Origin of the sequence: Streptomyces sp. NPDC058157, from assembly GCF_042884105.1 — a bacterium.
GTDB lineage: Bacteria > Actinomycetota > Actinomycetes > Streptomycetales > Streptomycetaceae > Streptomyces.
This window is the reverse complement of sequence record NZ_JBHVUQ010000015.1, coordinates 1-54,404: the sequence shown is the minus strand read 5'-3', so window position 1 is coordinate 54,404 and position 54,404 is coordinate 1. Positions and strand designations below refer to the sequence as shown.

The following is a 54,404-nucleotide window of genomic DNA, read 5'->3' as shown; positions in this document are numbered from 1 at the left end:
CGGTGGGCCAGTTCCGCGAGCCGCGCCTGCCCGTCCCTGCCGGGGTGGAACCAGTCCCAGTGGCTCAGCTGCTCCGCCCCGAACGGGTACTGGAAGACGGCCCCGCCGTCGTAGCGGCACAGCGCGTCCGCCGCGCAGACCTGGCGCAGCACCTCGTTGTACTCGACCACCCGCGCCCGCACCTTCTCCCGCCGGGCCGTCGCCCCCGTGTCCGAGGCCAGGGGCTCGGCCAGCATGGACTGGCAGATGCCCAGCTTCCAGATCTGCCGGACCATCGGGCTGTCCTTGCCCTGCTCCCACAGCCGTTGGAGGTCCGGCACGGAGGACACGTAGACCTGCGATTCCGGCGAGGCCGCCCGCAGCCCCTTGAGCGCCTGCTCGAACTCGGCCCGGAAGTCCGCCACCGAGGTCATCGACGTGGCCGTGGGCCGGCAGGCGTCGTTCGAGCCCACCATCACCGTGACCAGGCCCGGCTTGTGCTCCGCCGCCTCGGCCAGCTGTCCGGGCAGGTCCGCCATGCGCGAGCCCGTCACCGCGTAGTTCCAGCTGCGGGCGGGCACCTGCGCGTCGCCCAGCAGCCGGGCGGCCAGGGAGTTCACCGCCGGGTCGCTGCCGGTGGCCCAGGAGACCTCCGGGCAGTCGGCCAGGACCGAACAGGCGTCGAACCCACGGGTGATGGAGTCCCCGACGGCGGCGACGGACGCCGGAGCCGGGTTCCAGCGCGGCTTCGCCTGCGCCCCCCGTTCGCCCGCCTTCGCCGGCGGACCGCCGTCGTCACAGCCCGTCACCGTCGCGGCCAGTACGGCCGCCGCCACGCCCACGCCGGTGACGGTCCGGCGTACGCGGCGGCGCGCGACGGTGGTGCGCATCGGGTGGTCCCTCCCTCGTCGCCCCGTGTCCTTCCGAGGGCGTCCTGCTGAGTGAATGCTCTGTGTTTACGGGCTTCGGAGCGACCGTACGTCACACCATGACCCCTGGCGCACGGTAGCTTTTTCCCGTGGCGTTTCGGCCGCAGGTGCCGCTACGCAATGTCCATTATTTTCCGTTACATTACATCACGTCACATACTGTCCGTTTTCTGGAGTTTATTCCCGACCTCGTCCCACACTGGAGGTCCCGGTGACGACACGTGGAGTTCTGTACGTGCATTCCGCACCGCGCGCGCTCTGCCCGCATGTGGAATGGGCTGTTGCGGGCGTGCTCGGGGTGCGGGTGAACCTCGACTGGATCCGGCAGCCCGCCTCCCCCGGCACCTGGAGAGCCGAGTTCTCCTGGCAGGCGGAGGCGGGTACCGCCTCGAAACTCGCCTCCGCCCTGCGCGGCTGGCACCTGCTGCGCTTCGAGGTGACCGCCGAACCCTGCCCGACCGCCGAGGGCGAGCGCTACAGCTCCACCCCGGAACTCGGCATCTTCCACGCCGTCACCGGCATGCACGGCGACATCCTGATCCCCGAGGACCGGCTGCGCGCCGCCCTCGCCCGCTCCGCGCGCGGCGAGACCGAGCTGGAGGCGGAGATCGCCAAGCTGCTCGGCAAGCCCTGGGACGACGAACTGGAACCCTTCCGCTACGCCGGCGAGGGCGCCCCGGTCCGCTGGCTGCACCAGGTGGTCTGAGCCCGAGGACGCGTACGGGGAAGGCCCCCTCCCGGCAGTGCCGGGAGGGGGCCTTCCCCGTGGTGCGGGTCTCTGGCCTCAGACGGTGCGGAACGCCAGGGAGACGTTGTGGCCGCCGAAGCCGAAGGAGTTGTTGATCGCGGAGATCGGGCCGTCGACGGGCAGCTTGCGGGGCTCGCCGCGCACGATGTCCGCGTCGATCTCGTCGTCCAGGTCGTCGATGTTGATCGTCGGCGGGGCGATCCGGTTGTACAGCGCCAGCACGGTCGCGACCGTCTCGATGCCGCCGGCGCCGCCCAGCAGGTGACCGGTCATCGACTTGGTCGCGGAGATCGCGATGTGGTCGAGGTCGTCGCCCAGCACCTTGCGCAGGGCCTTCACCTCCGCCGTGTCACCCTGCGGGGTGGACGTGGCGTGCGCGTTGACGTGGACCAGCTCGGACGGGTCCAGCTGCGTGTTGTCGAGCAGGTTCTGCAGGGCGGCCGCGACACCGCGGCCCGTCGGCTCCGGCTGCGCGATGTGGTGGCTGTCCGCGGACAGACCCTGGCCCAGCACCTCGCAGTAGACCCGGGCGCCGCGCTTGGCGGCGTGCTCGGCGGACTCCAGGACCACGACGCCGGCGCCCTCGCCGAGGACGAAGCCGTCGCGGGCCTTGTCGTACGGCCGGGAGGCCGTGGTCGGGCTCTCGTTGTTCTTGGACATCGCCATCATGTTGGCGAACGCCGCGATCGGCAGCGGGTGGATCGCCGCCTCGGTACCGCCGGCGACGACCACGTCGGCACGGCCGGTACGGATCATCTCGACGGCGTAGCCGATGGCCTCGGCGCCGGAAGCGCACGCGCTGACGGGGGTGTGCACACCGGCGCGGGCGTTGACCTCCAGGCCGACGTTGGCCGAGGGGCCGTTCGGCATGAGCATGGGGACGGTGTGCGGGGAGACCCGGCGCACACCCTTTTCCTTCAGTACGTCGTACTGGTCGAGCAGGGTGGTGACACCGCCGATGCCGGAGGCGATCACGGTGCCCAGACGCTCGGGGACGATCGTCTCGTCCTCGCCCGCCGGAGCGGTGTAACCCGCGTCGGCCCAGGCCTCACGGGCCGCGATGAGGGCGAACTGCGCCGAGCGGTCGAGCTTGCGGGCCAGCGGGCGGGGGAGTACCTCGCTCGGGTCCACGGCGGCCTGGGCGGCGATGCGGACCGGCAGTTCGGCGAAGCGCTCGCCCTCCAGGGGCGAGACGCCGGACCGGCCGGCGAGCAGACCTTCCCAGGTCGAAGCGCTGTCGCCACCCAGCGGAGTGGTTGCGCCGATACCGGTGACGACCACGGTGCGATTGGTCGGGCTCACAGGAATTCTTTCTCCACGTCTCAGGGGGTGCTGAATTGTCACGGCGCCACCGCCGGGTGGCGACAAACGCTCGTCAGGCTCAGGCCTGGTGCTTCAGGATGTAGTCGGCGGCGTCGCCGACCGTCTTGAGGTTCTTGACGTCCTCGTCGGGGATCTTGACGTCGAAGCGCTCCTCGGCGGCGACGACGACCTCGACCATGGACAGCGAGTCGACGTCCAGGTCGTCGGTGAAGGACTTGTCGATCTCGACGTCCTCGACCGGGATGCCCGCGATCTCGTTGACGATCTCCGCGAGACCCTCGACGATTTCTTCCTGCGTGGCGGCCATGTGGCGCTCCTTCTGTAGCTAGCTAGCTGGTGGTTCAGGTCCGGGAGTGATCCGGGCCCTAGGGGAGGGTAACGACCGTCGCGGCGTAGACGAGCCCCGCCCCGAAGCCGATGACGAGCGCGGTGTCGCCGCTCTTCGCCGCTCCGGTCGCCAGGAGCCGCTCCATGGCGAGCGGGATCGAGGCGGCCGACGTGTTGCCGGTGGTTTCCACGTCACGGGCGACCGTGACGTGTTCCGGCAGCTTGAGAGTCTTCACCATCGAGTCGATGATCCGCATGTTGGCCTGGTGCGGGATGAAGACGTCCAGGTCGTCCGCGGTGATCCCGGCGGCGTCGAGCGCCTGCTGGGCCACCTTGGCCATCTCGAAGACGGCCCAGCGGAAGACCGCCTGACCCTCCTGGGTGATGGCCGGGAACTTCTGGGCGGTGTCCGTGCTGCGGAACTCGTCCCACGGCACGGTCTGCTTGATGGTCTCGGACTTGTCGCCCTCCGAACCCCACACCGTGGGGCCGATGGCCGGCTCGTCCGAGGGGCCGACGACCACGGCGCCGGCGCCGTCGCCGAACAGGAAGGCCGTCGCGCGGTCCTCCAGGTCCGTCAGGTCCGACAGCCGCTCGACCCCGATGACCAGGACGTACTCGGCGGAACCTTCCACCACCATGCCCTTGGCGAGGGTCAGGCCGTAGCCGAAGCCGGCACAGCCCGCGGAGATGTCGAAGGCGGCGGGCTTGACGGCGCCGATCCGGTGCGCGATCTCGGTCGCGACGGCCGGGGTCTGCTTGAAGTGCGAGACCGTCGAGACGATCACCGCACCGATCTGCTCGGGGGAGACCCCGGCGTCGGCGAGCGCCTTGCCGGAGGCCTCCACCGACATCGCGGCGACGGTCTCCTGGGGCGAGGCCCAGTGCCGGGTCGCGATGCCGGAGCGCGAGCGGATCCACTCGTCCGAGGAGTCGATCTTCTCGAGGATGACCTCGTTGGGCACCACCCGGGTCGGGCGGTAGCCGCCGACGCCGAGGATGCGGGCGTACGGGGAGCCCTTGGCCGGCTTGATCTTGGACATGCTGTGTGGGCTCCTACTCTCAGGCCGTCAGCTCGGCGATGAGCTTCGCGGCCTTGTCGAGGTCGTCCGGCGTCTTCAGCGCCACGTTCGGCACGCCCTTGAGCGCGCGCTTGGCCAGACCCGTCAGGGTGCCGCCGGGGCTCAGCTCGACGATTCCGGTGACGCCCAGCTTGGAGAAGGTCTCCATGCACAGGTCCCAGCGCACCGGGTTCGCGACCTGGCCGACCAGGCGGGCGACGACGTCGGCGCCCGACTCGACCACGAGTCCGTCCTTGTTGGACACGTACTTCAGCGCCGGGTCGGCCGGGGCGAGGGCCTGGGCGGCCTCCGCCAGCGTGGCGACGGCGGGCGCCATGTGGTGCGTGTGGAAGGCACCCGCGACCTTGAGGGCGACGACCTTCATCGAGCCCTCGGGCTTGTCGGCGACCAGGGCCGCGATCTGCTCCGCGGTGCCCGCGGCCACGATCTGGCCCGCGCCGTTGATGTTGGCCGGGGTCAGGCCCATGTTCTCCAGGTGCGCGACGACCACGTCCTGGTCACCGCCCAGGACCGCGGCCATGCCCGTCTCGGAGACGGCGGCGGCCTCGGCCATCGCCAGCCCGCGCTTGCGGACGAACGACAGCGCGTCGCCCTCGCCCAGCACACCGGCGTAGGCGGCGGCGGTGATCTCACCGACGCTGTGGCCGGCGACGGCACCGAAGGCCGAGGTGTTCAGCGCGGAAGCGGACAGCAGGCCGGCCGCGACCAGCAGGGGCTGGGCCACCGCCGTGTCGCGGATCTCGTCCTCGTCGGCCTTGGTGCCGTAGTGGACGAGGTCCAGCCCGATGGCGTCCGACCAGCCCGCGACGCGTTCGGCGGCGCCGGGGAGTTCGAGCCAGGGAGTCAGGAAGCCGGGCGTCTGAGCGCCTTGGCCGGGAGCGACGAGTACGAGCACCCTCACACTCTCTCTTGTGGGTGGTCTCCGCCGCCCGTGGGGACAGGGACGAAGAACCGTCGGGGTAATTGTTGATGTCCGACAAAAGTCTAGGGCTGCTGATCTCCGTCGGCCAGACGCCCGAGGATCAGGGCGATCCGCAGCGTGAACGCCGAGCGGACATCGGAGGGTGACCAACCGGTGACGTCGGTCACACGTCGGAGCCGGTAGCGCACCGTGTTGGGGTGCACGAACAGCATCCGCGCGGCCCCCTCCAGGCTGCTCGCCTGCTCCAGGTAGACGCTCAGCGTCTCCAGCAGAGCCGAGCCCGCCTCCTCCAGCGGTCTGTAGATCTCCTCCACCAGCTGCTCCCTGGCCGAGGGATCCGAGGCGATCGCGCGCTCGGGCAGGAGATCGTCCGCCAGCACCGGTCGGGGGGCGTCCTGCCAGGCCGTGCAGGCCTTCAGGCCCGCGGCCGCCGCCTGCGCCGACTTCGTCGCGTTCAGCAGGTCCGGGACCACCGGCCCCGCCACCACCGGACCCGCCGCGAACGGCCCGATCAGCGACTTCGCCACCTGCAGCGGGTTGTCGCTGCCGCCGGCGATCACCACAAGGCGGTCGCCCAGCACCCCGGTGAGCACCTGGAGCTTGTGGTGGCGGGCCGCTCGGCGGATCGCCTCGACCGTCAGCTCGCTGTCCCCCTCCGGGGCGGTCCCCAGCACCACGCACACGTGCTCGGGGGAGTTCCAGCCCAGCGCCGCCGCGCGCGACAGCGCGCCCTCGTCCGCCTCGCCCGAGAGCACCGCGTTGACGACGAGGGACTCCAGCCGGGCGTCCCACGCCCCGCGGGCCTCGGCGGCCTGCGCGTACACCTGGGCGGTCGCGAAGGCGATCTCCCGGGCGTACACGAGCAGCGCCTCGCGCAGGGTCGACTCGTCGCCGGGGGCCGCCACCTCGTCGATCGCGGCCTCCATGACCTCGATCGTGGTGCGGACCATCTCCACGGTCTGCCGCAGGGTGATCGCCCGCGTCAGCTCCCGGGGAGCCGTGCCGAAGACGTCGGTGGAGATCGCCTGCGGGGTCTCCGGGTGCCGGAACCACTCCGTGAACGCGGCGATGCCGGCCTGGGCCACCAGGCCGATCCAGGACCGGTTCTCCGGAGGCATCGCCCGGTACCACGGCAGGGACTCGTCCATGCGCGCGATGGCGTTGGCGGCGAGCCGGCCGGAGGACTTCTCCAGCCGGCGCAGCGTCGCGGCGTGCGGATGGGCCGGATGCGCGGGCCGGGTCTCGGGGGAATGCTCACGTTCGGGTTGGGGCACGGGACAAGACTGCCTTATCGGCGGCCCGGCGCGGACTCGGGTCCCGGCCCCGGGGCCCGGCGGGGCGGCTACGGTGGCTCCCATGATCGATGTACGCCGCGCCGCCGACCGGTACGCGGGAGGGGATCCGGAGACCGGGATCACCACCCGGCACGCCTTCTCCTTCGGGTCCTTCTACGACCCGGACAACATCCGCTTCGGCCCGGTGCTCGCCTGCAACGAGGAGCTGCTGGCCCCCGGCTCCGGCTTCGACGAGCACCCGCACAGCCACACCGAGATCGTGACCTGGGTGGTCGAGGGCGAGCTCACCCACCGCGACAGCACCACCGGCCACACCGCCGCCGTGCGCCCCGGGGACGTCCAGCGCCTCGGTTCCGGCAGCGGCGCCCGGCACGTGGAGCGCAACGACGGCGACCGCCCCCTGCGGTTCGTGCAGACCTGGCTCGCGCCGCTGGCCGCCGGCGGGGAGCCCTCGTACGAGCTCGTGCGGGACCTCGCGGACGGCACCCCGTACGAGGTCCCGGCGGCCGGCGCGGTGCTGCACGTCCGCCGGCCGGGCGCGGGCGAGCGCTTCCCCGTACCGGCCGCGGAGCGCCTCTACCTGCACGTGGTCCACGGGGACCTGCGGCTCGACGGGGCGGAGCTCGGGCCCGGGGACTCGGCCCGGATCACCGGCGAGAAGGACCTGGAGGTCACGGCCGGCTCCCCGGGCGAACTGCTGATCTGGGAACTGCCCGCCTAGGCGCGGAGCTCCGCGAGGACCGCGTCGGTGAAGGGGGTCCACGCCTCCACGGCCCAGGGGCCGAAGGCGCGGTCCGTCAGCGCCACGCAGGCGGCGCGGACGTCGGGGTCCACCCACAGGAAGGTGCCGGACTGGCCGAAGTGCCCGAAGGTGCGCGGGGAGGAGGTGAGCCCCGTCCAGTGCGGGGACTTGCCGTCGCGGATCTCCAGGCCGAGCCCCCAGTCGTTGGGCGACTGGTGCCCGTAGCCCGGCAGGACGCCCTTGAGCCCGGGGTGGACCACCGCGGTGGCCTCGGCGACCGTGCGCACGTCCAGCAGCCGGGGCGCCTGGAGTTCGGCGGCGAAGCGCACCAGGTCGGAGACGGTGGAGACGCCGTCCTTGGCGGGGGAGCCCTCCAGGGACGAGGAGTTCATGCCCAGCGGCTCGAAGACGGCCTCGCGCAGGTAGTCGGCGAAGGGGATCCCGGTGGCCTTCGCCAGGTGGTCGCCGAGCACCTCGAAGCCGGCGTTGGAGTACAGCCGGCGCTGTCCGGGCGGGGCCGTCGCGCGGTGCTCGTCGAAGGCCAGTCCGCTGGTGTGGGCGAGGAGGTGACGGACCGTCGAGCCTTCGGGGCCGGCGGGCTCGTCCAGTTCGACCGCCCCCTCCTCGTACGCGACGAGGACCGCGTACGCGGCGAGCGGCTTGGTGACCGAGGCCAGCGGGAAACGGTGGTCCACCGGACCGTGCGCCCCGGCCAGGCTCCCGTCGGCGCGCACCACGGCCGCCGCGGCGGTCGGCACCGGCCAGTTCTCCACGGCCCGCAGGCTCTCCAGGCGGTTGACGCCCTCCATGCTCTCCATGCGCCCGAGCCTACTGGGCACACTTGCCTGGAGCGCACTCAAGGGTTTTAGCGTAGAGGTCATGAACCTGACGGAGACGCGGTACACGATCAGCGAGGTCGAGGCCCGGACCGGTCTGACCCAGCACACGCTGCGCTGGTACGAGCGGATCGGCCTGATGCCGCACGTGGACCGTTCCCATTCGGGGCAGCGGCGGTTCAGCGACAAGGACCTCCACTGGCTGGCCTTCGTGGGCAAGCTGCGGGCCACCGGGATGTCGGTGGCGGACATGGTCCGGTACGCCGAACTCGTCCGCGAGGGGGACCACACGGTCGACGAGCGCCGGGCGCTGCTGGAGCGCACGCGCCGGGAGGTGCTGGCGCGGGTCGCGGAGCTGACGGACGCGCTGGACGTCCTGGACTTCAAGATCGCGATGTACGCGGGTACGGGGAAGGCACAGTCATGACGGAGCAGACCACCATCGCACGCGCCGAGCTGGGCAAGGGGGGCCCGGTCGTCGGGATCCAGGGCCTCGGCTGCATGGGCATGAGCGAGTTCTACGGGGACACCGACGAGACGGCGGCCCGCGCGACCCTGGATGCGGCGCTGGCCGCCGGGGTCACCCTCTTCGACACGGCGGACGTCTACGGGCGCGGTGCGAACGAGGAGTTCCTGGCGCCCTTCGTGGCCGCCCACCGGGACGAGATCACCCTGGCGACGAAGTTCGCCATCGAGCGCAGCGACGACCCGGCCCACCGCGGGGTCCGCAACGACCGGGCCTACGTCCGGCAGGCCGTCGAGGGGAGCCTGCGGCGGCTCGGCGTGGACGTCATCGACCTCTACTACATGCACCGGCGCGACCCGGCCGTGCCGTTCGCCGAGTCGGTGGGCGCGATGGCCGAGCTGGTGCAGGAGGGCAAGGTGCGTCACCTGGGGCTCAGCGAGGTCACGGGAGCCGAGCTGCGCGAGGCGCACGCGGTGCACCCGATCGCGGCCCTGCAGTCGGAGTGGTCCCTGTTCAGCCGGGACGTGGAGCGCAGCGCGGTCGGGGCGGCGGCGGAGCTGGGGGTGGCCTTCGTGCCGTACTCGCCGCTCGGGCGCGGGTTCCTGACGGGGGCCTTCGCGGACGCGGGGGCCGAGCTGCCGGCCGGTGACTTCCGGCGCAGCCAGCCCCGCTTCACGGGGGAGAACGCGCGGGCCAACGCGGCCCTGCTGGCCCCGGTCCGGGAGATCGCCGCCGCGCACGGGGTCACGCCGGCGCAGGTGGCGCTGGCGTGGGTGCAGCAGCGGGCGTCGGTGCACGGGCTGACGGTCGTACCGATCCCGGGCACCCGCAAGCCGGGGCGGCTCGCGGAGAACACGGCGGCGACGCGGGTCACCCTCACGGCGGCCGAGCTGGCCCTGCTGGAACCGATCGCGTCCCGGGTCGCGGGCGCCCGCTACCCGGACATGACCTTCACGTCGGCCGCCCGGGAGGCGTAGCCGGACCCCCGCGGGGGTCAGGCCCCGGCCGTGAAGCGGGCGCGGAGGGTTTCGTACTCCGCGTCCGTCAGCAGCCCCGTGCTGTGCAGCTCGCTCAGGTGCCGCAGCCGCTCCCCCGACACCCGGGCCCGCGGTACGGCCCCGACCGGCGCCCGCTCCCGCAGTGCGGCGAGCACGGCGGCCGCGAACGGCAGCGACTCGTGCACCGCCCCGTACCCCACGCCGAACACCGCCGCCGCGAGGTCGTGGTCGGGGGCCGCAGCGGCCTCGGCGGCCTCCCGCGGCACCAGCCGCAGGTAGCCGCCCCCCGGGCGGTCGGGGGAGACCCACTCCACCCCGGCGAGCGCGGCCAGCGCGTACCGCTGGTCCCCGGCCCGCCACTTCGCGCTGCTCGCGCCCGTCCGCGACCACTGCAACGTCACCGCCGAGCCGTCGAACCCGACCCGCGCGTCGTACGCCTTCAGCTGGAGCGGCGGCTGCGGGACCGCGACGAGGAACCGTTCCGCCGGAGCGGCCTGCGCACCCTCCGGGCCCAGCCGCTCGCGCAGCGCCTCCGCGAAGGCCGCGGCCTGGTCCGCCCGGTCGCCCGGCAGCACGAGCCGGTACGGATCGCAGGACTCCTTGAGCTGCCCGGCGGCAGCCTCCATCAGCGGATCGGCCCCGGGCCGCGGTACGGCGCGCAGCACCACGGTCTCGCGGCGCCCGACTCCGGGCGCGACGGTGCCCACCGTCACCCCGGTCAGCGCTTCGAGGGGGATCCGGCGCTCGCCCAGCGCGTGCCAGAGTCTTGGAGTCCGCATCCCCCGTGCGAAGCGGATGAGCACCGAGTCCGAGTCGGCGTCGAACTCCCAGACGGCATGATTTCCGGCCAGTACGTCACCCATGCGGCACATGGTAAAGGGACGCGACCCCGCGCGTCCCCCTCGTCATCCGGGCCGTTTTTTTCGACTTGCTACGGGTCTGCGGTGGATCAACCGCCGTCAGTTACCGTCCGTGCCGGAAATTCCACCCCGGCAGTCGGTGGTGCCGTTCGCGCACGCGACGGAACCGAAACCGCCGGTTCCGATCTTGGCGAAGTTCTCCAACGAGGCGGTGCCTGGCTCGAAATAGCCGGTGTGGCTGTGGGCCCCCTCGGCCGAGAGCAGCCGGGCGCCGAACGCGGGCGACACCGGGTCCGCGCCGTGGCCCACGCCGCCCACCTCCAGGTGCGGCACGTCGGCGATCCAGTCGCCCTCCGCCCGCGTGGCCCACACCCGGGCGGAGGTGTGCAGCTCCGCGGCGTTCCCGACGCGCATGCCGGGGCTGCCCGCCACCACCACGTCGGTCACCCGCCGCGGCAGGGAGCGGGCGGCGACCCCGCACACCACCGAGCCGTAGCTGTGGCAGAACAGGGCCACGCTCGCGTCCCCGGGCAGGGCCGCGGCGAGGGAGTCCAGCCGTACGGCGCCCTGCACGGCGAGCCGGCCGGTCGCGGCGTCCACCCCGACCCCGGCGGGGGCGACGTAGCCGGCCCAGGCGATGACGGCCGTACGGGCCGCGGGCGCGGCCGCGCGCTCGGCCTCGTACAGGGACTGCCCCATGCCGGCGGGGGCGGTCAGCCGGCGCTGGCTGCGTTCGAAGGTGAGGGCGTCGGTGTCCACCCCGGGGACGATCACCGAGACCCGGCGGGCCGTGTCGAGGTCGCCGTAGACCTCGGCGACCAGGCCGTCGCCGGTGGGGTCGAAGAGGAGGATCTGCCGGCCGTCCTCGGCGAGGGACTCGAAGCGGTGCGCCCGGCGTATGGCGTTGGCGCGGTCGGCCGGGGTGAGGGCGACGTCCGCGCCCCGGGCCTCCTCCAGCCGCGCGGCCTGGGTGAGCGCGTTGTGGTTGGCCCGGTAGCGGGTGGCTGCGGGCACCCCGTCGAGGCTGCCGACCACGAGCGGGTAGCCGTCGGCGAGGTGGGTCCGCTGGGCGGCGTCGAGGCCGGCGAAGAACCGGGCGACCGTCCGTACGGGGGCGTCGGCGGCGGGCACCGGCCGGCCGTCGATCCGCGCGGCGGCCCAGGCGGTGAGTGCGGCGGCCCGCGCCGGAACGGTGGTGTCCGGGCGGTGCACGGCGGTCCAGCCGGTGGTCGCCAGCATGAGGAAGACGACGCCCAGCGCGAGGAGCATGCGCAGGACGGCCGGGCGCACGGGGGCGTCGGCGACGGGGTGGGCGGGGCGGCCGGGCAGGTTCACTGGAGCCAGACTAGGAGACCTCTGGAGCCAGTGGTGCCAGGGGTGACGGGTCTCACGGCCGACCGGGGGACCCCTCGCCCCACACGGTCACGCTCCGTCGCGAGAGGGGCTGTTGGGGTCGTCGGCGGGGTGGCCGGAACTCGCCGACGGATGCTCCGGACCCCCGCTCCCCGCCCCGGAGGTTCCGCCGCGCCAGTCCTCGGCCAGGGCGGGGCCGATCTGGTCGAGGTAGGCCTCCGTCATCCGCCGGATCGCGGTCACGCTGACGTCCTGGCCCTGCCCCCAGAGCCGCCCGGTGACCCGCATCACCCCGCAGAACGCGGCGACGGCGATCCGCGGCCGGGGGTCGGCGTCGAGGTCGAGCCCCTCGCGTTCGGCGACCAGCCGCGCGATCCGCTCCTCCAGCTCCGTGGAGCGGCGCAGGTGGACGGCGAGCAGGGCCGGCGTGGACTCGATCAGCCGGTAGGCCTGCATGTACAGGTCGACGGGGACCACCTCGGAGAGGGCCTCGTCGAGGGTGTCCCAGGCGGCGAGCACGGCGGCCCGCATGGCCCGCAGCGGGGGCTCGCCGGCCGGGCGGGCGGCCAGGGCGGCGACGAAGTGCGACTCGACGAGGTCCTGGACGGCGAAGGCGACCTCCTCCTTGTTCGCGAAGTAGCGGAAGAAGGTGCGCTGGGAGACCTCGACGGTCTCGGTGATCTCGTCGACGGTCGTGTGCTCGTAGCCCTGCGAGATGAACAGGAGCAGCGCCGCGCGCAGCAGCGCGTCCCGGGTGCGCCGCTTCTTGCGCTCGCGCAGTCCGGCCGCCCGGGCCGGCCGCTCGTCGGTCATCACCGCGGGGTCCTCTCTGCTGCTGCATCTGACGCTGAGTGAGCGGTCAGGGTACCTGTGACGGAGCTGACAGCTACTGCCGCGTTAAGCCGTTTGTGAACTGTCAGTCGCTGTCACTAACCTTCTCGGTATGACTGGTCAGATCACCCTCGCCAAGGAATCGAGTCCGTCACCGGTCCGCGCCGGGCTGCGCGGGCACCCGTGGCTCACGCTGTTCGCCGTGGCGATCGGCGTCATGATGGTCACCCTCGACGGCACGATCGTCGCCGTCGCCAACCCCGCGATCCAGAAGGACCTCGGCGCCAGCCTGGCCGAGGTGCAGTGGATCACCAACGGCTACCTGCTGGCCCTCGCGGTCTCCCTGATCACCGCCGGCAAGCTCGGCGACCGCTTCGGGCACCGCCAGACCTTCCTCATAGGCATCGCCGGCTTCGGGCTCTCCTCGGCGGTGATCGGCCTGTCCACCGGGGTCGGGCTCGTGATCGGCTTCCGCGTCGCGCAGGGCCTCTTCGGCGCCCTGCTGATGCCGGCCGCCCTCGGCCTGCTGCGCGCCACCTTCCCCGCCGAGAAGCTCAACATGGCCATCGGCATCTGGGGCATGGTCATCGGCGCCTCGACCGCCGCCGGGCCCATCGTCGGCGGTCTGCTCGTGGAGCACGTCAGCTGGCAGTCCGTCTTCTTCATCAACGTGCCCGTCGGCATCATCGCGCTGGTCTTCGGGCTGGTCATCCTGCTCGACCACCGTGCGGAGAACGCCCCGCGCTCCTTCGACCTGCCGGGCATCGTGCTGCTGTCGGCCGCGATGTTCTCCCTGATCTGGGCACTGATCAAGGCCGCCGAGTGGGGCTGGGGCGACCTGAAGACGGTCCTCTTCCTCCTCGGCTCCCTGGTCTGCTTCGTCCTCTTCGCCATCTGGGAGACCCGGGTCGCCGAGCCGCTGATCCCGCTCGGCATCTTCCGCTCGCCCGCGCTGTCCGCGGGCACCGTGCTGATGGTGCTGATGGCCTTCGCCTTCATGGGCGGGCTGTTCTTCGTCACCTTCTACCTGCAGAACGTGCACGGGCTGAGGCCGGTCGACAGCGGCCTGCGCCTGCTGCCGCTCACCGGCATGATGATCGTCGGCTCGCCGCTGGCCGGCGCCGCCATCACCAAGGTCGGCCCGCGCGTCCCGCTCGTCGCCGGCATGGTGGCCACGGCCGTCGCCTGCTTCGGGATGTCCCGCCTGACCCCGGACACCGGCACCCTCACCATGTCCCTCTGGTTCGCCCTCCTGGGCCTGGGCCTCGCCCCCGTCATGGTGGGCGCCACCGAGGTCATCGTCGGCAACGCCCCGCTGGAGCTCTCCGGCGTCGCCGGCGGCCTCCAGCAGGCGGCCATGCAGGTGGGCGGCAGCCTCGGCACGGCCGTCCTCGGAGCGGTCATGGCGGCCGAGGTCAATGACACGTTCGGGGACAACTGGCAGCGGGCGAGCCTGCCCCCGCTCACCCCCGAGCAGCTGGAACTCGCCGAGAAGGGCGTCCAGGTCGGCATCGCCCCCGTCCCGCCCGGGGTGCCCGAGCCGGTCGCCCAGACCATCACCTCCGTGGCCCACGAGACCTTCGTGTCCGGCATGAGCACGGCCTTCACCTGCGCCGGAGTGGTCGCGGTCCTCGCCGCCGTCGTCGCCTGCTTCACCAAGCGCGGCGCGAACGCCGGGGCCGGAGCGGGCGCGGCCCACATCTGAGCCGCACCGCCCGCCGTTACGGCCGCGTCAACACCGCGCCCGCCACAGCCCCGCCGCAGCCGTGCGGCGGGGCTGTCGCCTATCAGGGTGGACCCGCCCGCAGCCCCTTCCGCTCGCACGTCTTCGCAGGTCAGCGTGGTGCCACGGAGCCTTCGGAAAACGTCCGGGGCCTGTACGTCCACAAGGAGTTGACCCCGTCATGCGTACGTGGAGCACCGCACGCGTCACCACCCTCGCCGCCGCCCTCCTGGCCGCCTGCGCCCTCGTCCCGTCCACCGCCACCGGAGCGCACGCCGCCTCCCCGCCCTGTGCCACGGGGGAGCTGTGCCTGTGGGCGAAACCCGACTTCAAGGGCACCCGGCAGACCTACGACCTGAGCACCCTCGACATCAACAGCTGCACCACCCTGCCCGCCCTGCCCGCCAAGGCCGGCTTCCAGGCCCTGGCCAACCGCACCGGGCGCCCGGTGACCACCTACCAGTCGGCCGAGTGCCAGGAGACCGGGGAGTTCCAGACCTACCCCGGCGACGGGGTCTGGCTGCCCCAGTCCCCCTACCAGGTCAGGGCGTTCAAGGTGTGGGAGCGGTAGGCCCCGCCTGGCCGGCGGCCGGCTCGGGGCCCTGGGCGGCCTGGGCGGGCATCGCGCACCGGGATCCGTGGCCCAGCCGCGCGACCTCGGCCCGCAGCGCCCGCACCTCCTCCTGGAGCTCCCGGACGGCCGCCAGCTGGAGCCGCTCCACCTGGTCGTCGCGCTCGAACCGGGCGATGAACCAGGCGGCGATGTTGGCGGTCACCACACCGAGCAGGGCGATCCCCGACAGCATCAGCCCCACCGCCAGGACCCGGCCCAGCCCGGTGGTGGGGGAGTGGTCCCCGTACCCGACGGTGGTCATGGTGGTGAAGGACCACCACACCGCGTCGCCCAGGTTCTTGATGTTCCCGTTGGGCGCGTCCCGTTCCACGCTCAGCACGGCGAGTGAACCGAACATCAGCAGCCCGACCACCGCTCCCGCCACGTACGTGGTCAGCCGGATCTGCGGAGCCATCCGCGCCCGCCGCCCCACCAGCATCAGGGTGGCCACCAGCCGCAGCAGCCGCAGCGGTTGCACCAGGGGCAGCACCACCGCGGCCAGGTCCAGCCAGTGCGTCCGCACGAAGACCTTCCGGTTCCCCGACAGCCCCAGCCGCACCACGTAGTCCACCGCGAAGGCCGCCCACACCACCCACTCCGCGTGGGTGCAGGCCCGGTGCACCCCCTCGCCCGCGTCCGGAGCGACGATCGGCACGGCGTAGGCGACGGCGAAGGCCACGGCGAGCACCAGCAGGGGGACCTGAGTACGGCGCTCCCACCGCGCCTGGCGGGAGGGTTTCTTCATACCGGTCATCGTAGGGAGAAAGGACGGGGGCGCTGGGACAGGTGTCCCAACGCCCCCTCGGAAGAGTGACCCCTCCGGCGGTTCCCGCAGCGGCTACGCGTCCCCGCCCGCCGCACCCGGGTCGGCGGCCGCGACGTCCAGCAGCTGGTAGCGGTCGATGGCCTGCTTCAGGGCCGAACGGTCGATCTTCCCCTCACGGGCCAGCTCGGTCAGCGTCGCCAGCACCACCGACTGCGCGTCGATGTGGAAGAAGCGCCGCGCCGCGCCGCGGGTGTCGGCGAAGCCGAACCCGTCCGCGCCCAGCGAGGTGTACGTACCCGGGACCCAGCGCGAGATCTGGTCCGGCACCGCGCGCATCCAGTCCGACACCGCCACGAACGGCCCCTCCGCACCCGACAGCTTCCGGGTCACGTACGGGACGCGCTGCTCCTCCTCCGGGTGGAGCAGGTTGTGCTCCTCCACCGCGACGGCCTCGCGGCGCAGCTCGTTCCAGGAGGTCGCCGACCAGACGTCCGCCCGGACGTTCCACTCCTCGGCGAGGATCCGCTGCGCCTCCAGTGCCCACGGCACCGCCACGCCCGAGGCCATGATCTGGGCCCCGACGGCGCCCGAGGTGCCCCGCGAGATCCGGTGGATGCCCTTGAGGATGCCGTCCACGTCGACGTCCGCCGGCTCGGCCGGGTGCTGGATCGGCTCGTTGTAGACCGTCAGGTAGTAGAAGACGTCCTCGCCGGGCTCGTTCGTCTCGGTCGGGCCGTACATGCGCCGCAGGCCGTCCTTGACGATGTGCGCGATCTCGTAGCCGTAGGCCGGGTCGTACGCCACGCAGCCCGGGTTGGTCGACGCCAGCAGCTGGGAGTGACCGTCGGCGTGCTGCAGGCCCTCACCCGTCAGGGTGGTCCGGCCGGCGGTCGCGCCCAGGACGAAACCGCGCGCCAGCTGGTCGGCCATCTGCCAGAACTGGTCACCCGTGCGCTGGAAACCGAACATCGAGTAGAAGACGTAGACCGGGATCAGCGGCTCGCCGTGCGTCGCGTACGCCGAACCGGCGGCGATCAGCGAGGCCGTGCAGCCGGCCTCCGAGATGCCGTCGTGCAGCATCTGGCCGGTCGGGGACTCCTTGTACGCCAGGAGCAGGTCGCGGTCGACCGCCTCGTACTGCTGCCCCATCGGGTTGTAGATCTTGGCGCTCGGGAAGAAGGCGTCCATACCGAAGGTGCGGTACTCGTCGGGCGCGATCAGCACGAAGCGCTTGCCGATCTCCTTGTCCCTCATCAGGTCCTTCAGGACGCGGACGAAGGCCATCGTGGTGGCGATCGACTGGTGGCCCGAGCCCTTCTTGGCCGCCGCGTACGCCTTGTCGTCCGGCAGCACCAGGGGCTTGGCGCGCACCACGCGGGTGGGCACATAACCGCCGTGCGTGCTGCGCTGGTCGTGCATGTACTGGATCTCGGGCGAGTTGCGGCCCGGGTGGTAGTACGGCGGGGCGCCGTTCTCCAGCTGCGCGTCGGTGATCGGGATGTGCAGGCGGTCGCGGAAGCGCTTGAGGTCGTCGACCGTCAGCTTCTTCATCTGGTGCGTGGCGTTGCGGCCCTCGAAGTTCGGGCCGAGGGTCCAGCCCTTGACCGTCTGCGCCAGGATGACCGTCGGCTGGCCCTTGTGGGCCTTGGCCGCCGCGTAGGCCGCGTAGACCTTCTTGTGGTCGTGGCCGCCGCGGCCCAGGTGCTGGATCTGCCGGTCGGTCATGTTCTCGACCATCGCGCGCAGCCGCTGGTCCCCGCCGAAGAAGTGCTCGCGGATGTACGCGCCCGACTCGGTGGCGTACGTCTGGAACTGCCCGTCCGGGGTGGAGTTCATCTTGTTGACCAGGATGCCGTCGCGGTCCTGGGCCAGCAGCGGGTCCCAGGAGCGGTCCCAGATCAGCTTGATGACGTTCCAGCCGGCGCCGCGGAAGATCGACTCCAGCTCCTGGATGATCTTGCCGTTGCCGCGCACCGGGCCGTCGAGGCGCTGGAGGTTGCAGTTGACGACGAAGGTCAGGTTGTCCAGGCCCTCGCGGGCGGCGAGCGACAGCTGGCCGAGCGACTCCGGCTCGTCCATCTCGCCGTCGCCGAGGTACGCCCACACGTGTGACTTGGAGGTGTCGGCGATCCCGCGCGCCTCCATGTACCGGTTCATCCGGGCCTGGTAGATCGCGCCGAGCGGGCCGAGGCCCATCGAGACGGTCGGGAACTCCCAGAAGTCCGGCATCAGCCGCGGGTGCGGGTAGCTCGACAGGCCGTACGGGGCCTTCGACTTCTCCTGGCGGAACGCGTCGAGCTGCTGCTCGGTGAGCCGGTCCAGGAGGTAGGCGCGGGCGTAGATGCCGGGGGAGGCGTGGCCCTGGAAGAAGATCTGGTCGCCGCCGTCGCCCTCGTCCTTGCCCCGGAAGAAGTGGTTGAAGCCCACGTCGTAGAGCGAGGCGGAGGAGGCGAAGGTCGCGATGTGGCCGCCGACGCCGATACCGGGGCGCTGGGCGCGCGAGACCATGACGGCCGCGTTCCAGCGGGTGGCGTTGAGGACCTTGCGCTCGATCTCCTCGTTGCCGGGGAAGAAGGGCTCGTCCTTCGTGGCGATGGTGTTGACGTAGTCCGTGGAGCGCATCTCGGGGACGGCCACGCGCCTCTCGCGGGCCCGCTCGATCAGTCGCAGCATCAGGTAGCGGGCGCGCTCGCGGCCCCGCTCGTCGACGGCCGCGTCCAGGGAGTCGAGCCACTCCCTGGTCTCCTCCGGGTCGAAGTCCGGGACCTGGCTCGGCAGGCCGCCAATGATGATCGGATTGCGATCGGATGCGGAAGCCACGCTGTTCCTTCGCTGTCAGGGGAGTCGTGCCTTGGGTCGCCGCCTCCCATGGTCTTACGCCCAGCCGGAATCTTCACCTCTACCACTGGGTAACACCTGGAGCGGGGAAGGAGCGCCGGGCGGGCCCGCCGTTCCGGGGCGCGGCGGGGCCAAATCGCAACCTTACGCCCACGGCGATCAACGGGTTCGTGAGGCCGTTCGTCCCTCGAACAGGTAGGAAAGTCCTCATGCGATGCCGAATGGGCCGGAATGGTGTGGGATGAATCACCGGTGGTCCTGCCGGGAACCCTGAAACGTACGGCAAAGTTGCGGCGAGACGGCCGTAATCGTCACCGTTTCGACGGTCTCGGCGGCCGGGTACTTGCGCGATCCGCCGCGCCCGTGTGGACTACGCCCAATGCTGCGCGTACGCGCGCCGCCGAAAGACATTCACCGAACATGAGCAGGAGGCACCCCGTGAGCGCGACCGCGGACCACGCGGAGAGCCTGGCCGCCCGGCTGGGTTTCCAGTCCGAACAGGTGGTCCAGGAGATCGGCTACGACGAGGACGTCGATCAGGAATTCCGTGACACCGTCGAGGCACTCGTCAGTGAGCTCGCCGACGAGGACTACGACGACGTCGCCGACGCCGTGCTGCTGTGGTTCCGCGACGAGGACGGCGACCTGACGGACGCCCTGGTCGATGCGACCGAGATGGTCGAGGACGGCGCACTGATCCTGCTGCTGACCCCCAAGACGGGCCGTGACGGCTACGTGGAGGCCAGCGACATCAGCGAGGCCGCCGAGACCGCGGGCCTCTCGCTGGCGAAGGGCCTGCCCGTCGGCAAGGAGTGGACCTCCACCAAGCTGGTGACGCCGAAGGCCGCCAAGTCCAAGAAGTAAGCCGCGCCCCGCAGCCGAGCGGACGCACACCCCGCCGACCCGGATCACCCCGGGGACGGCGGGGTGTGCGCGTTTCCGGGCTCCGCCGGGGCTCCGTCCGGGCTCCTGCCGTGCACCTCGCGGGCCCTTCCGGTCCGCCGCGCGCGCCACGGCCCCGCCGGCGGCCCGATCCGGGGCGGCCACCCTTAGGGTGGGTCTCACCCGAACGGCCCCGTGCGGGACGGCAGGAACGAAGGGATGCGAGAGATGGCGATCGAGGTCGGACAGAAGGCCCCGGACTTCGAGCTCAAGGACAACCACGGCGCCACCGTGCGGCTCTCCGACTTCCGGGGGGAGAAGGCCGTCGTGCTGCTCTTCTACCCGTTCGCCTTCACCGGCGTGTGCACCGGTGAGCTCTGCGAGCTGCGCGACCAGCTGCCCCGCTTCCAGAACGACGACGTCCAGCTCCTGGCCGTCTCCAACGACTCCGTGCCGACCCTGCGCGTCTTCGCCGAGCAGGAGGGCCTGGAGTACCCGCTGCTGTCCGACTTCTGGCCGCACGGGGAGACCTCCCGCGCCTACGGCGTCTTCGACGAGGAGAAGGGCTGCGCGGTCCGCGGCACCTTCGTCATCGACAAGGACGGCGTCGTGCGCTGGACCGTCGTCAACGGCCTGCCCGACGCGCGTGACCTGAACGAGTACATCAAGGCCCTCGACAGCCTCTGAGGGCCCGCCGACGGGTATCGAACGAAAACCGCCTGCGGGCGGGAACCCGTCACTAGGATCCAACCGTTGATCCGGTAGCAACGCACGCGGGGCACCGCCCCTCACACATACATGGAGGACTCGTGGGAGTCAGCCTCAGCAAGGGCGGCAACGTCTCGCTGACCAAGGCCGCGCCCAACCTGACGGCGGTCATCGTCGGTCTGGGCTGGGACGCCCGCACCACCACCGGTGTCGACTTCGACCTCGACGCCAGCGCGATCCTGACCAACGACCAGGGCAAGGTCGCCACCGACTCGAACTTCGTGTTCTTCAACAACCTGAAGAGTCCGGACGGCTCGGTCGAGCACACCGGTGACAACCTGACCGGCGAGGGCGAGGGCGACGACGAGGCGATCAAGGTCAACCTCGCCGGCGTCCCGGCCGACGTGGCCAAGATCGTCTTCCCGGTCTCCATCTACGAGGCCGAGAGCCGCCAGCAGAGCTTCGGCCAGGTCCGCAACGCGTACATCCGCGTGGTGAACCAGGCCGACAACAGCGAGCTCGCCCGCTACGACCTCTCCGAGGACGCCTCCACCGAGACCGCCATGGTCTTCGGCGAGCTGTACCGCAACGGCGCGGAGTGGAAGTTCCGTGCCATCGGCCAGGGCTACGCCTCGGGCCTGCGCGGCATCGCGCAGGACTTCGGCGTCAACGTCTGAGCCTGAGCAGAACCGAGTTCGTCCGTCCGGCGCCGTGCACCTCTGTGTACGGCGCCGGACCGGCTTTGCCACCATGGAGGCGGGTGGCCGGGCCACCATCACCACGCACCACGTCGTTCGGGGAGGACCACATCATGGGCGTCACACTCGCCAAGGGGGGCAACGTCTCCCTCTCGAAGCAGGCACCGAACCTCACCCGGGTTCTGATCGGGCTCGGATGGGACGCGCGCTCGACCACGGGGGCCGACTTCGACCTCGACGCCAGCGCGCTGCTGTGCCGCGACGGCCGGGTGCTCGGCGACCAGTACTTCGTCTTCTACAACAACCTCAAGAGCCCCGAGGGCTCCGTCGAACACACCGGCGACAACCTCACCGGCGAGGGTGAGGGCGACGACGAGTCGATCATCGTGGACCTCACCAAGGTCCCGGCCCAGGTCGACAAGATCGTCTTCCCGGTCTCCATCCACGAGGCGGACAGCCGCCGGCAGAGCTTCGGCCAGGTCAGCAACGCCTTCATCCGTGTGGTGAACATGGCGGACGACCAGGAACTGGCCCGCTACGACCTCACCGAGGACGCCTCCAGCGAAACCGCGATGATCTTCGGCGAGGTCTACCGCTACGGGGGCGAATGGAAGTTCCGGGCGGTGGGACAGGGGTACGCGTCGGGCCTGCGGGGCATCGCTCTAGACTTCGGGGTCAACGTTTCGTAAAGCCGTACAAGACGATGGGGTGCCAGTGGTTCTCAAAACCTTCGGCTGGTCGTTCGCAGTCACTGCGCTCGGTCTGGTCGCAGCGGTGTTCTACGGGGGGTGGACCGCTTTTGGGATCGTGGCGATCCTGTCGATCCTCGAAATCTCGCTGTCCTTCGACAACGCGGTGGTCAACGCCGGAATCCTGAAGAAGATGAATGCCTTCTGGCAGAAGATCTTCCTCACGGTCGGCGTGCTCATCGCGGTGTTCGGCATGCGCCTGGTCTTCCCCGTCGTGATCGTCGCGATCAGCGCCAAGATCGGTCCGATCGACGCGGTCGATCTCGCGATGACCCAGAAGGAGACGTACAAGCAGCTGGTCACGGACGCCCACCCGTCCATCGCCGCCTTCGGCGGCATGTTCCTGCTGATGATCTTCCTCGACTTCATCTTCGAGGACCGCGACATCAAGTGGCTCGCCTGGCTGGAGCGCCCGCTCGCCAAGCTCGGCAAGATCGACATGCTGTCCGCGTGCATCGCGCTGATCGTCCTGGTGATCACCTCGATGACCTTCGCCACCCAGGCCCACCAGCACGGCGGCGCCACCGCGGACAAGGCGCAGACCGTCCTCGTCTCCGGCATCCTCGGCCTGATCACCTACATGATCGTCGGCGGCCTCTCCGGCTACTTCGAGAACAGGCTGGAGGAAGAGGAGGAGGCCGAGCACGAGGCGGAGGAAGCCGCCAAGAAGAGCGGCAAGTCCGTCTCGGCCGTCGCGATGGCCGGCAAGGCCGCGTTCTTCATGTTCCTCTACCTCGAGGTCCTCGACGCGTCCTTCTCCTTCGACGGCGTCATCGGCGCCTTCGCCATCACCAACGACATCGTGCTCATGGCGCTGGGCCTCGGCATCGGCGCCATGTACGTCCGCTCGCTCACGGTCTACCTGGTCCGCCAGGGCACCCTGGACGACTACGTCTACCTGGAGCACGGCGCGCACTACGCCATCGGCGCCCTCGCCGTGATCCTGCTCGTCACCATCCAGTACGAGATCAACGAGGTCGTCACCGGCCTCGTCGGCGTCGTGCTGATCGCCTGGTCCTTCTGGTCCTCCGTCCGCCGCAACAAGCGGCTGGCGGCCGAGGGCGGCGACGGGGAGCCCGCGGAGGTCGGCGCCGGGGTGTGACCCGGCCCTGATTGCGGAACGCTCCTTGAGGAGCCGTCTCTTCTTCGGCGGGGCGGCCGCGCGGATCCCACGGGACCGCGTGGCCGCCCCGCGGCATATCCGCGGCTCGTCCGCGCACGGACCGACCAGGGGGGTTGGGGCACATGGGGTTCTTCGACGGGTTCTTCGACGGGATCAGGGGCGCCCGCGCGATGCGGTTCGACTCGGGCCACGCCTCGTCGAACGCCATCGAGCTGACCAAACGGCAGCCGACGGTCTCGCTCACCAAACAGCAGGCCGTCCACGGCAACCTCCGGGTCAACCTGTCCTGGCGGATGCGCACGTCGGACATAGGGGGCCGCTCAGGCCAGAGCGGGCAGCTCCTGCGCCACCCGTTCAAGCTGTTCAAGCCCGACATGGTGCAGGCCCACACCCAGGGCATGGTCAACGTCGACCTCGACATGGGCTGCCTGTACGAGCTGACGGACGGCACCCGCGGCGCCGTCCAGCCGCTGGGCAACCTGCTCGGCGACCTCAACGACCCGCCGTACGTGAAGCTCAGCGGGGACGACCGGTTCGGCTCCCCCTCCGGGGAGACCCTCTACGTCAACCTCGACCACGCCGACGAGATCAAGCGGCTGCTGGTCTTCGTCTACATCTACGACCAGACCCCGGCCTTCGACCGCACCCATGCCCTGGTGACCCTCTACCCGACCGCCGGACCGAGGATCGAGATCCCGCTGGAGGAGCGCCACCCGCAGGCCCGCTCCTGCGCGGTGGTCTCCCTGCAGAACGTCAAGGGCGAGCTGGTCGTGCGCCGCGAGGTGAAGTTCGTGTACGGGTTCCAGGCCGAGCTGGACCGGCTGTACGGCTGGGGGCTCCAGTGGGGGCGGGGCTACAAGACCAAGGCCTGAGCCCCGCCCGGGATACCCGCCGGCGGCCTCGGCGGCCTCAGCGGCGGATGAACTGGGGGCCCTGCACGGGCAGCCGGAACGAGGGGTCCCCGCCCGGAGCCGGCACGGGTACCGGGGACACCTGCTGGGGGTAGCCGTACGCGGGCTGGACGGGAGGCGGGGCCTGGGTGACCGGGGCGGCCACCGGCGGGCGCATGGCGGCGGTCCGGTCGTCGCCGGCCCCGGCGGCGGGCGCGGGCGCGCCCTCACCGGCCTCGGCGGCGTTCTCGTCGACGGAGATCCCGTGGTCCGTCGCGAGCCCCACCAGGCCGTCGGAGTAGCCCTCGCCCAGCGCGCGGAACTTCCACCCCTCGCCCCGGCGGTACAGCTCGCCGCAGATCAGCGCCGTCTCGGCCCCGGTCTCCGGCCGCACGTCGAAGTGGGCCAGCGGCTCCGGCGCGGCGCCGGGGGAGGCGTCGTACAGCTGGATCCGCAGGTCGTGGACCCGCTCGAAGGGCACGTCCTCGGCGGAGGCCACGACCAGGACCCGGTCCACGACCGGCGGCACGGCCCGCAGGTCCGCCTGCACCGCGTCGGTGACCCCGTCCCCGATCTGCTTCTTGCCCAGGCGCCAGACGGACCCCGAGGGGTGGCGGGGCTGGTTGTAGAACACGAAGTCCTCGTCCGAGCGCACGCGCCCGTCCGCCCCCACGAGCAGCGCGGAGGCGTCCACGTCCGGCACCTCGGGCCCGGTGGTCCAGCGCAGCACCGCCCGGACCGCCGTGGCGGCCACCGGGATGTTCGAGCCCTTCTGCATCGCGTGCGTCATGCCCGTCATCCTGCCCTCCCGGACGGGTGGGGAACAATGCGGCCCCCCGTAGGGCCTTGTCCCCGACCGGGTAGCTGGGCATTGTGCGAGAGGGTTACCGGAACTTCATGTGCTTGAGGAACTCTTGACTCGCGTTCGTACGTACTATTACCGGCCACGCCAGTTGGGCCGCCGAGGCAGTACGGGGGAAGCGCATGCGTCACTTTGGGCACATATCGCCCGCCAGCCGTAAGGGCCTCTTCCACCAGGAGCCCGCCGAGTTCACCCTGGCCTCCCCCGCCCGCACCCTCGCCGCCGCGCTCGGGGCCACCCTCTACAGCCCGGCCACCCGCCCGCGGCTGGCCGCCGACATCCGCAAGCAGGCCGGCCGGGGCGTCGTCTCGATGGTCCTCTGCCTGGAGGATTCCATCAGCGACGCCGACGTGGTCGACGGCGAGGAGAACCTCGTCCGGCAGTTCGCCGCGCTCGAGGCCGAAGGCCCCGCCGCCGGGGAACTCCCCCTCCTGTTCATCCGCGTCCGCACCCCCGAGCAGATACCCGACCTCGTGCGCCGCCTCGGCCGGTCCGCGCGGAACCTGGCCGGATTCGTGCTTCCCAAATTCACCGAGAGCCGTGGAACGGCCTTCCTCGACGCCGTGGCCCACGCCGAAGCCGTCGGCGGCCTCGCCCGGCTCTACGCCATGCCCGTCCTGGAGACCCCCGACCTCCTCCACCTGGAGACCCGGGTCCAGGCCCTCGCCGGCATCTCCCGCACCGTGAACCGCCACCGCGAGCGGGTCCTGGCCCTGCGCCTGGGCGTCACCGACTTCTGCTCCGTCTACGGACTGCGCCGCACCCCCGACATGACCGCGTACGACGTCCAGATCGTGGCCGGGGTCATCGCCGACGTGGTCAACGTCCTCAGCCGCGCCGACGGCACCGGCTTCACCGTCACCGGCCCCGTCTGGGAGTACTTCCGCAGCCAGCAGCGCCTCTTCAAGCCGCAGCTGCGCCGCAGCCCCTTCCTGGAGGAGGGGGTCGAGGAACTGCGCACCGCGCTGATCGAGCACGACCTGGACGGACTGCTGCGCGAGGTCGAGCTCGACCGGGCCAACGGGCTGCTCGGCAAGACCTGCATCCACCCCGCGCACGTCACCCCGGTGCACGCGCTGTCGGTCGTCTCCCACGAGGAGTTCTGCGACGCCCAGGACATCCTGCGGCCCGAGCGGGACGGCGGCGGAGTGATGCGTTCCACCTACACGAACAAGATGAACGAGGTGAAGCCCCACCGGGCCTGGGCCGAGCGCACCATGCTGCGCGCCGAGGTCTTCGGTGTGGCGAAGGAGGAGGTCGGCTTCGTCGACCTCCTGACCGCCGGGCTCCAGCTGTGAGCGGCCCACCGCCGATGACGAGGATGACGATGAAGGGCAAGACGATCGACCCCGTGTGGTCGGGAACCTGGGTCGCGCGGCGGCTCGGCGTGCGCCTGGAGGGCGCCGACGGAGACGGGGGCGGCCTGGCGGAGCTCCTCGGGCTGGCCCTGCGGCGCAACCCCAAGCGCGCCCACCTGCTGGTCTCGCAGGTGCTCGGCAAGCACGTCCCGCAGTCGCCCGCGACCGTGTACGCCGCCGGGTACGGGCTCGGGGAGCGGGTCCGGGCCCTGCTCGGCGACCGCGCCGCCTCCGCCGTGGTCCTCGGCTACGCCGAGACCGCGACGGGGCTCGGCCACTGCGTCGCCGACGGGCTGGGCGCGGCCCCCTACCTGCACTCCACGCGCCGCCCGGTGCCGGGGGTGCGGGCCGCCGGCGGGTTCGAGGAGGCGCACTCGCACGCCACCTCGCACCTGCTGCTGCCGGAGGACCCGGAGCTGCTGGCGGGGGACGGCCCGCTGGTCCTCGTCGACGACGAGTTCTCCACCGGCAACACCGTCCTGAACACCATCCGCGACCTGCACGCCCGCCACCCGCGCGGCCACTACGTGGTCGTCGCCCTGGTCGACATGCGCTCCGCCGCCGACCGCGACCGGCTCACCGCCTTCGCCGCCGAACTGGGCGCCCGCGTGGACCTCCTCGCCCTGGCCTCGGGCACGGTCTCCCTCCCGGAGGGGGTCCTGGCCAAGGGGCGGGCCCTGGTGGAGGAGTACGAGACCGGGGGCGCGGGCGGGGCAGCCGGGGCCGGGCCCGCCGGAGCGGAGGCCTCCGTTCCCGAGGCCGCCGAGGCCGCCGGGGCCGCCGGGGTCGTGGGAGCCGCCCGTGCCGGGGCCGGGTGCTCCGTTCCCGGGATCGCCGCGGGTCCGGCCGGGCCCGGCCGCGCCGGCGTCCCGTACGCGCGGGTCGACCTGGAATGGCCCGCCGGGGTGCCCGACGGGGGCCGGCACGGGTTCACCCCCGGCCACCGGGCGGCGCTGGAGACGGCCCTGCCCGCCCTCGCCGGACAGGTGGCGGCCGCACTGGGCGAGGGGCCCGGGCGGGTCCTCGTACTCGGCAACGAGGAGCTGATGTACGTCCCGCTGCGCCTCGCGGCGGCCCTGGAGGAGCGCGGGGCGGCGGCCGAGGTGCGGTTCTCCTCGACCACCCGCTCGCCCGTCCTCGCCGTGGACGACCCCGGCTACGCCATCCGCACCCGCCTGGTCTTCCCCGCCCACGACGCTCCCGCCGACGGCCCCGGCGACCGCTACGCCTACAACGTCGCGGGCGCCGGCTTCGACGCGGTCGTCGCGGTCGTGGACTCCGCCGGGGACACCCCCGAGCTGCACACCGGGCTGCTGGCCGCCCTGGCCCCGCACACCGGCCGCGTCGTGCTGGCCGTCGTCCCCTCGTACACCCCGGGCGGCCCCGCCGCGACCGCTCCGAGCCACCCCACCGCCCAGCCGGGAGAAGCCACGACCGCCACGACGACCCCCGCCGCGACCGCCCTCGCCGCGACGGGGCCCGCCGCGACCGTGCCCGGCCCCGCCGCCGCCGCGGCGTCCCGCATACCCGACACCCCCCACCGGCAGGAGCCGTCGACCGTGTCCGAGCCGCGCCTGCCGGAGCCCCTGCGCGGGCCGGCCTTCTCCTCCTACGCCCCCGAGGACGTCGGCTGGCTGCTCCAGGACCTCTCCGCCGTCGAGCTGGAGGCCCCGACCGAGGAGCGCGAGGAGGCCATCCAGGCAGGCGGCGCGCACTACGCCGAGTCCCTGCCCGTCGAGTACCAGCCGTCCGCGCGCTACCAGGAGCTGTACGAGGGCGCCCTGGCCGCCTCCGCGGCCCGCGTCGCCCGCGCCGTGGGCACCGTGACCGAGACCGTCCTCGCCGAGCGCACCCCCTCCCCGGTGCTCGTCTCCCTGGCCCGCGCCGGAACCCCCGTCGGCGTGCTGATGCGCCGCTGGGCCGCCGCCCGGCACGGCCTGGACCTGCCGCACTACGCCGTCTCCATCGTGCGCGGACGCGGCATCGACGCCAACGCCCTGCGCTGGCTCGCCGCCCACCATGACCCGGCCGACGTGGTGTTCGTCGACGGCTGGACCGGCAAGGGCGCCATCACCCGCGAGCTGCGCGAGGCCCTGGCCGGCTTCCCCGGCTTCAACCCGGAGATCGTCGTCCTCGCCGACCCCGGTGCCTGCGTCGAGACGTACGGCACCCGCGAGGACTTCCTGATCCCCTCCGCCTGCCTGAACTCCACCGTCTCCGGCCTGGTCTCGCGCACCGTCCTGCGCTCCGACCTGGTCGGCCCGGACGACTTCCACGGCGCCAAGTTCTACCGCGAGCTGGCCGGGGCCGACGTCTCCACCGCCTTCGTGGACGCCGTCGCCGCCCGCTTCGGCGAGGTCGCCGAGGCCGTCGACGCCGAGGTCAAGGAGCTCCTCGCCACCGACCGCACCCCCACCTGGGTGGGCTGGGCGGCCGTCGAGCGGATCAGCGAGGAGTACGGCATCCACGACGTGAACCTGGTCAAGCCGGGCGTCGGCGAGACCACCCGCGTGCTGCTGCGCCGCGTACCGTGGAAGATCCTGGCCCAGCGCGGCGCCGGCTCCGACCTGGACCACGTACGCCTCCTCGCCACGCAGCGCGGCGTCCCGGTCGAGGAGGTCGACGGCCTCCCGTACACCTGTGTAGGACTCATCCACCCCCGCTTCACGCGCGGCGCCACCGGCGCCGACGGAAAGGCAGTGGCCGCCCAGTGACCAGCCAAGTGACCCGCCAGGGACCCGTCCTCGTAGCCAGCGACCTCGACCGCACGCTCATCTACTCGTCGGCCGCCCTCGGCCTGACCATGCCCGACCCGCAGGCCCCCCGGCTGCTGTGCGTCGAGGTGCACGAGGGCAAGCCGCTGTCCTTCATGACGGAGACGGCGGCGGCGCTGCTGGCCGAGCTCGCCGCGGACCCGGCGACGGTCTTCGTCCCGACCACCACCCGCACGCGCAAGCAGTACCAGCGCATCCGCTTCCCCGGCCCCCCGGCCCCGTACGCGATCTGCGCCAACGGCGGACAGCTGCTGGTGGACGGCGAGCCCGACCGGGACTGGCGGCGCGCGGTGGCCCGGCGGCTCGCCGAGGAGTGCGCCCCGCTGGAGGAGGTCCACCGGCACCTGCTGGCCGTGGCCGACCCGCAGTGGCTGCGCAAGGCGCGCATCGCCGAGGACCTCTTCGCCTACCTCGTCGTCGAGCGGGCCCTGGTCCCCGACGAGTGGCTCAAGGCCCTCACCCGGTGGGCCGAGGAGCGCGGCTGGACCGTCTCCCTCCAGGGCCGCAAGATCTACGCCGTCCCGCGCCCGCTGACCAAGAGCGCCGCGATGCGCGAGGTCGCCCGGCGTACGGGCGCCACCGCCACCCTCGCCGCCGGTGACTCCCTCCTCGACGCCGACCTGCTGCTGGCGGCCGACCGCGCCTGGCGGCCGGGCCACGGCGAACTGGCCGACGCGGACTGGACCGCGCCGACGGTGACCGCCCTGCACGAGGCCGGTGTACTCGCCGGTGAGGAGATCGTCCGCTGCTTCGGGCGGGCGGTTGCGACACTGGCCGCATGACCAAGGGCAACAGCACCAAGATCACGGATGAGCTCTACCGCTACGTCCTCGCGCACAACCCCCCGCTGGACGAGTTCCAGCGGGGGCTGGTCGCCACCACCTGGGAGAAGTTCCCCGAATCCGCCGGCATGCAGTCGGCGGAGGAGCAGGGCCCGCTGCTCGCCTTCCTCGTCCGGCTGACGGGCGCGAAGCACATCGTGGAGGTCGGCACCTTCACCGGCTTCTCCGCCCTGTCCATGGCCCAGGCCCTGCCGGCCGACGGCCGGCTGATCGCCTGCGACGTGTCGGAGGAGTGGACCGCGTACGGCCGCGAGGCCTGGGCGGCGGCCGGCGTCGCGGACCGCATCGACCTGCGCATCGCCCCCGCCCTCGACACCCTGCGCGCCATGCCGGCCGAACCGCACATCGACCTGGCCTACGTGGACGCGGACAAGGAGAACCAGATCCTCTACTGGGAGGAGCTGGTGCCCCGGCTGCGTCCGGGCGGGCTGATCGTCACGGACAACACCCTCTTCCACGGGACGGTCCTGGACGGGTCCCCCGGCAGCCGGGGCGCGGCCGTCCGCGCGTTCAACGACCACGCCAAGGCGGACACCCGCATGGATTCCGTCCTCCTGGCCGTCTCGGACGGCCTCACCCTCTCGCGCAAGCGCTAGGGGTTCCGCCCGGAGGTCAGCAGCAGCCGCCCCCGCCGCAGCAGCCCCCGCCGCCGGAGGGCGCGGGGGCACTGCTGGTCCCCCCGACGGCGACGGCGGACAGCAGCTTCACGGTGTCGCCGTGCCCGGCGGGGCAGTCGGCGGGCGCGGACGACTCGGCCATCGGACGGCTGACCTCGAAGGTGTCGTCGCAGGTCCGGCAGCGGTATTCGTAACGGGGCATGCGCACAGGCTAACGGGCCGCCGCCCCGCCCCGGGCCCGTTCCTCACGGGCGGCCTGGTCGGGGTGGCGGGCGCGCCAGTACGGGTTGTCGTGGGGGAGGGCGCTGCCGACCCGCCCGTACATCCCGAACCACATCAGCATCACGCCGACGACGAAGCTGAACAGCACGTTCTGGATCTTGAAGGCCAGGAAGTTCAGACCGGTGTCCAGCAGCGCCAGGTTCACGAACCCGCTGGCGATGAACAGCAGCCCCAGCACGATGTTGAGGGTGGAGGCGAAGGTCCCGCCGATCACCATGCCGGCGACCAGCAGGAGCCCGATGCAGATCGACAGCACGCTCAGCGCGCCGTTGGTGTTCAGGGCCAGCACGGTGTCGCCGCCGGTGTCGAAGAACCCGATCCGGTGGACCAGGCCCAGGATCCCGAAGGCGATCAGCAGCAGGCCGGTCAGCCCGGCGCCGACCCGGTAGACCTGGCTCAGCTTGTGGTCGCTGGGCAGGTGCTCGTCGAGCCGTGCGTTGACCGGGTGGAGCATGCGCTCCACCAGCCGGGGGCCCTGCCGCTCGGGGGGCGGGCCGTAGGGCTCGTGGGGGACGTAGGGCGCGTAGTGCTCGTGCGGCTCGGTGCAGCCGTAGGCCGCGTGCGGCACGTACGTCTCCGGGCGCGCGGGGGGTGCCTGGCGCTCGCGGGGCCTGTGGAAAGTGTGGGCAGCCATGACGCCCTCCTCGGTTCCGATCCCGGCACCCTCCAGCATCCGCCCAAGCCGGGACGCGGACAACTCCTCACCCGGCTCCTCACCCGGCGGCGCGGCGCCCCCGCATGTCCGCCACCACCCGGCCCACCGCCGCCCGGACCTCCTCCGTCTCCTGCAGGAAGTGCCAGTAGTCGGGGTGGCGCCCCTCCAGCCCCGCGAGCGCCCGCTCCATCCGGGCCACCGCCTCGTCCAGCGGCCGCGCGTGCCGCGGATCGGGCACGCTGCGCCCCTCCATCGCCAGCCGCTGCGCGTCCCGGATCGCGAACCGGGTCCGCTGCACCTCCGCCTGCGGGTCCCGCGCCACCGCCTCCAGCCGCGACAGCCGCTCCTGCGCCGCCGACACCGCCTCGTCGACGGCGTCCAGCCCCGCCCGCACCGCCTCGACCAGCGCCGTCACGTCCGCCCAGCGCTGCTCGTCCCGTGCCCGTCCGGCCTCCGACAGCCGCTCCTCGGCCTGCGCCACGTCCCGTACGGCCTGGTCGGGTACGTGCTGGAGGTCCTGCCAGCAGGCCGCGCTGAACCGGCGGCGCAGCTCGCTGAGCACCGGATCCACCCGGTCCGCCCGGTTGCGCAGCGCCTGCGCCCGCGTCCGCAGGCTCACCAGCCGCCGGTCGATCTCCGCCGCCCGCTCCGGCAGCCGTTCCGCCTCGGCCCGTACCGCCCCCGCGTCCCGCAGGATCCGCTCCGCCCGCTGCACCGTCTCCGGCACCCCGTGCTGCGCCGCGCCCTGGTTCAGCTTCGTCAGCTCGGGCCCCAGCGCCGCGAGCCGCGCCGCCAGGTCGTCGGCCCGCATCCCCTTGGCCCGTACGGCGTCCAGCGCGTCGCTCGCCGCCAGCAGCGCAGCCTTCGCCCGCTCCCGGGCCGGCGCGACCCGGGCCAGCTGCGTCTCGGCCTTGTCCAGCAGCGGCTGCAGCCCCTGCGCGAACCGCTCCAGCTCCCCCTTGACCCGGACGAGCTCCTCCCGGGCCCGCGTCAGCTGCTGCCGGGCCTGCGCCGCGACGGAGCCCTCCAGGTCGACCCGGTCCAGGTCGTGCGCGTCGACGGCCTCGATGTAGGTGCGGCTGACCTCGTCGATCCGCCGCCCGAGCGCCGCGAACCCGTCGGCGGCCTGCCGCGCGGCGGGAGACCCGTCGGCGGCGGCGATGGTCTCCATCGAGATCCGCAGGTCCCGCTGGGCGGTGTCCAGTTCGTAGAACGCGGCCGCGGCGGCGTCCTTGGCCGCCTGCGCATCCGCCCGCCGCCCCTCGTCCCGCCCACCGAACCACCGCCGGGATGCCGTCGCCACAGTCCCTCTCCCGTACCCCATCCGCCAAGCCCGGGTCCATTCTCCCCCACGGGAACGGGTTTGCGTGGGGGGTGCGCCTGCCATGTAGGCTGTCCACTCGTCCACGGGTGCGTAGCTCAGGGGTAGAGCGCTGCTCTTACAAAGCAGATGTCGGCGGTTCGAAACCGTCCGCGCCCACCAGCACGAAGGCCCCCAACCGATCATGGTTGGGGGCCTTTTGCATGCACGACCGGCGTCGACTGGCCGTCGGATCACCAGGAGAGGTCGCGTACGCGGGGTGGGTGGTCCGGGGTGAAGCGGATCAGTTTGGTCGCCGGGTCGTCCAGGGGTTCCGAGAAGCGGGCCGGCCAGGTGTGGGGGTCGGGGCCCAGGTAGCGGGTCAGTTTGCGGAGGGCTCGGGGGCGGTCCAGGGGGACGGTGGCGGCCGTGCCCCGGCAGGTGACCGACAGGACCTGGCCGTCGGCGAGCTCGCAGGTGTCGACGACCAGTGCGACGCGGGGGTCGGCCGCGAGGATTCGTTCCATGCGGGAGTAGGAGCCGGTCAGCCACCAGAAGGCCCCGTCCTCCCAGAGGAACCACACGGGCCGGACCTCGGGGCCTTGCGTGGCGACGCGTGCCACGAGGGGGCGGGCGAGGAATTCGTCGACATCCACCTGGTGTGCCTTCCGATCGGATTCGTTCGAAGATCGTTCGGATAGAGCTTGCCAGGCGAACGGTCGTCATCATGGTTTCCATGAATTTCGAATCCGGCAGGGCTCCTGTCGAGAGCACGCACGTCAGGGCGGTGACCGACGGGGTCGCGCACACCTTCACGTGGGAGGCGGACGCGCGGGTCCAGGTGCGGGACCTGGGGGGAGAGGTCGTGGTCGAGGCGAACGCAGAAGGTCTCAGGACGCTCGCCCGTCATCTGCTGGTCCTCGCGGGGGACGGCGTCCCCGACGGGAGCCATCTGCACCTCGAACCTGGCAACGGGCTGGAGGACGGGTCCCTCGGTCTGGTCCTGGAGCGCTACGACGAGGAGTGAAGGGGGCGCACACGGGGCGGGGCGGTGTCAAGACACGGGGTTCCGGGGCGTGACCTCGGGGGGCCGGGCGGCGCTTACTTGAGGTCCGGTCGCTGTGGAGCGACGGGAGATCGAGAGGAGTTTCGGTGATGCTTCAGCAGGTTCACAGCCCCCGCCCCGCCCCCGCCAAGCGGCGGATGTTCCGCTACATGATGGTCCTGACCACGGCCGCCTTCGTCGCCGGGGGCATCGCTTCGCTGCCCACCTCGGCCTCGGCGGCGTCCCGGGCGGCGCCCGCCGTGGAGGCCGGGGTGAAGGCCGGGGTGAAGGCCGATGCGCTGCCGTGTCCTTCGGGGTATGTGTGGCGGGACAGCTACGACGGTGACGCGCTGTGCGTGACGCCCGCCGAGCGGGACCGGGTGCATGCGCTGAATCCGAACCGGCAGCCCGGTGGGGGTGCCTACGGGCCCTGGACCTGCAAGCCGGGGTACGTGTGGCGGGAGAAGTGGGTCGGGGACACCCTGTGCGTGACGCCCGCCGAGCGGGACCGGGCCAAGGGGCAGGGGCGGCTCATCGACAACGGGCCGGAGCTCCACGGCATACCTGGGAGGTGATCCCCGTCTACGAGCCCCCGGCCGGTCGCGGCCGGGGGCTACGGGGTGTGCGGGGGCCGCGGTCAGGCGTTGGGGCGCTTTCCGTGGTTGGCCTTCTTCTTCTTGCGGGCGCGCTTCTTGTTTCCTCGCTTGGCCATCGGGAGTCTCCCTTGATTCGCCTCGACGCGGATGTTCCGGGCGTTCGTCAGTCTAGGATCCGGGCCGGTTTCCCGCGCGGCGGCGCGGGGACCATCCCGCAGGGGGGTGATGGGTGTGGGCGGCGAGTGGGTCTGGGCCGTCGGGGCGTTCGGGCTCGGGGCCGCGTGGCTGGGGCTGGCCGCCTGGTGGCCGGGGCGGGGGCGGTTCGAGCGGGCGCGGGAGGCCGAGCGGGAGCGGCTGCTCGCGCGGTGGGGGGAGGAGCGGCCGGCGGAGGCGGGGGATCCGCGGCTGGTGGACGCCTCCGCCGGGGGGAGGGAGCGGGGTGGGGGGCCGCGCGACGACTTCACGCCGATGCTCGTCGAGTACTACGCGTACGGGCTGGCGCAGGCGCGGGCCAGCTTCGTCACCAGCCAGTGGTTCGCCGGGGTCGGCGCGGCCGTGCTGCTCTCCGGGATCGGGCTCGGGGTGTGGAAGGCCGAGAGCGGCGGGGAGGTCTACGTCGGGGTGGTGACCAGTTCCGTCGGGGTGGTCGTCACCCTGGTCGGGCAGCTGTTCCACCGCCGGGCCGACGCCGCCCTGCGGCACATGGCCGCCCAGAGCGCCTCCCTGCGCGAGGACCGGCGGGCCGCGGAGGGGGTCCGGCAGGCGATCGCCCTGCTGGAGGAGATCGCCGATCCGGAGCTGCGGGGACGGCTGCAGGCCGGGCTCGTCATGCGGCTTTCCGGGGCGGAGCTGCCGCCCGCGGGGTCATAGTGGAGGCATGTGCCGTTCCATCAAGACCCTGCGCCCGCCCGCCATCCCCGAGAAGGCCACCGAGGCGGAGATCCGCGCGGCCGCGCTCCAGTACGTCCGGAAGGTCTCCGGGTTCCGGGCACCCGCCGCGCACAACCAGGAGGTGTTCGACGCCGCCGTGGACGCCGTCGCCGAGGCGACGCGGCTGCTGCTGGACGGGGTGCAGGTGCGCGGGCGGGCCGCCGCCGCGGTGTGAGGGCCGGCGGGCTCAGGCCGTGCGGCGGCGCAGCAGCCAGATCCCGGCGCCGAGCGCGCCGGCCGCCAGGGTGCCGCCGACCACGATCTGGGCCCGGCTCATGGAGTCCATGCTGCCGCCGAGGCCGCCGCGCGCGGCGCCGGGGGCGACCTGGAGGGTGACGTCGACCCGGCGGCCTCCGCACTCGAAGGTGACGGGGTACGAGCCGGGGGTCGCGTCGCTGAAGACGGTGGCCGCGCCGGAGAGGTTGCTCGCGGTGGCGCTGCCCGGGGCCAGTGCGACGGTGTTGAAGACACGGGAGGACGCCCGGCCGGTGCGCGTGCTGCAGCCGTCGACGTTGAGGCCGACGCGGCCGCCCGGGGAGACGGTGCCGGGGGAGACGGTGGCGGAGGGGGTCGTGCCGCCGGCGGGGGCGGCGTGGGCGGGTACGGCGGCGGCTGCGATGACCAGTGTCGCGGCGGCGACTCCGGTCAGACGATGCCGGATGCGCATGGGGGGCATGGCGGGACTCCTCGGCTCCTCGGGACGACTCGGTGGCGTGCCGTGCTCTGGACGCTAGAAGCCGGGGCGGCGGGCCGCGATTGCTGCCGGGTGAACGGGTGACCCACTGGCCCACCCGGGCCATCCTTCCGGGGGACGCCGGGCGGCGTCAGGCCGTCGCCGGGGGTGTGGGGGAGGGGCGGCGCAGGAGGAAGGCGGAGAGGGAACCGGCCGTGAACAGGGCCAGCAGGGAGACCGCCGTGCCCAGCCAGGCCGTGCCCAGCCACTGGGTGCCGAAGTAGCCCAGGGCCACGCTGTAGGCCGCCCAGCTGATGCCCGCCAGGACCGACCAGGGCAGGAACTCCGCCAGCGTGCGCCGCGTCTTGCCCGCGCCCAGCGAGACCACCGAGCGCCCGGCCGGGGCGAAGCGGGCCAGGACCACCAGCAGGCCGCCGCCGCGGGCCAGGGCCGTGCCCAGCCGTTCGTGGGCCCGGGTCAGGCGGCGGGAGCGGGCGATGACCCGGTCCAGGCGGGGCCCGCCGCGGCGGGCCAGCCGGTAGGCCGTGAGGTCGCCCAGCACCGAGGCGGAGGCGGCCACCGTGAGCAGGACCGCGACGTCCGGGACCCGCGAGGGCGGCCCGCCGGCCGCCGCGGCCGCAGCGGCGGTGATCACCAGGATGCCGCTCGGCAGCACCGGCAGGAACACGTCCAGCAGGACCGACACCGCCACCAGGGCGTAGATCCACGGGCTCGCGGTCAGCGACCCCAGCGTCTCGATCACAACGGGACTCCCCAGTCCGGAGCGCCGCGTGGTCGCGGGGGAGCGGCAGGGGCGGCTTGACAGCCATACAGCGTACGCCCGGCGGCCCCGCCCCGGAGCCCCGGCCTACTCCGCTCCGGTGAGCCGGCGGTCCAGCACCGTCACCAGCCGGGCACCGGTCCGCGACCGGCGGGCCTGGTCCAGCCGGAGCCGGGCCTCCCGCCCGGCCAGGGTCAGCGTCATCAGCTGGTTGCCGAACCAGGGGCCGCCCGTACGCCGCCAGCTCAGCGGCGGTCGTCCCGTCCGGCCGTGCCGGGAGAAGCCGCGGCCGAGCCAGCGGCCCAGCCGGGACCAGCCCAGCCGGAAGCCCCATTTCACCGCGGTGTGGATGGAGTTGTGCACCGGCGAACAGGTCAGCTGGAACACCCGCGCCGTGCTGGGTATGAGGGGCTCGGCCACATACGCGTGGTGCACGTCCCCGGACAGGACGGCGACCGTCGCCGGGGCCTTCGGGCCCGTCCCGACCTCCTCGATCAGATCGCTGAGCGCGGCGAACGACGCCGGGAACGCCGCCCAGTGCTCCAGGTCGCTGCGCCGCCGCAGGTCCTCCCCGATCCGCGCCCACCGCTCCCCGCGCTCCCCGCGGCAGAGCGCGGCGTTCCACGTCTCCGCGTCATGGATCAGCGGCGGCATCAGCCACGGCAGCGAGGAGCCGATCAGCAGGTGGTCGAAGCCGCCGTGCCCGGACAGGGCGTTCTCCCGGAGCCAGCGCTGCTCCGCCGGGTCGAGCATGGCCCGCCCGTCCTCGGCGAGCACCCGCGCGGCGCGGGTGTCGACCATCAGCAGCCGGGTCCGGCCGAAGTCGCGGCGGTAGCTCCAGCGCACCGTCGCGGGGTCGGCGTCCGCCGCGGCCGCGAAGGCGCGCAGCGCGTCCGTGCCGTCCGGGGTGGCCCGTACGGCGGCGTACAGGGGGTCGGCGGCGAGCTCGGCGGGGGAGAGGTTCCCCAGGTGCTGGTACACCCAGTACGACATCAGCCCGCTGAGGACGCGCTCGGGCCACCAGGGGGTCGCGCGCATCTCGGCCTGCCAGGAGGCGCTGGTGTTCCAGTCGTCTATGACGTCGTGGTCGTCGAAGATGTGCAGGCTCGGGACGGTGGAGAGCAGCCAGCGGATCTCCGGGTCGCCCCAGGACTCGTCGTAGAGGCGGGTGTACTCCTGGTAGTCCGCGACCTGGGCGCCGGGGGCCTCGCGAAGGTCCCGGCGGGCCGCCAGCCAGCGACGGGTGTCCTTCGAGAGCTGGTCGGCGTAGACCTGGTCGCCGAGGAGCAGCAGCAGGTCCGGGCGGGTCCGCGACGGGTCGGCGGCCAGGCGGGCCGCGAGGGTGTCGAGGGCGTCCGCCCCGTGCGGTCCCCGCCGGCCGGCGGGCGGGGCGGCCTGCCGGCACGAGCCGAACGTGATCCGCAGGCCGGGCGCGGGGTGGCCGGCGCCGCCTCCCACCGCCGGGGTGGCGATCGTGCTGGGCGGGAAGCGGCCGCCGGGCCGGGGCCAGACGGTGGTGCCGTCGAGCAGTACCTCGTACGCCGTCGCCGTACCGGCCGTCAGGCCGGTGACCGGTATCAGGGCGTAGTGGTGGCCGGTGATCTGGAAGGTGCGGGCGCTGCCGCCGGACCCGTCGGCGCACCGCACCTCCGCCGTGCACGGGCGGTCCGCCTCGATCCATATCGTGGCGGATCCGCCCGTGTCCCAGTCGACGTAGCGCAGCAGCGGTCCCAGTCGCAGTCCGGCCATCAGACTCCCCCTCCTCGACAGCCCTTTGGATCACGGTACGGGGCGGGGCGGGGGCCCGGCCTCCCCCTGGCGGGGGATAGCGGGGGTGAAAATTCCCGGGGAGCGGCGGGGTGTCAGCAGCCGTTCAGGACGTTCACCAGGGCGGTCTTCTCCCCGGCGTCCATGCTCAGCCCCCAGTACTGCTTCACCTCGACCCAGGCGCGGGCGTAGGTGCAGCGGTAGGCGGTGCGCGGCGGCAGCCACTTGCCGGGGTCGAGGTCGCCCTTGGCCTGGTTGACGTTGTCCGTGACGGCGATGAGCTGGGGGCGGGTGAGGTCGTTGGCGAACTGCTGGCGCTTGGCGGTGGTCCAGGTGTTGGCACCCGAACGCCAGGCCTCGGCGAGCGGGACCATGTGGTCGATGTCCACGTCCGAGGCGGCGGTCCAGGTGGCGCCGTCGTACTCGGAGTACCAGCTTCCGCTGACGGCGGCGCAGGAGGAGTCGGTGACGACGTTGACGCCGTCGCGCTTGAGGACCGTCTCGCGGGTGTTGCAGGTGCCGGAGATGGTGATCCAGTGCGGGAACTGGCTGCGGCTGTAGCCGGTGAGGGAGCCCTCGGCGGCCGGGGTGACGGTGGCCAGGTAGGCGCGGGCCTCGGCGGCGCTGATCGGAGTGGGCGGGGAGGCCAGGGCGGCCGGCGCGTTCACGAGGGAGGTGAGGGCGGCGAGGGCGACGGCGGAGGCGAGGACGCCGGCGCGTCCGGCGCGGCGGAGGCGACGCGCGTAGACCGAGGGCGTGCGGAAGGGCGTGAGGGGCATGAGGGGCTCCCTGGAGCGGGGGGTGGACGGCCGTGCGGCCCCGGCGGGGCGCGGCCATGGTGGCGGCGCCGGATGTCGCGGGGATGGGCACCAGGTGACAGATTGCCGACATGGGCACGTCACATCAAGGAGATCAACGCCCCGTATTCAAGGGGAAGTTGAGATTCCGGCCGCCAGGACGGGGCGGGGTGGGGCCAAGCTCACATTTCGGACGCCCTGGCGTCGCGGCCGTCGTCGCGTACCCTGGGCGGAGCAGAAGGGGAGTAGCTCTTCGCCGGACCGTCGACATACTGCTGGGTCACACCAGCCGGCGCCCGGAGGCGGATCGCGTCAGCGGCCCGCCAGCGAGACCTTCGGCCGCAGTGTCCTGTCCTTGTGGCGCGACGCGCGCGGCGCGGCATGCGTACCCCGCATCCGCGCGGTGTGCGGCGTGTCGACATACCCCAGGGCGCCGCCGAGCCGAAGCGACCCCTGAAACACCCCAGGTCTCTCGGTCCCGATGGCGTCCTGCCCGACCGATCGAGGTTTCACCCCGTGTTCAGCTTCACCGTGCTGGCGATCGCCTTCGGCGTCGTCTTCCTCGCCGAGCTCCCCGACAAGACGGCCCTGGCCGGTCTGATGCTCGGCACCCGCTACCGCGCCTCCTACGTCTTCGCGGGCGTGGCCGCCGCCTTCGCCGTACACGTCGCGCTCGCCATCGCCGCGGGCAGCGTGCTCACGCTCCTGCCGCACCGGCTGGTGCAGGCCGTCGTGGGGCTGCTGTTCCTCGCGGGCGCGGCCATGCTGCTGTTCAAGAAGGGCGACGACGAGGAAGAGGTCAAGCCGCCCGCCGACCAGTCCTTCTGGAAGGTCTCCGGGGCCGGTTTCATGCTGATCCTGGTCGCCGAGTTCGGCGATCTGACCCAGATCATGACCGCCAACCTCGCGGCGCGTTACGACAACCCGCTCTCCGTCGGCCTCGGCGCCGTGCTGGCGCTCTGGGCGGTGGCGGGCATCGGCATCCTGGGCGGGCGCACCCTCATGAAGTACGTCCCGCTGCGGCTCATCACCAAGGTCGCGGCCTGCGTGATGCTGGCGCTGGCCGGATTCTCCCTCTACGAGGCGATCGCGGGCTGACGGCCGTCACGTCCCCTCGCCCCGGGCGGCTACCGCGCCGGGGTGAGGGTGAGGCGGATCGAGCCGTCCCCGGCGGATTCCACGCGCACCGCGGTGAGGTCGTCGACGTGGGCCGTGGGGCCGTGGGCGGCGGCGCGCGGGCCTATGCCGATCACGCGCATGCCGGCCGCCAGGCCGGCGGCGATGCCGGCGCCGGAGTCCTCGAAGACCACGCAGTCGGCCGGGTCCACGCCCAGTTCGGCGGCGCCCTTGAGGAAGCCCTCCGGGTCGGGCTTGCTGGCCCCGACGGACTCGGCGGTGACCCGCACGTCCGGCATCGGCAGGGCGGCTGCCGTCATCCGGACCCCCGCCAGGGCGGCGTCGGCCGAGGTGACCAGGGCGTGCGGCAGGCGGGCGACGGCGGCCATGAACTCCGGGGCGCCCGCGACCGGCACCACGCCTTCGGTGTCGGCCGTCTCACGGGCCAGCATCTCGGCGTTCTCGGCGTGGTTGAGCTCCATCGGGCGCTCGGGGAGCAGGATGGCCATCGTGGCGTAGCCCTGGCGGCCGTGGACCACCTTGAGGGCTTCCTGCGGGTCCAGCCCGTGCGACAGCGCCCACGCGCGCCAGCAGCGCTCGACCACCGCGTCGGAGTTGACGAGGGTGCCGTCCATGTCCAGGAGCAGGGCCCTGGCGGTGAGGACGACGGGGGCGGAGGCGGTGCTGGCCGACATCGGCGGGGCTCCAGACGGGGCGGGAGAAGAGAACAAGTGGTTCCGTCCACCGGTCAGGGGGTGTGGACGGAACCACTTTGTTCCTACACGATACAAAACCGGGGGCGGTGTGCGCCACCGCCGCCCGCGTGACCTATCCCTCCAGGGCGCGCCGGGTCGCCGGACCGTAGACGCCCCAGGGGTCGTCGTAGACCCCGGACTCCATCTGGAAGTCCGTCACGGCACGCTCCACCGAGCGGCCGTACCGGCCGTCGAAGCGGCCGTTGTACATCCCCTGGTCCGCGAGCAGCTGCTGGAGTTTGAGCACCTCGGGGCCCGAGTCGCCGTTGCGCAGGGTCGCGGCCTTGGAGGGCGGCGGGGGCGGTGGGGCCGGCTTGGTGGCGCGGGGCGCGCTCGCGGACGGGCTCGGGGACGGCGCCGCCGAGGTGCGGGAGGGGCTCGGGGAGGGCGACGCCGACCGGGACGCACTCGCCGACGCGGACGGCGAGGCCGATGCGGAGGCGCTCTCCTCGGGGCCGGACGGCGTCTGCGACGGGCCGGCCGGGGCCTCGCCGGACGCCGGTACGGACTGCTTGGGGTCCGCCAGCGTCGTGCCGTCCTTCCCGGAGCCGGTGAACAGCCACAGGGCCAGTGCGACCGCTCCGGCGGCCACCACCGCCCCGGCCGCCGCCAGCGGGACCGCCCGCCGCCGCTTCGCCGGCCGTGCGGCGCCCGTCCGCGCCCCCTGCGGGGCCACGGCCCGCAGCCGCATCGTCGGGTCGGCCCCCGGCGCCCCGGCGCCGCGCGGGTCCGCCGGGAACATCGCGGCCGCGGCCTCGGCCCCCGTGCCGGACGGGGCCGCGGGGACGGCCGGGAACATCGCGGTCGCGGCCTCGGCCCCCGCGCCGGACGGGGCCGCCGGGACGGGCGGGAACATGGCGGTCGCGGCCTCGGCCCCCGTGTCGGACGGGGCCGCCGGGACCGGCGGGAACATGGCCGTGGGGGCCTCGTCCGGAGTACCCGCGGCGGGCGGAGGAACCGGAGTGCCCGGAGCCGCCGGGACGGCGGGGATCATGGCCGTCGCCGCCTCGGGGCCCGCCCCGGACCAGTCCGCCGGCGCTCCGGGAGCCGTCGCCGGCCAGGCAGCCGCGTCGGAAGGTATCGGCGGGATCATGGCCGTCGGGGCATCCGGAGCCGCCGGGACGGGCGGGAACATCGCCGTCGCCGCCTCGGGAGCCGACCCCGGCCGGGCCGTCGGGTCGGAAGGTATCGGCGGGAACATGGCGGTGGGGGCCTCGGCTGGAGCCCCCGGGACGGGCGGCATCATCGCAGTCGGCGCATCGGGGCCCGCCCCGGACGGGACCTCCAGGGCTGCCGGGGCGGACGGGACCGGCGGGAGCACGGTCGTCGGGAGCTCGGGGGACGGTGGGGGCCCCGGCGGGAACGTCGGGAACGGGGTGCCGGTGGAGGGGCCGGGCGGGGCCATGGCGCCCAGGACCGGCTGGGGCGGCGTCGGGGGAGGGATCGTTCCCTCGGCCCCGGGCGCGGCCATGTACGGGCGGATGCGCAACGGGTTGAACCCCACCCCCCGCGCACACGCGCAGTCGGCGCCCGCGGCGCCGCATTCCGGACAGCGCTCAGCGCTCACTGATAACCCCTCCCTGGACACTGCCAGCGATTATGCAGACCCCTTTGGCCCCACCCAACCCTTCCGAGAGGCCATAACCGGACAGACCGCTCAGGATGGAGGTGTTGATCCGGCGTGAGGAGGAGCCGATGGCTCAGGATGTGACCGCGTCGCCAAAGAACCCCGCCCCGGGAACCGAACACGCTTCCCGGGACGTGCTCGTCTCGATCGGGGCCCTCCTGCTGGGCCTGCTGATCGCCGCACTCGACCAGACGATCGTCTCGACCGCGCTCCCCACCATCGTGAGCGAGCTCGGCGGCATGGAGCACCTGTCCTGGGTGGTCACCGCCTACATGCTGGCGTCCACCGCGGCCACCCCCCTGTGGGGCAAGCTCGGTGACCAGTACGGCCGCAAGAAGCTGTTCCAGTACGCCATCGTCATCTTCCTCATCGGCTCCGCGCTCTGCGGGCTGGCCCAGGACATGCCGCAGCTGATCGGCTTCCGCGCCCTGCAGGGCCTGGGCGGCGGCGGGCTGATGGTGCTGTCGATGGCGATCGTCGGCGACATCGTCCCGCCCCGTGAACGCGGCAAGTACCAGGGCCTCTTCGGTGCCGTCTTCGGTGCGACCAGCGTGCTCGGCCCCCTGTTGGGCGGCCTGTTCGTGGACCACCTCTCCTGGCGCTGGGTCTTCTACATCAACCTCCCCATCGGTCTCGTCGCCCTCGTCGTCATCGCGGCCGCCCTGCGGATCCCCGCCCGGCCCTCGCGGCACACCATCGACTACCTCGGCACCGCCCTGATCGCCGGCGTCGCCACCTGCCTCGTCCTCGTCGCCTCCCTCGGCGGTGGCTGGGGCTGGGGCTCGGCCCGGATCGTGGGCCTCGCCGTCCTCGGCGCCGTCCTCCTCGTCGCCTTCGTGTTCGTCGAGCACCGGGCCGCCGAACCGGTCCTGCCGCTGAAGCTGTTCCGGATCCGCACCTTCACCCTCTGCTCGGTGATCAGCTTCATCGTCGGCTTCGCCATGTTCGGCGCGATGGTCTACCTGCCGACCTTCCTCCAGGTCGTCCGGGGCGTCTCACCGACCATGTCCGGCGTCCACATGCTGCCGATGGTGCTCGGCCTGCTGATCGCCTCCACCGCCTCCGGACAGATCGTCAGCCGCACCGGACGCTGGAAGGTCTTCCCCCTCACCGGCACCGCCGTCACCGCCGTCGGCCTACTGCTCCTGCACCAGCTGGAACGCACCAGCTCCGACCTGGAGATGAGCGCCTACTTCTTCGTCTTCGGCGCCGGCCTGGGCCTGGTCATGCAGGTGCTCGTCCTGGTGGTGCAGAACGCCGTCAGCTACGCCGACCTCGGAGTCGCCACCTCAGGTGCCACCTTCTTCCGTTCCATCGGCGCCTCCTTCGGCGTCGCCATCTTCGGCACGATCTTCACCAGCCGGCTCGGCGAGAAGCTCACCGCCACCCTCGCCGGAGTCCCCCTCCCGCCCGCCGCGAGCCCGGAACGCATCGAGGCCGACCCCCGGGCCATCGGCGCCCTGCCTCCCGCGCTGCGGCCCCGGGTGCTGGACGCCTACTCCAGCGCCATCACCGACGTCTTCCTCTACGCCGTCCCCGTGGTCCTGCTGGCGTTCCTGATCGCCTGGTTCCTCAAGGAGGACAAGCTGCGCGGGTCCGTCACCGCCCCCGACGTGACGGAGACCCTCGCCTCCAACCCCGTCCAGCGCTCATCCCACGACGAGGTCGCCCGGGCCCTGTCGGTGCTCGGCACCCGCGAGGGCCGCGCCCACGTCTACGAGAAGATCACCGCGAGGGCGGGCTACGACCTGCTGCCCGCCGCCAGCTGGATACTGCTGCGGATGAAGAAGTACGGCTCGGTGGACCCGGCGGTGCTCGCCGAACGCACGTCCGTTCCGCTCAGGGCCGTCACCGACGCCGCCCGCCAGGTCGAGGAACGCGGGCTCGCCGCCAGGGAGGGGCTCTCCCTCGTCCTGACCGACCGGGGCCGCGAGTCCGCGGACCGGCTGGCCGACGCCCGGCAGGAGTCCCTCGCCGAACTCCTCGGCGACTGGTGGGGCCCCGACCGCCCCACCGACCTCGTCAAACTCGTCGAGGAACTCAACCGGGAGCTGTGCGGCTCCGACGCCGAGGAGCCCTACGACACCCTCCCGCGCCGGGACCACGCTGCGCACTGACCGGCGGTGGCGATCACACCAGCGACTTCTCGAACCAGTGCTGGGCGTACGGCCCGGAGTTGTACGCCGGTATCTCCCGGTACCCCTGACGCGCGTACAGGGCGCGGGCCTCCACCAGGTCCGTCCTGGTGTCCAGCCGCATCCGCCGGGCGCCCAGCGCGCGGGCCTCCTCCTCCAGGGCCGCGAGCAGTGCCGCCCCACCCCCCGTGCCGCGCGCGCTCCGGTCGACGTAGACCCGCGTGAGCTCCGCCGTGCCCGGGTCCAGGAGCCGTATGCCGCCGCAGGCCAGGGGCCGCCCGTCGAGCCGGCCGACGACGAACCGCCCCGTCGGCGGTGCCAGCTCGTCGGCCGGGAAGTCCAGCATCCCCTGGTCGATCTCCGCCTCCGTGACGGACCGCTCCCAGTACCGCCCGGCGACCTCCGCGTAGTACGCGCGCCGCAGGGCGGTGGCGTCCGCCGTGGTGAACGGCTCCGGGACGACCGCCCAGCCGGAGGCGCCGCCCCGGTCCGCCGTCGTGCCCGTCCCGCTTGCCTTCGTGATCGCATTCCTGTCCATGCCGCCATTGTGGAGACCCGCCCCCGTTCCCCGCGTGGAATATCCACAGGCACGGACCGATGATGAGACAAGGCGTAAATCCCACGAACGAAGGGTGGACGGTCATGTCGGAGCATCCGGACTGTGCCCTGATCCGCCGCGGCTACGAGGCCTTCGGCAAGGGCGACATGGAGACCCTGGGCAGCCTGATGACGGCTGACGTCATCCACCACGTGCCCGGCACCAGCCCCGTGTCCGGGCACCACAAGGGTCGGGAAGCGGTACTCGACCTCTACCGCCGTCTGGGAGAGGAGACCGGCGGCACCTTCCGCGTCACCCTGGAGCGCGTCCTGGTCGACGGCAGGGGCCACGCGATGTCCTTCCACACCACCATGGCGGACCGCGGCGACCGGGGCATCGAGATCCACGAGGGACTCTTCTTCACCATCGTCGGCGGCAAGATCACCGACATCGACCAGTGCACGCAGGACATCGACGAGAGCGACGCCTTCTGGAGCTGAGGGCCGAGTGCCGAGTGCCGAGAGCCGAGTGCCGAGAGCCGCGCGGCGCATGGACGGAAGGGCCCGGGAGCGTACGCCCCCGGGCCCTTCCGTCCGTCCTCACGCCTTCTTCGGCGACGCCTGCTGCACGACCTCGAACGACCACACCTGCGACCCCGACGCCGCCGGCTTCGGCCGGTCCCCGCCGCCGCCACCCTGGTGCGCCGCCTTCATCGGACCCTCCATCCACGCCTGGAAGTCCTCCTCGGAACGCCAGCGCGTGTAGACGAGGTACTGGTCCGTGCCCTCGACGGGCCGCAGCAGCTCGAACCACTCGAACCCGTCCGAGGACTCCACGGCCCCCGCCCGCGAGGCGAACCGCTGCTCCAGCACCTCCCGCTGTTCGTCGGGAACGGTCAGGGCGTTGATCTTCACGATGCTCATGCCGCCATCCTAGGGATCCCGCGGGGGATATCGTCGTCCCGGCAGTGATCCCCAGTGAGGACGGCAAGGCGTGGCTGACGCGGCGGAACACGGCGGTGCCGACGGACATGCCGCGGTCGTGGGCGGCAGACTCGGGGCGGCCCGCCTCCTGCTGTGGGCGCTCGCCGCCGTCCTCACCGTCCGACAGGCGGCCGCCGTCCTGCGCGTGCCCCCGGCCGAGTGGTTCGGCGACCTCCACCTCTCGGCGGGCACCGCCGCCCCCGGCACCCTCTACGACGTCGGCCGGTTCACCGGTACCCCCTTCGCCGGGCTCGTCCTCAAACCCCTGGCCGGCCTGGCCGCGCCCCCCTCCCTGGAGGTCGCCTGGACCTGCGCGACCCTGTTGCTCGTCGCCGCCGTCGGGGTGGTCGCCGCGCGCGGGCTGCCCGATCCGGTGCCCCGCCGCACCGCGCTGCTCGCCGCGCCCGTGCTGGTCGCGCTGATGATGGTCTCCCTCCCGGTCCGCGCGGCCGCCTTCCCGGGCCAGACCGCCGTCCTGCCCGTGCTGCTGGTGCTGCTCGCCGTCTTCCGGGTGCCCGGCGAGAAGCCCGCCGGGCTCCTCGTCGGCCTCGCCGCCGCCCTCCAGCCCGCGCTCCTCCTCTTCGCCCCGCTGCTGTGGCTCACCGGCCGCCGCCCCACCGCCCGCGCCGCCGCCGCGACCTTCGCCGGAGCCACCGTGCTGTCCTGGGCCGCCCTGCCGCGCGACTCGTGGACGTACTGGATCCACCACCTCGCCGGCACCGGCCTCGGCGGCTCCCCCGACGGCCTCGCCAACCAGTCCGTCCACGGCGCCCTGCTCCGCTTCGGCCTCAGCGGCCCCGGCGAGATCCTCCTCTACACGGCCCTCGCTGCCGCGATCACCTGGGCCGCGCTGCGCCGCGCCACCCGCTACGCCCGCGACGGCCAGCTGCTGCTCGCGGTCGCCGTCACCGGCTGCGCGGCCGTCGCCGTCTCCCCGACCGGCTGGCGCCACCAGCTGCTGTGGGTGCTGCTCGCGGTGGCGGGCAAGGTGGGGAAGCGGGCCGCCGACCGGCGGGTGTGGCCGGTCGCCGTCGTGCTGGCCATCACCCTGCCGAGCGCGGTTCTGCTGCCCAACCTGGCCGCGCTGGCCCCCGTACGGGACAACGTGCCGCTCCTCGCGGCCGTGGCGGCGGCCTGCGCCGTGCCGTTCCTGCCGCGCTCCTCCCCGTACTGGCGCGAGCCCGTCCCCACCCTCCACGGACACCCGGCCCCCGCCCGCTGGGCCCGGGTGCCGCTGCTGCCGTTCTGGCGGCGCGCGCTGTCGCGCCCCAGCCTGCCGCTGGAACTCCTGTTGATACGGGTCGGCTACTCGGTCTACTCGCACATCCGCGCCGCCGCCCCCGCCAGCCGCTCCCTCGCCGAACGCAACGGGAGCCGGATCCACGGCATCGAGCGGATCCTCGGCATCGACGTCGAGCGGGCCGTGAACCGGGCGGTGGTCGACGCGCCGTGGCTGGAGGCGTTCTTCAACTTCTACTACTCCTCCTTCCACTTCGTGGTGCCCCTCGGGATCCTGGCCGTCCTCTACCGGCGCCGCCCCGGCGACTACCGCTGGGCGCGGGCCTCGCTGGGCCTGGCGACCGCCCTCGCGCTGGCCGGGTTCTGGCTGTTCCCGCTCGCTCCGCCGCGGCTGATGCCCGGACTCGGCTTCGTCGACACCGTGCACGGGGCGCAGGACCTGGCGAACCCCTCGTACGGGGCGATGACCGCGATCTCCAACCAGTACGCGGCGATGCCCTCGCTGCACTTCGGCTGGTCGCTGTGGTGCGGGATCGTGGTCGTCGTCCTGGCGCCGAAGGGCTGGCAGAAGCTGCTTGGCGCGCTGCACCCGCTGATCACGGTGTGCGCGATCGTGGCCACCGCCAACCACTGGGTGCTGGACGCGGTGGGCGGCGCGGCCGTCGTCGGGGCGGGCTTCGGGCTGGTCCACGTGCTGTCCGGGCCGCGCGGGGTACGGGTCGTGCTGCCCGTGCAGCGCAGGGCGGCCGGGGAGCCGGACCTGCTCGCCTCCGCCCAGCGGTAGGACACGGCGGTAGGACACGGCGGTAGGACACAGGGGTAGGACACAGCGGTAGCGCGCAGCGGTAGGACGCGGGGTCAGGAGGCGGCGGCCGGAGGGATGTTCTGGTTGAGGCGGAAGAGGTTGCCGGGGTCGTAGTGGCGCTTCAGTTCCCGCAGCCGCCGGTACTTGGCCTCCCCGTAGGCCTGCGCGACCCGGTCCTCGCCCTCCTCCATCAGGAAGTTGGAGTAGACGCCGGTCTGGTAGGGGGCGAGCGCCGACCACAGGCCGCGCGCCCACTCCCGTTCCGCCTCGAAGCCCTCGGGGCCCTCCGTCGTCCCGTTGATGTTGAAGGTGTGCCCGGAGGAGCGCCCGCCGAAGGCCGTCTCGTCGTCCCCGACCCGCCGGATCGCCCCGCCGAGCTGGAAGATCGGGAAGGCGGTGAGCGGTGACACGATCCGGGCCGCGTGTTCGGCGGTGCGGTCGATGACCCCGTCGTCCAGCCGGTCCACGTCGCAGGACTTGAAGTAGTACCAGCGCCCGCGCGGGAAGGACGGGTCGAACATCGCCTGATGGGCGGTGAACGGCTTCGGCACGCACAGGTCCAGCAGCGGCGGCGGCCCCGCCTCGCGCAGCGGCCGCAGCACCCGCTCGCCGTCCTCGACCGGCCCGGCGTAGCAGCACACCACCATCACCACCGGCCGCCCGTGCAGCTCCTGCGGCATGAACGGCACCGGCGGCACCCGGCGGTGGACGACCGCGGTGGTCAGCTCGTCCGGCACGTCGGTGATCCAGTCCCGGTACAGGCGCAGCAGCCGCGGTGACTCCTCCATCGGCCACAGGACCGGGCCCGCGAGGACCACCGGACCCACCGGGTTGAGGCGGAACTCGAACTCCGTCACGATCCCGAAGTTCCCGCCTCCGCCGCGGATCCCCCAGAAGAGTTCGGCGTTCTCCTTCTCGCTCGCCGTCAGGAACGACCCGTCGGCCGTGACCATGTCCACCGACAGCAGCTGGTCGACCGTCAGCCCGTACTTGCGCATCAGCCAGCCGATCCCACCGCCGAGGGTGAGCCCCGCCAGCCCGGTGGTGGTGACGATCCCGGCCGGGACGGCCAGCCCGAAGGCCTGGGTCTCCCGGTCCAGCTCGCCGAGCCGCACCCCCGCCTGGGCGCGGACGGTCCGGGCCTCGGGGTCCACGCGGATGCCGCGCATCGCGGAGAGGTCGAGGACGAGGCCGTCGTCACACACCGAGTGGCCGGGGAAGCTGTGGCCGCCGGAGCGGACCGCCAGCGGCAGCCCCTCGTCGGCGGCGAACCGTACGGTGTCCATCACGTCGGCGACGCCCGCGCAGCAGGCGACGAGGGCGGGGCGCCGGTCGACCGAGCCGTTCCAGACCCGCCGGTCCTCGTCGTACGTGGGGTCCCCGGGCCGCACCAGCCGTCCCCGGAAGCCGGGGCCCGGCGCAGCCGTGACCGTGGTCATGGCCCCAGTCTGGCACCGGGCCGCGGGGCCCGCACGCCCGAACGGGTGACCCCGCTCAGCCCCCGGCCCCCGCCCGTCGGCGCAGCAGCGCGCGCAGCGGGCCGGGGCTCTCGTACCCCACCCGGCGGGCGACCGCGGCGAGCGGCAGGCCGGAGGTGCGCAGCAGGTGCTCGGCCTGCTCGACGCGCAGGTCCTGGACCAGGCGGATGGGGGAGCGGCCGAGGGTGCGGGCCGTCGTGCGCTGGAGGGTGCGTTCGCTGACGCCGAGGTCGCGGGCGGCGTCGGCGATGGACAGGGGCTCGGCGATCCGGGCCCTCGCCCACTCCTCGAAGGCGGCGACCAGCGGTTCGTGGCGGGCCATGGCGCTGGGGATCACGTACGCGGCCTGCGAGGCCCGGTCGTCCACCACGAGGTAGCGCCGGACCAGGCCGGCCAGGGCGGGGCTGCGCGCGGCGACGACGGACAGGGCCAGGTCGAGGTGGCTGAACGCGGCTCCGGCGGTGGTGACCCCGTCCGAGGTGGTGACCATCCGGGTCTCCTCCACCGTCACCCGGCGGTAGCGCTCCCGGAACACCGGTGCCAGCCACCAACTGGTCGTCGCCCGCAGCCCGTCGAGCACGCCCGACTCGGCCAGCAGGAACGTCCCGGTGCAGGAGGAGGCGAGCGGGGTGCGCCGCTCGCGGGCCTGCGCCAGCAGCCGGCGGGCGGTGCGGTGGGCGGGGGAGGCCACCGTCTCCAGCAGGGCGTCGGGCCGGCGCTCCATCAGGGCGGGCAGGACGAGGAGGTCCGCGTCCTCGGCGCGGGCGGCGGGCTCGGTGTCGATGCGGTGGCCGAGTCCGGTGCGCACGCGCCGGCGCACGCCGACGGTGTGGATCGCGAAGGCCGGGGGAGCGGCCCCGGAGAGCTGTCCGCGCAGGGCGTTGGCGGTGTGGAGCACGTCCAGGACGGCGGAGATCCCGGAGTCGAACACCCCGTCGAGGGCCAGTACGGCGACTTTCACCTGCCCAGCGTAGCGGCCGGGCGGCTGTCGGAATCCGACCGGAAGGTGCCGGATCCGACACTCCCGTCCGCACGGGAGGCGGCCTAGGGTCGTTGCCATGACCACGTACGAGACCGCCGCCCCCGCCTCCGCCCCCGCAGCCCCCGCCGCCCCCGCGTCCTCCCTGCGCACCCGCACCCACAGCTGGGAGCCGCAGCCGGCCTCCGTCCCGGGGCTCGCGGACATGAGCGGCCTGGAGATCCTGCGGGCGGCCCTGAAGGGGACCCTGCCCGCCGCCTCGATGACGAGCACCCTGGGCTTCCGCCTCACCGAGGTCGGCGAGGGCTTCGCCGTCTTCGAGGGGGACCCCGGCGACCACCTGCTCAACCCGATGGGCACCGTCCACGGGGGCTTCCTCGCCACCCTGCTGGACTCCGCCCTCGGCTCGGCCGTCATGACCCGGCTCCCGGCCGGTACCGCCTACACCACCGTCCAGTTGGGCGTGCACATGATCCGCCCCGTCCTCGCGGACACCCCCACCCTGCGCTGCGAGGGCACGGCCCTGCACGTCGGGCGCACCACGGCCACGGCCGAGGCCAGGATCACCGGCACGCACGACGGCAAGCTCTACGCCCACGCCACGACGACCTGCGCGGTCCTGCGCACGCCCTGACGGCCCGTACGGTCGTACCGCGTCGTACCGTTGTACCGCGTCGTACCGCGTCGTACCGCGTCGTACCGTCGTACGGCCGAAGGGGCGCCGGGGCCCGACGGCCCCGGCGCCCCTTCGGTGGATCGCCGCGTCCTGTAAGGATCGGCCCACTTCCGCGGTCGCGCCACTCGGGCGGCCGACCGGCGGGCCGGTCCAGCGGACGGCAGGGGCCGGGGCGTGGGGGTGGCGGCCCCTGCCGCCCTGGGTCACGGGTCAACCGGCGTTGACCCGGAGCTCCTTGATGCCGTTGAGCCAGGCCGCCCGCAGCCGGCGCGGGCCGCCGCCCTCGGGGGCGAGCCGCAGGTCGGGCAGGGTGTCGGCGAGGGCGTTGAAGATCAGGTCGATCTCCATGACGGCCAGGGACTTGCCGAGGCAGAAGTGCGGGCCCCCGCCGCCGAAGCCGAGGTGCGGGTTCGGGTCGCGGGTGATGTCGAAGACCTCCGGCTCCGAGAAGACCTCGGGGTCGTGGTTGGCGGAGGAGTAGAACATCCCCACCCGGTCGCCCGCCTTGATCTTCTGCCCGCCCAGCTCGGTGTCCTGGGTGGCGGTGCGCTGGAAGGAGACCACGGGGGTGGCCCAGCGCACGATCTCCTCCGCGGCGGTCGAGGGCCGGGTCGCCTTGTACAGCTCCCACTGCTCGGGGTGGGTGAGGAAGGCGTGCATGCCGTGGCTGATGGCGTTGCGCGTGGTCTCGTTGCCCGCGACCGCCAGCAGCAGCACGAAGAAGCCGAACTCGTCCGAGCGCAGGTTGCCCTCGCCCTCCGCCGCCACCAACTGCGTCACGATGTCCTTGGCCGGGCACTCCTTGCGCTCGGCGGCCAGGTTCATGGCGTACCCGATGAGCTCGACGGCCGCGTTGGCGCCGACCTCCTCGGTGATGGCGTACTCCGGGTCGTCGTAGGCGACCATCTTGTTGGACCAGTCGAAGATCTTGGACCGGTCCCGCTGGGGTACGCCGATCAGCTCGGCGATGGCCTGGAGCGGGAGTTCGCAGGCGACCTGGGTGACGAAGTCGAAGCTGCCGTCCCCCGAGGCCGCCCGCGCCTCCTCGACGATCTTCCGCGCCCGGTCGCGCAGGGCCTGTTCCAGGCCGCGGATGGCGCGCGGGGTGAAGCCGCGCTGCACGATCTGCCGTACGCGGGTGTGCTCCGGCGGGTCCATGTTCAGCATGATCAGCCGCTGGGCCTCGATCTGCTCGCGCTGGACGTGCGCGTTGAAGCGGATGATCGCCGTGTTGGTGGTCGAGGAGAACAGCTCCGGGTGCGTGGAGACGTACTTGACGTCCGCGTGCCGGGTGACGGCCCAGTAGCCCTCGTCGTCGAACCCGGTGATCCCGCGCGGCTGGGCGCACCACCACACGGGAGCGGTCTGCCGGAGCCGCGCGAACTCCGGCAGCGGGACCCGTTCCTGGAGGAGGTCGGGGTCGGTGGCGTCGAAGCCTTCGGGCAGCACGGGACAGGACATCGGGCGACTCCAAGGTCTGACGAGGGTCTGACGGCCCATCAGAAGTTGGCTCGAAGGTAGTAACGAGTTCTAGAAGTGACAAGGGCCTCCGCGTCAACTCTTGAGTGTGGAATCCGTGGAGGGCGCGTGCAAGACCCTTGCGTGCCGGGGGTCCAGGTCATAAGACTGCGGTAGATAACTAGAACGCGTACTAGTTCGAGCAGGGCGGCAGCCGGACGGCCCGCCACGCCGGCGCTGTGCAGAGTGTGCAGGAGAGGACGAGCTCATGGCCGCGGAACCCGTCATCGTCGAAGCCGTACGCACGCCCATCGGGAAACGCGGGGGCGCCCTGGCCAACCTCCATCCCGCCTACCTGCTCGGCGAGACCTACCGCGAACTCCTCGCCCGTACCGGAATCCAGCCCGACTGCGTCGAACAGATCGTCGGCGGCACCGTCACCCACGCCGGCGAGCAGTCCATGAACCCCGCCCGCAACGCCTGGCTCGCCATGGGCCTCCCCTACGAGACCGCCGCCACCACCGTCGACTGCCAGTGCGGCAGCTCCCAGCAGGCCAACCACATGGTCGCCAACATGGTCTCCGGCGGGGTCATCGACATCGGCATCGCCTGCGGCGTCGAGGCCATGAGCCGCGTCCCGCTCGGCTCCGGCTCCAAGCACGGGCCGGGCAAGCCCTTCCCGGACGAGTGGAACGTCGACCTCCCCAACCAGTTCGAGGCCGCCGAGCGCATCGCCCGGCACCGCGGCCTGACCCGCGAGGACGTCGACCGCCTCGGCGTCCTCTCCCAGGAGCGGGCCGCCACCGCCTGGGCCGAGGAGCGCTTCAAGCGCGAGACCTTCGCCGTCCAGGTCCCGACCACGGAGGAGGAACAGGCCGCGGGGCAGGGCATGTGGCGGCTGGTCGACCGGGACGAGGGCCTGCGCGACACCAGCATGGAGGGCCTGGCCCGGCTCAAGCCGGTCATGCCGACGGCCGTGCACACCGCCGGGAACTCCTCCCAGATATCCGACGGCGCCGCCGCCGTGATGTGGGCCTCGCGCAAGATGGCCCGCGCGCTCAAGCTCAGGCCGCGCGCCCGGATCGTCGCCCAGGCCCTGGTCGGCGCCGACCCGCACTTCCACCTGGACGGGCCCATCGACGCGACGCGGGCGGTCCTGGGCAAGGCCGGGATGTCCCTCAGGGACATCGACCTCGTGGAGATCAACGAGGCCTTCGCCTCCGTCGTCCTCAGCTGGGCCCAGGTCTTCGGACAGGACCTGGAGAAGGTCAACGTCAACGGCGGGGCCATCGCCCTCGGCCACCCCGTCGGCGCCACCGGCGCCCGGCTGATCACCACCGCGCTGCACGAGCTGGAACGGCGCGACAAGGAGTTCGCGCTGATCACCATGTGCGCGGGGGGCGCGCTGGCCACCGGCACCATCATCCAGCGCCTCTGAGCTCGCGGGCGGGCGCGCCCGCGCGCCCGCGCGCCCGAGCCGCCCGAGCACGCGCCGGGAGGCGCCCACCGAACCCGTGGGATGGGATGCGAGAGGCCCCGGTGGCCGGACCTGGGGAGGCCGGCCACCGGGGCCCTCGTGTGTCTGCCGTGCTGCTGCCGCCGGCTTAGTACCAGTGGTTGTTCTGCCAGAAGTTCCAGGCGCCGACGGGGCTGCC

55 protein-coding genes and 1 tRNA gene (1 of these 56 running past the window's edge) are annotated in these 54,404 nt (G+C 72.8%); 27 read left to right on the top strand and 29 right to left on the bottom strand.

Annotation, left to right across the window (positions count from 1 at the left end; genetic code table 11):
- Positions 1-869, bottom strand: partial view of an SGNH/GDSL hydrolase family protein gene (locus tag ACFVXK_RS06320; protein WP_389610361.1) — the 5' portion only. It extends 31 nt beyond the left edge of the window; only the first 869 of its 900 coding nucleotides appear in the window; its start codon is at positions 867-869; its stop codon lies beyond the left edge, outside the window.
- Positions 870-1,119: 250 nt separating this feature from the next.
- Between ACFVXK_RS06320 and ACFVXK_RS06315 the strand changes: the two genes are divergently transcribed.
- Positions 1,120-1,614 (top strand): DUF3145 domain-containing protein, encoded by a 495-nt coding sequence (locus tag ACFVXK_RS06315; protein WP_030657058.1) that lies wholly within the window; start codon positions 1,120-1,122, stop codon positions 1,612-1,614.
- A 78-nt stretch (positions 1,615-1,692) separates the two neighbouring features.
- Here the strand turns inward: ACFVXK_RS06315 and fabF are convergent, their stop codons facing one another.
- The 5 genes from fabF to ACFVXK_RS06290 all read right to left on the bottom strand — a co-directional run bounded on the left by fabF (position 1,693) and on the right by ACFVXK_RS06290 (position 6,584).
- A complete protein-coding gene (gene fabF, locus ACFVXK_RS06310) occupies positions 1,693-2,958 on the bottom strand; it encodes a beta-ketoacyl-ACP synthase II (RefSeq protein ID WP_389610360.1) in 1,266 nt (421 codons plus the stop codon).
- A gap of 79 nt (positions 2,959-3,037) precedes the next feature.
- Positions 3,038-3,286, bottom strand: coding sequence for an acyl carrier protein (locus ACFVXK_RS06305; protein ID WP_125816520.1), 249 nt, complete (start codon positions 3,284-3,286; stop codon positions 3,038-3,040).
- Positions 3,287-3,344: 58 nt separating this feature from the next.
- Positions 3,345-4,349 (bottom strand): ketoacyl-ACP synthase III, encoded by a 1,005-nt coding sequence (locus ACFVXK_RS06300; RefSeq protein WP_389610359.1) that lies wholly within the window; start codon positions 4,347-4,349, stop codon positions 3,345-3,347.
- Between the two features lie 19 nt (positions 4,350-4,368).
- On the bottom strand, positions 4,369-5,283 hold the full coding sequence (locus ACFVXK_RS06295) for an ACP S-malonyltransferase (RefSeq protein ID WP_389610358.1): 915 nt from the start codon (positions 5,281-5,283) through the stop codon (positions 4,369-4,371).
- 89 nt (positions 5,284-5,372) lie between these two features.
- Complete coding sequence (locus ACFVXK_RS06290) at positions 5,373-6,584, bottom strand: helix-turn-helix domain-containing protein (protein WP_358896289.1); 1,212 nt, start codon at positions 6,582-6,584, stop codon at positions 5,373-5,375.
- Positions 6,585-6,666: 82 nt separating this feature from the next.
- Here ACFVXK_RS06290 and ACFVXK_RS06285 point away from each other — a divergent pair, with 82 nt between their 5' ends.
- Positions 6,667-7,326, top strand: a complete 660-nt coding sequence (locus ACFVXK_RS06285) for a pirin family protein (protein ID WP_389610357.1) — start codon at positions 6,667-6,669, stop codon at positions 7,324-7,326.
- Here the strand turns inward: ACFVXK_RS06285 and ACFVXK_RS06280 are convergent.
- A complete protein-coding gene (locus ACFVXK_RS06280) occupies positions 7,323-8,138 on the bottom strand; it encodes a serine hydrolase domain-containing protein (protein ID WP_389610376.1) in 816 nt (271 codons plus the stop codon). The genes ACFVXK_RS06285 and ACFVXK_RS06280 overlap by 4 nt on opposite strands.
- 88 nt (positions 8,139-8,226) lie before the next feature.
- Here ACFVXK_RS06280 and ACFVXK_RS06275 point away from each other — a divergent pair, with 88 nt between their 5' ends.
- Positions 8,227-8,610 (top strand): MerR family transcriptional regulator, encoded by a 384-nt coding sequence (locus tag ACFVXK_RS06275; protein ID WP_389610356.1) that lies wholly within the window; start codon positions 8,227-8,229, stop codon positions 8,608-8,610.
- Positions 8,607-9,626, top strand: a complete 1,020-nt coding sequence (locus ACFVXK_RS06270) for an aldo/keto reductase (RefSeq protein WP_389610355.1) — start codon at positions 8,607-8,609, stop codon at positions 9,624-9,626. The genes ACFVXK_RS06275 and ACFVXK_RS06270 overlap by 4 nt, the downstream gene beginning before the upstream one ends.
- A 17-nt stretch (positions 9,627-9,643) precedes the next feature.
- On the opposite strand, the gene ACFVXK_RS06265 is transcribed toward ACFVXK_RS06270, so the two are convergent.
- The 3 genes from ACFVXK_RS06265 to ACFVXK_RS06255 form a co-directional block, all read right to left on the bottom strand.
- The gene (locus ACFVXK_RS06265) at positions 9,644-10,510 is read right to left on the bottom strand and encodes a DUF4429 domain-containing protein (protein ID WP_389610354.1); all 867 of its coding nucleotides are present in this window, start codon (positions 10,508-10,510) and stop codon (positions 9,644-9,646) included.
- A gap of 96 nt (positions 10,511-10,606) precedes the next feature.
- A complete protein-coding gene (locus ACFVXK_RS06260) occupies positions 10,607-11,776 on the bottom strand; it encodes an alpha/beta hydrolase (protein ID WP_389610375.1) in 1,170 nt (389 codons plus the stop codon).
- 153 nt (positions 11,777-11,929) lie between these two features.
- Positions 11,930-12,673 (bottom strand): TetR family transcriptional regulator, encoded by a 744-nt coding sequence (locus ACFVXK_RS06255; protein ID WP_389610353.1) that lies wholly within the window; start codon positions 12,671-12,673, stop codon positions 11,930-11,932.
- A 130-nt stretch (positions 12,674-12,803) separates the two neighbouring features.
- Here ACFVXK_RS06255 and ACFVXK_RS06250 point away from each other — a divergent pair, with 130 nt between their 5' ends.
- Complete coding sequence (locus ACFVXK_RS06250; RefSeq protein ID WP_389610352.1) at positions 12,804-14,396, top strand: MFS transporter; 1,593 nt, start codon at positions 12,804-12,806, stop codon at positions 14,394-14,396.
- Between the two features lie 199 nt (positions 14,397-14,595).
- On the top strand, positions 14,596-14,985 hold the full coding sequence (locus tag ACFVXK_RS06245) for a peptidase inhibitor family I36 protein (RefSeq protein WP_389610351.1): 390 nt from the start codon (positions 14,596-14,598) through the stop codon (positions 14,983-14,985).
- Here ACFVXK_RS06245 and ACFVXK_RS06240 read toward each other — a convergent pair.
- Positions 14,966-15,772 carry an ion channel gene (locus tag ACFVXK_RS06240; protein WP_389610350.1) on the bottom strand — a complete coding sequence of 269 codons (807 nt, stop codon included), beginning with the start codon at positions 15,770-15,772 and terminating at the stop codon, positions 14,966-14,968. The genes ACFVXK_RS06245 and ACFVXK_RS06240 overlap by 20 nt on opposite strands.
- 93 nt (positions 15,773-15,865) lie before the next feature.
- The gene (gene aceE, locus ACFVXK_RS06235) at positions 15,866-18,613 is read right to left on the bottom strand and encodes a pyruvate dehydrogenase (acetyl-transferring), homodimeric type (RefSeq protein ID WP_389610349.1); all 2,748 of its coding nucleotides are present in this window, start codon (positions 18,611-18,613) and stop codon (positions 15,866-15,868) included.
- Positions 18,614-19,069: 456 nt separating this feature from the next.
- On the opposite strand from aceE, the gene ACFVXK_RS06230 reads away from it, so the two are divergent.
- From ACFVXK_RS06230 to ACFVXK_RS06205, 6 genes are all read left to right on the top strand, one after another.
- Positions 19,070-19,495 (top strand): DUF3052 domain-containing protein, encoded by a 426-nt coding sequence (locus ACFVXK_RS06230; RefSeq protein WP_389610348.1) that lies wholly within the window; start codon positions 19,070-19,072, stop codon positions 19,493-19,495.
- Between the two features lie 246 nt (positions 19,496-19,741).
- Positions 19,742-20,200, top strand: coding sequence for a peroxiredoxin (locus ACFVXK_RS06225; protein ID WP_344156794.1), 459 nt, complete (start codon positions 19,742-19,744; stop codon positions 20,198-20,200).
- Between the two features lie 122 nt (positions 20,201-20,322).
- The gene (locus ACFVXK_RS06220) at positions 20,323-20,898 is read left to right on the top strand and encodes a TerD family protein (RefSeq protein ID WP_042816748.1); all 576 of its coding nucleotides are present in this window, start codon (positions 20,323-20,325) and stop codon (positions 20,896-20,898) included.
- A 134-nt stretch (positions 20,899-21,032) separates the two neighbouring features.
- Complete coding sequence (locus tag ACFVXK_RS06215; RefSeq protein ID WP_079431701.1) at positions 21,033-21,608, top strand: TerD family protein; 576 nt, start codon at positions 21,033-21,035, stop codon at positions 21,606-21,608.
- 25 nt (positions 21,609-21,633) lie between these two features.
- Positions 21,634-22,770, top strand: coding sequence for a DUF475 domain-containing protein (locus ACFVXK_RS06210; RefSeq protein ID WP_389610347.1), 1,137 nt, complete (start codon positions 21,634-21,636; stop codon positions 22,768-22,770).
- 143 nt (positions 22,771-22,913) lie between these two features.
- Positions 22,914-23,663 carry a Tellurium resistance gene (locus ACFVXK_RS06205; RefSeq protein WP_389610346.1) on the top strand — a complete coding sequence of 250 codons (750 nt, stop codon included), beginning with the start codon at positions 22,914-22,916 and terminating at the stop codon, positions 23,661-23,663.
- 37 nt (positions 23,664-23,700) lie between these two features.
- Here the strand turns inward: ACFVXK_RS06205 and ACFVXK_RS06200 are convergent, their stop codons facing one another.
- Positions 23,701-24,471, bottom strand: coding sequence for a TerD family protein (locus ACFVXK_RS06200; protein ID WP_389610345.1), 771 nt, complete (start codon positions 24,469-24,471; stop codon positions 23,701-23,703).
- A 194-nt stretch (positions 24,472-24,665) separates the two neighbouring features.
- Here ACFVXK_RS06200 and ACFVXK_RS06195 point away from each other — a divergent pair, with 194 nt between their 5' ends.
- Genes ACFVXK_RS06195 through ACFVXK_RS06180 form a run of 4 tightly spaced genes read left to right on the top strand, consistent with a single transcriptional unit; the run spans position 24,666 to position 30,113 of the window.
- Complete coding sequence (locus ACFVXK_RS06195; protein ID WP_389610344.1) at positions 24,666-25,841, top strand: HpcH/HpaI aldolase/citrate lyase family protein; 1,176 nt, start codon at positions 24,666-24,668, stop codon at positions 25,839-25,841.
- Positions 25,842-25,870: 29 nt separating this feature from the next.
- Complete coding sequence (locus ACFVXK_RS06190; protein WP_389610343.1) at positions 25,871-28,615, top strand: phosphoribosyltransferase; 2,745 nt, start codon at positions 25,871-25,873, stop codon at positions 28,613-28,615.
- Positions 28,612-29,457 carry an HAD family hydrolase gene (locus ACFVXK_RS06185; RefSeq protein ID WP_389610342.1) on the top strand — a complete coding sequence of 282 codons (846 nt, stop codon included), beginning with the start codon at positions 28,612-28,614 and terminating at the stop codon, positions 29,455-29,457. The genes ACFVXK_RS06190 and ACFVXK_RS06185 overlap by 4 nt, the downstream gene beginning before the upstream one ends.
- Positions 29,454-30,113, top strand: coding sequence for an O-methyltransferase (locus ACFVXK_RS06180; protein WP_389610341.1), 660 nt, complete (start codon positions 29,454-29,456; stop codon positions 30,111-30,113). Before ACFVXK_RS06185 ends, ACFVXK_RS06180 begins: the two co-directional genes overlap by 4 nt.
- 16 nt (positions 30,114-30,129) lie before the next feature.
- Here ACFVXK_RS06180 and ACFVXK_RS06175 read toward each other — a convergent pair whose 3' ends face one another.
- The 3 genes from ACFVXK_RS06175 to ACFVXK_RS06165 all read right to left on the bottom strand — a co-directional run bounded on the left by ACFVXK_RS06175 (position 30,130) and on the right by ACFVXK_RS06165 (position 32,395).
- Entirely contained in the window at positions 30,130-30,336 is a 207-nt protein-coding gene (locus ACFVXK_RS06175) for a zinc ribbon domain-containing protein (protein WP_389610340.1), read from the bottom strand.
- Between the two features lie 9 nt (positions 30,337-30,345).
- A complete protein-coding gene (locus ACFVXK_RS06170; RefSeq protein ID WP_389610339.1) occupies positions 30,346-31,050 on the bottom strand; it encodes a DUF4383 domain-containing protein in 705 nt (234 codons plus the stop codon).
- A gap of 79 nt (positions 31,051-31,129) precedes the next feature.
- Positions 31,130-32,395 carry a hypothetical protein gene (locus ACFVXK_RS06165; protein WP_389610338.1) on the bottom strand — a complete coding sequence of 422 codons (1,266 nt, stop codon included), beginning with the start codon at positions 32,393-32,395 and terminating at the stop codon, positions 31,130-31,132.
- 84 nt (positions 32,396-32,479) lie between these two features.
- Between ACFVXK_RS06165 and ACFVXK_RS06160 the strand changes: the two genes are divergently transcribed.
- Positions 32,480-32,554, top strand: a tRNA-Val gene (locus ACFVXK_RS06160).
- Positions 32,555-32,625: 71 nt separating this feature from the next.
- On the opposite strand, the gene ACFVXK_RS06155 is transcribed toward ACFVXK_RS06160, so the two are convergent.
- Positions 32,626-33,027 (bottom strand): pyridoxamine 5'-phosphate oxidase family protein, encoded by a 402-nt coding sequence (locus ACFVXK_RS06155; RefSeq protein ID WP_389610337.1) that lies wholly within the window; start codon positions 33,025-33,027, stop codon positions 32,626-32,628.
- Positions 33,028-33,107: 80 nt separating this feature from the next.
- Here ACFVXK_RS06155 and ACFVXK_RS06150 point away from each other — a divergent pair, with 80 nt between their 5' ends.
- Both ACFVXK_RS06150 and ACFVXK_RS06145 read left to right on the top strand, forming a co-directional pair.
- On the top strand, positions 33,108-33,398 hold the full coding sequence (locus ACFVXK_RS06150) for a hypothetical protein (RefSeq protein WP_389610336.1): 291 nt from the start codon (positions 33,108-33,110) through the stop codon (positions 33,396-33,398).
- 128 nt (positions 33,399-33,526) lie between these two features.
- Positions 33,527-33,991 carry a hypothetical protein gene (locus ACFVXK_RS06145; protein ID WP_389610335.1) on the top strand — a complete coding sequence of 155 codons (465 nt, stop codon included), beginning with the start codon at positions 33,527-33,529 and terminating at the stop codon, positions 33,989-33,991.
- A 62-nt stretch (positions 33,992-34,053) separates the two neighbouring features.
- Here the strand turns inward: ACFVXK_RS06145 and ACFVXK_RS06140 are convergent, their stop codons facing one another.
- Positions 34,054-34,128, bottom strand: coding sequence for a 50S ribosomal protein bL37 (locus tag ACFVXK_RS06140; protein WP_099895366.1), 75 nt, complete (start codon positions 34,126-34,128; stop codon positions 34,054-34,056).
- Positions 34,129-34,243: 115 nt separating this feature from the next.
- Between ACFVXK_RS06140 and ACFVXK_RS06135 the strand changes: the two genes are divergently transcribed.
- Both ACFVXK_RS06135 and ACFVXK_RS06130 read left to right on the top strand, forming a co-directional pair.
- Positions 34,244-34,882, top strand: coding sequence for a hypothetical protein (locus tag ACFVXK_RS06135; protein WP_389610334.1), 639 nt, complete (start codon positions 34,244-34,246; stop codon positions 34,880-34,882).
- Positions 34,883-34,889: 7 nt separating this feature from the next.
- Positions 34,890-35,117, top strand: a complete 228-nt coding sequence (locus tag ACFVXK_RS06130; RefSeq protein ID WP_389610333.1) for a DUF2277 domain-containing protein — start codon at positions 34,890-34,892, stop codon at positions 35,115-35,117.
- Positions 35,118-35,129: 12 nt separating this feature from the next.
- Here the strand turns inward: ACFVXK_RS06130 and ACFVXK_RS06125 are convergent, their stop codons facing one another.
- The 4 genes from ACFVXK_RS06125 to ACFVXK_RS06110 all read right to left on the bottom strand — a co-directional run bounded on the left by ACFVXK_RS06125 (position 35,130) and on the right by ACFVXK_RS06110 (position 38,942).
- A complete protein-coding gene (locus ACFVXK_RS06125) occupies positions 35,130-35,618 on the bottom strand; it encodes a hypothetical protein (RefSeq protein WP_389610332.1) in 489 nt (162 codons plus the stop codon).
- 148 nt (positions 35,619-35,766) lie between these two features.
- Positions 35,767-36,378, bottom strand: coding sequence for a DedA family protein (locus tag ACFVXK_RS06120; RefSeq protein ID WP_389610331.1), 612 nt, complete (start codon positions 36,376-36,378; stop codon positions 35,767-35,769).
- Positions 36,379-36,483: 105 nt separating this feature from the next.
- The gene (locus tag ACFVXK_RS06115; RefSeq protein ID WP_389610330.1) at positions 36,484-38,145 is read right to left on the bottom strand and encodes an alkaline phosphatase D family protein; all 1,662 of its coding nucleotides are present in this window, start codon (positions 38,143-38,145) and stop codon (positions 36,484-36,486) included.
- 113 nt (positions 38,146-38,258) lie between these two features.
- The gene (locus ACFVXK_RS06110) at positions 38,259-38,942 is read right to left on the bottom strand and encodes a DUF1524 domain-containing protein (protein WP_389610329.1); all 684 of its coding nucleotides are present in this window, start codon (positions 38,940-38,942) and stop codon (positions 38,259-38,261) included.
- Between the two features lie 534 nt (positions 38,943-39,476).
- Between ACFVXK_RS06110 and ACFVXK_RS06105 the strand changes: the two genes are divergently transcribed.
- Positions 39,477-40,058, top strand: a complete 582-nt coding sequence (locus ACFVXK_RS06105; protein WP_358896355.1) for a TMEM165/GDT1 family protein — start codon at positions 39,477-39,479, stop codon at positions 40,056-40,058.
- A 29-nt stretch (positions 40,059-40,087) separates the two neighbouring features.
- On the opposite strand, the gene ACFVXK_RS06100 is transcribed toward ACFVXK_RS06105, so the two are convergent.
- Positions 40,088-40,771 carry an HAD-IA family hydrolase gene (locus ACFVXK_RS06100; protein WP_389610328.1) on the bottom strand — a complete coding sequence of 228 codons (684 nt, stop codon included), beginning with the start codon at positions 40,769-40,771 and terminating at the stop codon, positions 40,088-40,090.
- Between the two features lie 133 nt (positions 40,772-40,904).
- On the bottom strand, positions 40,905-41,744 hold the full coding sequence (locus ACFVXK_RS06095) for a peptidoglycan-binding protein (RefSeq protein WP_389610327.1): 840 nt from the start codon (positions 41,742-41,744) through the stop codon (positions 40,905-40,907).
- A gap of 782 nt (positions 41,745-42,526) precedes the next feature.
- On the opposite strand from ACFVXK_RS06095, the gene ACFVXK_RS06090 reads away from it, so the two are divergent.
- Complete coding sequence (locus ACFVXK_RS06090) at positions 42,527-44,575, top strand: DHA2 family efflux MFS transporter permease subunit (protein ID WP_389610326.1); 2,049 nt, start codon at positions 42,527-42,529, stop codon at positions 44,573-44,575.
- A gap of 13 nt (positions 44,576-44,588) precedes the next feature.
- Here the strand turns inward: ACFVXK_RS06090 and ACFVXK_RS06085 are convergent, their stop codons facing one another.
- Complete coding sequence (locus tag ACFVXK_RS06085) at positions 44,589-45,131, bottom strand: GNAT family N-acetyltransferase (protein WP_389610325.1); 543 nt, start codon at positions 45,129-45,131, stop codon at positions 44,589-44,591.
- A gap of 104 nt (positions 45,132-45,235) precedes the next feature.
- On the opposite strand from ACFVXK_RS06085, the gene ACFVXK_RS06080 reads away from it, so the two are divergent.
- On the top strand, positions 45,236-45,631 hold the full coding sequence (locus tag ACFVXK_RS06080; protein WP_389610324.1) for a nuclear transport factor 2 family protein: 396 nt from the start codon (positions 45,236-45,238) through the stop codon (positions 45,629-45,631).
- 99 nt (positions 45,632-45,730) lie between these two features.
- On the opposite strand, the gene ACFVXK_RS06075 is transcribed toward ACFVXK_RS06080, so the two are convergent.
- A complete protein-coding gene (locus tag ACFVXK_RS06075) occupies positions 45,731-46,054 on the bottom strand; it encodes an antibiotic biosynthesis monooxygenase family protein (RefSeq protein WP_389610323.1) in 324 nt (107 codons plus the stop codon).
- Positions 46,055-46,124: 70 nt separating this feature from the next.
- Here ACFVXK_RS06075 and ACFVXK_RS06070 point away from each other — a divergent pair, with 70 nt between their 5' ends.
- Positions 46,125-48,137, top strand: a complete 2,013-nt coding sequence (locus ACFVXK_RS06070; RefSeq protein ID WP_389610322.1) for a phosphatase PAP2 family protein — start codon at positions 46,125-46,127, stop codon at positions 48,135-48,137.
- Positions 48,138-48,211: 74 nt separating this feature from the next.
- Here ACFVXK_RS06070 and ACFVXK_RS06065 read toward each other — a convergent pair whose 3' ends face one another.
- Complete coding sequence (locus ACFVXK_RS06065) at positions 48,212-49,597, bottom strand: FAD-binding oxidoreductase (protein ID WP_389610321.1); 1,386 nt, start codon at positions 49,595-49,597, stop codon at positions 48,212-48,214.
- Positions 49,598-49,652: 55 nt separating this feature from the next.
- Complete coding sequence (locus tag ACFVXK_RS06060) at positions 49,653-50,597, bottom strand: GlxA family transcriptional regulator (RefSeq protein ID WP_389610320.1); 945 nt, start codon at positions 50,595-50,597, stop codon at positions 49,653-49,655.
- Between the two features lie 97 nt (positions 50,598-50,694).
- Here ACFVXK_RS06060 and ACFVXK_RS06055 point away from each other — a divergent pair, with 97 nt between their 5' ends.
- Positions 50,695-51,249, top strand: a complete 555-nt coding sequence (locus ACFVXK_RS06055) for a PaaI family thioesterase (RefSeq protein ID WP_389610319.1) — start codon at positions 50,695-50,697, stop codon at positions 51,247-51,249.
- 252 nt (positions 51,250-51,501) lie between these two features.
- Here ACFVXK_RS06055 and ACFVXK_RS06050 read toward each other — a convergent pair whose 3' ends face one another.
- Entirely contained in the window at positions 51,502-52,752 is a 1,251-nt protein-coding gene (locus tag ACFVXK_RS06050; protein ID WP_389610318.1) for a cytochrome P450, read from the bottom strand.
- A gap of 265 nt (positions 52,753-53,017) precedes the next feature.
- On the opposite strand from ACFVXK_RS06050, the gene ACFVXK_RS06045 reads away from it, so the two are divergent.
- Positions 53,018-54,187, top strand: coding sequence for a steroid 3-ketoacyl-CoA thiolase (locus tag ACFVXK_RS06045; RefSeq protein ID WP_389610317.1), 1,170 nt, complete (start codon positions 53,018-53,020; stop codon positions 54,185-54,187).
- Positions 54,188-54,404 lie beyond the last annotated feature (217 nt).

Bases quoted from the DNA above. Each gene is read 5' to 3' on its own strand.
- ACFVXK_RS06305 (WP_125816520.1), bottom strand. From the start codon at position 3,286: ATGGCCGCCACGCAGGAAGAAATCGTCGAGGGTCTCGCGGAGATCGTC.
- ACFVXK_RS06300 (WP_389610359.1), bottom strand. From the start codon at position 4,349: ATGTCCAAGATCAAGCCGGCCAAGGGCTCCCCGTACGCCCGCATCCTC.
- ACFVXK_RS06285 (WP_389610357.1), top strand. From the start codon at position 6,667: ATGATCGATGTACGCCGCGCCGCCGACCGGTACGCGGGAGGGGATCCG.
- ACFVXK_RS06275 (WP_389610356.1), top strand. From the start codon at position 8,227: ATGAACCTGACGGAGACGCGGTACACGATCAGCGAGGTCGAGGCCCGG.
- ACFVXK_RS06270 (WP_389610355.1), top strand. From the start codon at position 8,607: ATGACGGAGCAGACCACCATCGCACGCGCCGAGCTGGGCAAGGGGGGC.
- ACFVXK_RS06265 (WP_389610354.1), bottom strand. From the start codon at position 10,510: ATGGGTGACGTACTGGCCGGAAATCATGCCGTCTGGGAGTTCGACGCC.
- ACFVXK_RS06260 (WP_389610375.1), bottom strand. From the start codon at position 11,776: ATGCTCCTCGCGCTGGGCGTCGTCTTCCTCATGCTGGCGACCACCGGC.
- ACFVXK_RS06255 (WP_389610353.1), bottom strand. From the start codon at position 12,673: ATGACCGACGAGCGGCCGGCCCGGGCGGCCGGACTGCGCGAGCGCAAG.
- ACFVXK_RS06250 (WP_389610352.1), top strand. From the start codon at position 12,804: ATGACTGGTCAGATCACCCTCGCCAAGGAATCGAGTCCGTCACCGGTC.
- ACFVXK_RS06245 (WP_389610351.1), top strand. From the start codon at position 14,596: ATGCGTACGTGGAGCACCGCACGCGTCACCACCCTCGCCGCCGCCCTC.
- ACFVXK_RS06240 (WP_389610350.1), bottom strand. From the start codon at position 15,772: ATGAAGAAACCCTCCCGCCAGGCGCGGTGGGAGCGCCGTACTCAGGTC.
- ACFVXK_RS06225 (WP_344156794.1), top strand. From the start codon at position 19,742: ATGGCGATCGAGGTCGGACAGAAGGCCCCGGACTTCGAGCTCAAGGAC.
- ACFVXK_RS06215 (WP_079431701.1), top strand. From the start codon at position 21,033: ATGGGCGTCACACTCGCCAAGGGGGGCAACGTCTCCCTCTCGAAGCAG.
- ACFVXK_RS06205 (WP_389610346.1), top strand. From the start codon at position 22,914: ATGGGGTTCTTCGACGGGTTCTTCGACGGGATCAGGGGCGCCCGCGCG.
- ACFVXK_RS06200 (WP_389610345.1), bottom strand. From the start codon at position 24,471: ATGACGCACGCGATGCAGAAGGGCTCGAACATCCCGGTGGCCGCCACG.
- ACFVXK_RS06195 (WP_389610344.1), top strand. From the start codon at position 24,666: ATGCGTCACTTTGGGCACATATCGCCCGCCAGCCGTAAGGGCCTCTTC.
- ACFVXK_RS06190 (WP_389610343.1), top strand. From the start codon at position 25,871: ATGAAGGGCAAGACGATCGACCCCGTGTGGTCGGGAACCTGGGTCGCG.
- ACFVXK_RS06180 (WP_389610341.1), top strand. From the start codon at position 29,454: ATGACCAAGGGCAACAGCACCAAGATCACGGATGAGCTCTACCGCTAC.
- ACFVXK_RS06175 (WP_389610340.1), bottom strand. From the start codon at position 30,336: ATGCCCCGTTACGAATACCGCTGCCGGACCTGCGACGACACCTTCGAG.
- ACFVXK_RS06170 (WP_389610339.1), bottom strand. From the start codon at position 31,050: ATGGCTGCCCACACTTTCCACAGGCCCCGCGAGCGCCAGGCACCCCCC.
- ACFVXK_RS06165 (WP_389610338.1), bottom strand. From the start codon at position 32,395: ATGGGGTACGGGAGAGGGACTGTGGCGACGGCATCCCGGCGGTGGTTC.
- ACFVXK_RS06150 (WP_389610336.1), top strand. From the start codon at position 33,108: ATGAATTTCGAATCCGGCAGGGCTCCTGTCGAGAGCACGCACGTCAGG.
- ACFVXK_RS06145 (WP_389610335.1), top strand. From the start codon at position 33,527: ATGCTTCAGCAGGTTCACAGCCCCCGCCCCGCCCCCGCCAAGCGGCGG.
- ACFVXK_RS06130 (WP_389610333.1), top strand. From the start codon at position 34,890: ATGTGCCGTTCCATCAAGACCCTGCGCCCGCCCGCCATCCCCGAGAAG.
- ACFVXK_RS06125 (WP_389610332.1), bottom strand. From the start codon at position 35,618: ATGCCCCCCATGCGCATCCGGCATCGTCTGACCGGAGTCGCCGCCGCG.
- ACFVXK_RS06115 (WP_389610330.1), bottom strand. From the start codon at position 38,145: ATGGCCGGACTGCGACTGGGACCGCTGCTGCGCTACGTCGACTGGGAC.
- ACFVXK_RS06110 (WP_389610329.1), bottom strand. From the start codon at position 38,942: ATGCCCCTCACGCCCTTCCGCACGCCCTCGGTCTACGCGCGTCGCCTC.
- ACFVXK_RS06100 (WP_389610328.1), bottom strand. From the start codon at position 40,771: ATGTCGGCCAGCACCGCCTCCGCCCCCGTCGTCCTCACCGCCAGGGCC.
- ACFVXK_RS06095 (WP_389610327.1), bottom strand. From the start codon at position 41,744: ATGTTCCCGCCGGTCCCGGCGGCCCCGTCCGACACGGGGGCCGAGGCC.
- ACFVXK_RS06090 (WP_389610326.1), top strand. From the start codon at position 42,527: ATGGCTCAGGATGTGACCGCGTCGCCAAAGAACCCCGCCCCGGGAACC.
- ACFVXK_RS06085 (WP_389610325.1), bottom strand. From the start codon at position 45,131: ATGGACAGGAATGCGATCACGAAGGCAAGCGGGACGGGCACGACGGCG.
- ACFVXK_RS06080 (WP_389610324.1), top strand. From the start codon at position 45,236: ATGTCGGAGCATCCGGACTGTGCCCTGATCCGCCGCGGCTACGAGGCC.
- ACFVXK_RS06075 (WP_389610323.1), bottom strand. From the start codon at position 46,054: ATGAGCATCGTGAAGATCAACGCCCTGACCGTTCCCGACGAACAGCGG.
- ACFVXK_RS06065 (WP_389610321.1), bottom strand. From the start codon at position 49,597: ATGACCACGGTCACGGCTGCGCCGGGCCCCGGCTTCCGGGGACGGCTG.
- ACFVXK_RS06055 (WP_389610319.1), top strand. From the start codon at position 50,695: ATGACCACGTACGAGACCGCCGCCCCCGCCTCCGCCCCCGCAGCCCCC.
- ACFVXK_RS06050 (WP_389610318.1), bottom strand. From the start codon at position 52,752: ATGTCCTGTCCCGTGCTGCCCGAAGGCTTCGACGCCACCGACCCCGAC.
- ACFVXK_RS06045 (WP_389610317.1), top strand. From the start codon at position 53,018: ATGGCCGCGGAACCCGTCATCGTCGAAGCCGTACGCACGCCCATCGGG.